We start from the raw sequence: 56,115 nt of genomic DNA on the forward strand, positions 1-56,115 counted from the left end.
GAATCCCAGCCGCCGCCATGCCGCGACGGCGAGGGCGACGGCCGCGGCGATGGCGACGATTCCGAGCGGGGCAAGGATGTATCCCCCGAGCCAGACGAGCCAGAGGCCGAAGAGGGCGACCCCGGCGAGGGCGATCAGCTCTCGGTATCGGATGAGGGCCCTCTTGATGTCGGGGCGGATCAGGCGGGGCATGGGGCACCCTTCTGCAAGACTAGGGACCGGGCGGCGCCGACCCCCGCGGCGGCCCCCCGGCTGGCCACTTCGTAAAAGAGGGTCATGTCCAGTCCCCGAGCGTGCTTTGCCAAAGGGTCAGCGCGGCGACGGCGGCGGTGTCGGCCCTCAGGATGCGGGGACCGAGGCGAACGGGGACGGCGCTGCCCAGACCGGCCAGTCGCGCGCGCTCCGCCTCCGAGAACCCGCCCTCCGGCCCGATCACGATGGCCCAGGGGGCGCCGCGCTCCGCGTCCGGCAATGTGCCCGTGCCGCCCTCCGCCAAGGCTTCGTCGCAGAACATGAGGCGCCGTTCCGTCGGCCAGTCCGCCAGAAGATTGGATAGGCGCACCGGCTCGGCCACCTCGGGGACGAACGTGCCGCCGCACTGCTCCGCCGCCTCGACGGCATGGGCCTGAAGCCGGTCCGTCCGCACGCGCTCGGAGGCGGTGAAGTCGGTCAGGACAGGGACGATTCGGGCGGCGCCCATCTCGGCCGCCTTCTCGACGATGAAATCGGTCCGCGCCTTCTTGATCGGGGCGAACAGAAGCCAGAGATCGGGCGGGCGCCGGAGAGGCCGCGTCTGCTTTTCGATCAGGAGCGACCCACCGCGCTTGTTCGCCTCCGTCACGCGCGCCAGCCACTCCCCGCTCTGCCCGTCGAAGACCAGCAGCTCGGCCCCCGCGCTCATCCGCATCACCGCGAACAGGTAGTTTGCCTGCGGCTTTTCGAGGGGAACGGTTTGTCCCGCCCCAAGCGGGCGGTCTAGATAGAGGCGAACCTTCGGCATCCCGTCCCCTTTCCCGGTGGCGGCCCTTTGAAAGACGGAACGGACCCTATGACCGACACCGCCGAGACGCCAGAGACCGCCGGACATGTGGCGGACAGCTTCAAGGGCCACTGGGTCAACACCCGCGCCCCGGCGGCCTGGCGGCCCTACCTGCGCATGGCGCGGATCGACCGGCCGATCGGCTGGTGGCTCCTTCTCCTTCCGTGCTGGTGGGGGACGCTGACGGCGGCCCTTGCGACCGGGTTCCGCCCGTTCGATCTGTGGCTCATCGGCGGCACCTTCCTCGGCGCTGTGCTGATGCGAGGCGCTGGCTGCACCTGGAACGACATCACCGACCGGCATATCGACGGCAGCGTGGCCCGCACCCGATCCCGTCCGATCCCCTCGGGGCAGGTCAGCGTGAAACAGGCCATCGTCTTCATGGCGGCGCAGGCGCTGGTCGCGCTCCTGATCCTGCTGACGCTCGGGCCGCTCGCGATTTTCCTCGGCGTTCTCTCCCTCGCTCTCGTGGCGATCTATCCATTCGCCAAGCGTTTCACATGGTGGCCGCAGGTGTTCCTCGGCCTCGCGTTCAACTGGGGTGCGCTGCTGACATGGGCGGCGCATACCGGCAGCCTGTCCCTGCCGCCGGTGCTGCTCTACCTCGCCGGCATCTCGTGGACGCTGTTCTACGACACGATCTATGCGCATCAGGATGCCGAGGACGATGCACTGATCGGCGTGAAATCGACCGCGCGGCTCTTCGGGGATCGCAGCCCGGTCTGGCTCCAGGGCTTCGCCGCGCTGGCCGTGGTCCTCATGTCCGCCGCGGTGATTCTCGCCGCCCTGCCGGACGCGTCGCCGCTGGGAATCGTGCTTGCGCTCGGGGGCGCCTGGGGCATGGGCTGGCACATGGCGTGGCAGCTCATGCGCTTCCGCCCCGAGGACGGGGACACATGCCTGATGCTCTTCCGGTCGAACCGGAATGCCGGCCTGATCCCGGTCGCAGCCTTGATCCTGGCGGTTCTGGTCCGCTAGCGATTCCGGCAGCATCTCGCTTGTGTGAGCGACCGAGAGCACATGCGACAGCGCGTTTCGTTGCTCATGGAGGCCGCGGGACCTAAACAGCGTCAGTCCGACACAACGTCCGAGAGCCCCATGCGATTCCGCTCCCTTGTGCTGATTGCCGCCGCCTTCGTCCTCGCCGGAGCATTGTCCTGGGTGTCGGCGGTCCTGGCAGCGGGAGTGATCGAGGCGCGTTCGGGCGACATGGTGGCCGAGGCATTGACCGAGTCGGGTCACGACTGGGCCGAGGTGAGCACCGATGGTCTTCAGGTGCAGCTGGTCGGAACGGCCCCCACGGAAGCCGACCGCTTCAACGCCCTGACCGTCGCAAGCCGGATGATCGATGCCTCCCGCGTGATCGATGGCATGTCCGTCGCCGCGAGCGCGCCCATCGAGGCGCCGCGCTTCTCCATCGAGATCCTGCGAAATGACGAAGGGGTCTCGATGATCGGCCTCGTGCCCGCCTCCCTGGACCGCGAAGCCCTCTCGCAGGAAGTCGCCTCCCTCGCGGGCGGTGCCGAGGTAGTGGACCTTCTGGAAACCGCCGACCATCCCGTACCCGACGGCTGGCTCCTCGCCTCGTCCTTCGGCCTCGATGCCCTTGAGCGACTGCCGCGCTCCAAGATCTCGATTTCCGCGAACCGCGTGTCGGCGACCGCGATCAGTTCCAGCGGGGCAGAGAAGCGGCGCCTCGAGAACGAGCTGAACCGCCTGGCGCCGGAGGGGGTGGAGATCGTTCTCGACATCAGCGCCCCGCGCCCCGTGATCACGCCGTTTACCCTGCGCTTCCTGATCGACCAGCGCGGCGGCGCCCGCTTCGATGCCTGCTCCGCCGATACCGAGGAGGCCCGCGCGCGCATTCTCGAAGCCGCCGCCCGCGCCGGGCTCGAGGGGGAGGCGCAGTGCACCCTCGGCCTCGGGGTGCCGACGCCGGAATGGGCCGATGCGGTTGTCCAGGGGATCGAGGCGGTGGCCAGGATCGGCGGCGGGTCCGTCACCTTCTCGGACGCCGACGTGACGTTCGTCGGCATGGAAACAACGTCCCAGTCCCTGTTCGACCGCTCCGTGGGCGAGCTCGAGAACAACCTGCCGAATGTCTTCTCCGTCGAACCCGTCCTGCCGCGACCCGAGATCAAGACCGAGGACGACGGCCCTGTCGAGTTCACGGCCACCCGCCAGCGGGACGGCGCCGTGGACCTTGCCGGACGTCTGCCGAACGAGGTCGTCCGAACCACGGTCGAGAGCTTCGCCCATGCCCGTTTCGGGATGGACGAGGTCGTCCTCGCCGCCCGGCTCGACGACACCCTCCCCGAGGAATGGCCGATCCGCGTTCTTGCCGGTCTGCAGGCGCTCGACGAACTGGCCGACGGCTCCCTCGTCGTTCGCCCGGACACGGTCCAGCTGACCGGCAATACCGGCAATCCCGATGCACGCGCCGAAATCACGCGCCTCCTTGCCGACAAGCTGGGCGAGGGGCAGAGCTTCGAGATCGACGTGACCTACCGCGAGGCACTCGATCCGCTCGCCGCGCTGCCGACGCCGCAGGAGTGCCTGGCCCGCGTGCAGGCCGCGCAGGAGGTGGAGAAGATCGCCTTCGAGCCGGGTTCGACCGACGTGTCCGGTACGTCCGTGCGGGTGCTCGACCAGATCGCCGAGACCTTGCGCGCCTGCTCCAAGGTGGAGATCCAGATCGAGATCGCCGGCCATACCGACAGCCAGGGCCGCGAGACGATGAACCTGGATCTGTCGCAGGCGCGCGCCGATTCGGTGCGGGAGGCGCTGATCTCCCGTAGGGTCATGACGTCGATGCTCACCTCCACCGGCTATGGCGAAACCCAGCCGATTGCCGATAATGACACCGCAGAGGGCCGGGAGGCCAACCGCCGCATCGAGTTCCGCATGGCGGGCGAGCCGTCCGGCGACGAAGAGGGCGGGGACGCGGAGGACGACGACAGCCCGGCGGATGACGACGCGGATGCCGAGACGGACAGCGAAAGCGGCGATGCCGCGGAAGAAACCGGAGAGACCGAGTGAACAGGACGGAATTCATCGCGACCACGGCAGTGGTCCTGTTCATCGCCTTTATCCTGGGGTGGTTCGCGTCGTGGCTCGTGCACCGGCTCACGCGCGTCACGCAGTCGGACATGGGCGAGCTCGACAAGATGGCGCAGGAACTCCACGAGGCGGAGGAAACCCGCGATCAGGCCATTACCTACATGCAGCAGCGCGAAGCCGAACTCAGCGGCCAGCTTGCACAGTCGGATGCGGAGCTCCGCGCCGCGATGGAAGGTCTGCGCGAGGCGCGGGGCGAGATCGAGGAACTGCGCGACTACATCGACCGCCAGCGCGCGAGCTGACGGGCTACCAGCGCGAGAGGGCGTCCTCGTCCGACGCCTTCGCCGCGACCCAGTCCGCCCCGTCCTGCCTCAACTCCTTCTTCCAGAAGGGGGCGCGGGACTTGAGATAATCCATGAGGAAGTCCGCCGCTTCGAACGCGGCCCTTCGATGGGCTGCGGCGGTGGCGACCATCATGATCCTCTCTCCGGGTGCCAGTCGGCCGAAGCGATGAATGACGAGGACGCCCGACAGCTGCCAGCGCGCTTCCGCGTCCTCCGCGATCGCGCTGAGCGCGCGTTCCGTCATGCCGGGATAATGCTCGATTTCCATCGCGCTCAAGCCGTGATCCGGCCGAACGATGCCGGCGAAGGTGACGATGGCGCCGGCCCCTTCCGCACCTTCGGCAAAAAGGTCCGCTTCCTGTCCGTAAGCGAACGGAGCGCTCTGCACGCGGATTTCGGCCACGGGGCCTCAGCCCCCGGTCATCGGCGGGAAGAACGCCACTTCCCGCGCGCCGGCGATAGGCGAGTCGAGCTCCGAGAGTTCCTGGTCCACGGCCACGCGGATGGCGGAGAGGTCTGCAAAGGCGGCGGCATACCGGTCCTCCTTCGCAACAAGCTGTTCGATCAGGCCGCGGACATCTCCCGCGCCGGTCTCGATGCGCTCCTTCGGAAGCCCGATCCGCTCACGGACCCAGGCGAAGTACAGAACATCGAGCGCCATTGCGTTACTCGTCCCTGAGATAGGGCCGCGCCTTGTTGAAATAGTCCCAGCCGGTGATGCCTGTCAGGACCGCGGCGACCCACATCAGCACGATTCCGACGAAGGTCGCCCAGCCCGCGGCACCATCGCCGACCCGTGCGAGGCCCACCGTCGGGCTGCCATGCTCGGAATAGGTCAGACCGGTTCCGAGAAAGATCACGCCGATGGCCACCATCTGCGCCGTCGTCTTCCACTTCGCGAGGCCCGTTACCTTCAGCGTCCCTGACTTCGATCCGAGGAACTCCCTGAGGCCGCTCACGAAGACCTCGCGGAAGAGAATCACCGTCACAGGCAGGATGAGCCACGGGTTCATTCCCGAATATCCCGTGATGACGACGATCGCGATGATGACCATCGCCTTGTCCGCGATAGGGTCCAGCATCGCACCGTAGCGGGACACCTGGCCCCATTTGCGCGCAAGATAGCCGTCCAGCCAGTCCGTCAGAGACGCGCCGATGAAGAGGGTCAGCGCCAGCCAATCCGCCCACGGGCGGTAGAAGAACAGGAACATGACCGGCACGCCGGGCGCCGCGAGCAAGCGCAGGGTAGTGAGGATATTGGGGATAGTCCATTTCATGCCCTGCAAGCTAGCGCCCGAACGCCAGTAGTAAAAGCGACCGCTTGCCGTTTCCTTGATGGATACAGGAGATGGCGTTTCCCCGATATTGTCCGCCGACTGCCGCAGTCGCGCCGGAATTCGCCGCGATCAGGGAGACAACAGACGTGCGAGGGGAGCACTTGGCATGGATCGCCTGACCGAGATGGAAGCCTTTGCCACGGTCGTGGACCAGGGAGGCTTCACCGATGCCGCCAGGAAGATGGGGATCAGCAAGTCTGCCGTCTCGAAGCACGTCTCCTCGCTGGAGACGCGGCTAGGCGCGCGTTTGCTCAATCGGACGACCCGCCGGGTAAGCCCCACCGAGATCGGGCTTCTCTACTACGACCGCGCCCGGCGGGTCCTGAACGACGCAGGGGAGGCGGACAGTATCGTGACCGCGATGCACTCGGCCCCGTCCGGGCTTCTGCGGATCTCCGTGGCGACCGATTTCGGCGTCAATCACCTGTCGCCGATCCTCGGGTCCTTCCTGCGCGCCTATCCCGACATCACAGTGAACATGGTTCTGAGCAACCGCTACGTGGAACTGGTGTCCGAAGGCTTCGACATGGCCGTGCGCATCGGCGAGGCAGAGGACAGCGCCTTGCGCGTCCAGAAGGTTGCCGGGACGACGATGCGCATGGTTGCCGCGCCGAGCTACCTGGAGAGCTTCGGCAGGCCGGACCGGATCGACGATCTGAACGAGCACAAGCTTCTGCACTACTCGAACGATTCGTCGGGCAACATGTGGACGCTGACCGCGCCGTCCGGGGAGAAGCGCCAGATCCGGACCGCCGGCTGGCTGACCGTCAACGACGGGCAATCGCTTCTGAACGCCGCGATCTCCGGCCTCGGGATCGCCTACCTGCCGAGTTTCCTCTTCGCCGACGCGATGCGGGAGGGGGCGGTCGAGGATGCAATGCCCGATCTGCCGCAGGAGACACTCGGCATCCATGCCGCCTATCCGCCCGGTCGCTGCACCCAGCCCAAGGTCCGCGCCTTCATAGACTTCCTCGTCGAGAGCTTCGCGGACAGGGATGAAGACTGGTAGGCGGACGCGGCTGCCGTGATCGCAAGATTTCAATTCGTCCGGCCGTGCGATCGGTCAGGAGCATGACGGCACAGACTGCGCGGCTCGGGAATTCCCCCGGACCCGTCACAGCCAACCTGCGCCGACACTGCGCCGCGAGCCTCTGTCTCTCCCGGGAAGACCCGAGCTTTCGGTTGGCCCCCTCAGCCGCCGGCCGACGCGACGGCTTCCACTCGCCTGTTGAGCTGGCGTCCCGCTTCGCTGTCGTTGCTCGTGAGCGGGGACAGGTAGCCAACACCCTCAGCCCTCAGCCGGTTCGCGGCGATTCCGAAGCCGTCTATCAGGCGCTGGCGCACCGCCTCGGCACGTCGAGAGGACAGCGAGACGTTTCCCGCAAGCCCGCCTTCGGCATCGGTATGGCCGACGAGAACGATCTCGCGGCCGGGATTGACCGACATCCAAGAGGCAAGCGCGCCAAGAGCCTCTTCGCCGCCGGCTCCGAGGTCCGCCGAGCCCGTTGCGAATGTCAGACCGGCCAGAACGGCACGCCCCGCGCCGGCAAGGGACGCGGCGACATCTTCCTCGGTGCCGGCGGGGGGCGCCGCGAGAACCATGCCTTCAGCGCCGGATACCGCCTCCGACGCCGGTCCGGAGGGCAGGGGAGACTTCGTGGATGCGACCGTCCGGGGTGTGCTTTCCCCCTCTGGCGCGACCGTGGTCACCTGAATGAATCCGCGCCCGGCGGATCGGCTCACCAGAAGCGTCATGTACTGCGCCTCACCCCTCCTTGCCGCGAGGAACCGGTAGTCCCCGAGGTCGACATGCATGTCCGGCTCCGGCGCTACCTCGGTCGCATAGCGGAAGTCGAAGCCGCCGCAGGCCCTCGCCTCGCAGCGGAAGAGAACGTCCCAGCCGCCCTCCTGAAGCTGGCTGACGAGCGGGGCCATGAGCGCCATCGTGGTGCGACCGGGCGCATCCACCTGCCAGACCTTGCGGGACACCTCCCCCTCGGCGCGCAGCGTATCCATTCCGTCGGAACGCCATGGGGAAACCGGGACCTCGTAGCTTCCCAGCGGCTCTCCCGTCTCGGCGACCATGCGGGACACGGGCGGAAGCTCCAGCGGATCTTGCGCGACCGACGCGGTCGCGAAGAGGGAGACGAACAGGACAAGTATGAGGCGGAGTTGGGTCATGAGCTCAGGTCGTGTGGAACGTCGATTATCCCACCAACGCGTTAAGACACCGTTAGTGCCGATCATGACACCGACATTGCCAACCTGTGACCGATCCGCCCCACGACGAAACAATGCATTTTCCTTCGGTGGGGGCTGGGAAACCCGACGTCACTCCCTGTATGACTTGGCACCGACAGGTCCAGATCCCGGAAAGACCAGCGATGATGCAGACCCTGAGGCTCGCCGCCGCTTCCCTCGCCCTCGCCGCTTCGTCGGCCATGGCACAGCAGACGGATATCAGCGTCGGCATGGTTCTCGAACCCCCCAACCTCGATCCGACATCCGGCGCAGCCGCGGCGATCGACGAGGTGGTCTACGCGAACGTGTTCGAGGGGCTGACGCGGTTCGGCTCCGATGGCGAGATCCTGCCCGCCCTCGCGAAAAGCTGGGATGTGAGCGAGGGTGGAACGGTCTACACCTTCCATCTGCAGGAAGGCGTGGTTTTCCATGACGGCACGGACATGACCGCCGAGGATGTCGTCTTCACGCTGGACCGGGCCCGCGCGGAGGATTCCAGCAATGCCCAGCCCCAGCTCTTTGCCGGTATCGAGACTGTCGAGGCAGTGGATCCTGCCACCGTCCGGGTCACGCTGAGCCAGGCAGACGGCGCGTTTCCGTTCAAGATGGCCTGGGGAGATGCTGTGATCGTCGCGCCCGAAAGCGCCGGGACCCTGGCGTCCGCCCCTGTCGGAACGGGACCTTTCGAGCTGGACGAATGGACGCAAGGCGACCGTGTGGTGCTGAAAGCCTTCGCGGATTACTGGGGCGAAGCGCCCGCACTGGACGAAGCCACCTTCCGTTTCATCCCCGACAGCAATGCAGCGCTCGCCGCGATGCTGTCCGGCGGCGTGGACGCCTTTCCGATCTTCCCCGCTCCCGAAACGCTTCTACAGTTCGAGGCGAACCCGCAGTTCGAGGCCATCATCGGCTCCACCGAGGGCGAGACGATCCTTGCGATGAACCACCGCAACCCCCCGCTGGACGATCCCCGCGTGCGCGAGGCAATCGCACACGCGATCGATCGGCAGGAGATCGTGGACGGCGCCATGTCCGGCTTCGGCATTCCGATCGGCACCCATTTCGCGCCGCACAACCCGGACTATGTCGACCTGACCGATCTCTCCGCCCATGATCCCGAGCGCGCCCGCGCACTCCTCGCCGAAGCCGGCGCTGAAGATCTGTCCCTGCGCCTGATGCTCCCCCCGCCGGGATACGCGCGTCGGGGCGGCGAGATCCTGGCCTCCCAGCTCCGCGATGTCGGAATCGAGACCCGGATCACCAATCTCGAATGGGCCCAATGGCTGGAGCAGGTCTTCAACGGTCATGACTTCGACCTGACCATCGTCTCCCACACCGAGCCGATGGACATCGATATCTATGCCCGCCCCGACTATTACTTCGGATACGACAATCCCGACTTCCAGGCCCTAATCGAAGAGCTCGAAGGCACGTCCGACGCGGAGGCCCGCTCCGGGCTTCTCGCCGAGGCGCAGCGCATGATCGCCGAGGACTACGTCGCGGGCTTCCTGTTCCAGCTGTCCAAGACCGGGGTCGCCAATGCCCGGATCGAGGGCCTCTGGGAGAATGCGCCGACACAGGCGAACGATCTGACCGGCGTCCGCTGGACGGAGTAGGGGGCGCCCTTTTTATCGGGGACCTTGGCTGCCCGGCGGACAGGCGCCGCGGGCACCACGCCCCCGGGCGGAGCGCATCCCGGTCAGAGCAGCGCGATGCGAGGCGGGCCGTCCACGATGCGCCCGATCCGAACCGCATCCGGAATAACCCGGACGAGCGCTTCGGCCTCCGCTTCGGGAACGGCGGCCAAAAGACCGCCGGCGGTCTGCGGATCGTGCAGCAGCACCGCGGCCGGAGAGTCGAGCGTCGCCTTCTTCGCGTCGATCCGTCCGCCTGACCAGTCGAGGTTCGAGGCGTGGAGCGTCGAGCGCACCCCCCTGGCTGCAAGCTCCGCCGCTCCGGGCATCAGGGGGACCGCCCCGATATCGAGCTCTGCGCCGATCCCGGAGGCATCGCAGATCCCGAGGAGGTGTCCGGCAAGACCGAACCCCGTCACATCCGTCATCGCCCGCGCGACCGTGGCGAGGCGTCGGGCGGCCTCTCCCTGCGGGCGGGCCATGATCTGCAATGTCTCTGTCACGTCGCGCCCGGAGGCCTCGAGCCGCATCTCCCCCGCCATCACCGTCCCCGATCCCACGGGCTTCGTCAGAAGGAGCACATCCCCGGCCTCGGCGCCCGCCAGCGTGACCGGCGCGCCTTGGCAGAGCCCGGTGATGGAGAAGCCGATGGTGAGCTCGGAGCCAAGCGTCGTGTGTCCGCCGGCCAGGGCCGCGCCTTCCGCGGCGAAGATCGCTCCGGCGGCCGTCGTGATCTCCGCCAGCGCATTACGTTGGAGCGCCGGGGCCATGCGGGGCAGAATGATGGTCGCAAGCGCCGCTTGCGGTGCGGCGCCCATGGCCCAGATGTCCCCAAGCGCGTGGATTGCGGCGATGCGCGCCATGAGCGCCGGGTCCTCGGTCATGGCGCGGAGGTGATCGGTCGTCACCACCTGACGCACATCGCCGATGCCGAGGATCGCCGCATCGTCCCCCGGCTCCGACAGCACGTCCGCCCGCGCCGCGGACGGGACCTTCGCCAACGCCGCCGCGAGATCGCCCCGCGCGACCTTCGCACCGCATCCCGCGCAGGGCGGCGGGCCGGACATTGCCTCCCGCACGCCTTCTGCGGCCTCTCCCTCGGGCGCCGCGGAGCGCATCGGGGAAAGCTCCGTCAGCTTCTCCATGAAGCGTCGGTCGATCCTGTCTTTCCAGTGCCAGACGAGGGGCCCGCGGATCGCCAGGGACCACTTGTCCGCCACGGCATATCGCTCGCCCGCGGAAACGATCTTGAGGTAGCCTTTCTGCGGTTTGAACGGTTTGGCCCGCCCGGCGCCCAGCGCGGCGCGCAGGTTGCGGTAAAGCACCGGCGCCGCACGCACGGCATAGATCCCGGCCTTCGGACGCGGGGCGAAGGCGTAATGCGCGCAGTCCCCCGCGGCAAAGAGGCGGGGATCGCCTTCGCTCGCCAGGGTTTCGGTCACGCTCAGGTAACCATTCTGGTGCGGAAGGCCGAGCTTGGACACCCAGTCCTGCGGCCGCGCGCCCGCGGCACCGACGACGAAGGCAGCCGGGATGGCCCGCCCATCTTCGAGGACCACGCCGTCCTCCGTCACCTTCCGGACCACGGCTCCGGACATCCGTTCGATGCGCAAGCCGTCCAACCGCGCCGTCAGCGCCGCTCCCGCCCGAGGGGAGAGACCCGTCGGCGGCTCGCTTTTGTCGAGGAGCGACACCTGAGCGGCATGCCCCTCCGCCCTCAGCCGGTGTGCCATTGCGAGCGCCAGTTCCGTTCCGGCGACCCCGCCGCCGATCACGGCGACCGAAGGGGCGCTCTCTCCCGCTTCGATCCGCGCCAGGAACGCGGCCCAGTCCGCGGCGAAGCGGTCGAGCGGCTTGGCGGGGTGGCCGTGCTCCGCGAAGCCGGGCAGGTCCGGCATGTCGGACGTTATGCCGATATCGAGGGAGGCCACGTCGTATCGCAGCTGTCGGCCGCCTTCGAGAAACACGGTGCGTGCCTCCCGGTCGATGCCCGTCGCGCGCGCCTGGATCAGCCGCGCTCCGGCGAACCGTGCGAGGCGGACGAGGTCGATCTCGAGGTCGTCCCGCGCGTAGTGTCCCGCGACATGCCCGGGGAGCATACCGGTATAGGCAGTGACGGGCAGGGGATCGATCAACGTCAGCCGTGCGCCCGGCAGGGGATCCATGCCCCACCGGCGCAGCACCAGCGCATGGGCATGGCCGCCTCCGACAAGGACGAGATCGCGGGTCAGCGGCGCGGCACTCTGCAACTCGGGCTCTCCCTGCGGCGGTCCCGGGCGGGAGTAGCCCGGCCCTCCGGCGGCGTAAAGCGCAGGCGGGGCCGACAAAGCCCTTGACGCCTCCGGCCCGCGCCGCTACCCCACGCCACGCCTTGGGGCGGAGTAGCTCAGTTGGTTAGAGCAGCGGAATCATAATCCGCGTGTCGGGGGTTCAAGTCCCTCCTCCGCTACCAAATTTTCCCGGACAGTTCTGCACGGCGGCGCATTGCGGCGTCAGCGTCCCGGCATCGGGATCACCCGGGGCTGACTGCGGCCCGGGCGAAGGCGGTTGCCGGGCCCGTATTCCACAACCCGGAACGCACCGTCGTTGATCCTGCGGCAGTTTTTCTGCTAACCGCCGTGGGCTGTTCTCGAGGTGTCCCATGCTCCGCACGATCTGGACTGACTACATCGCGCCGATCCTGAAGCGTCCTGCGCAGTTTCAGGTGGCGGCGCTGTGCCACCGTCCGGGGGCGGCGGGACGGGAGATCCTGCTGATTACGTCGCGCGAGACGCGGCGCTGGATCCTGCCGAAGGGGTGGCCCAAGTCGGGGCTCGGCGGCGGTGAGACGGCCGCGGAGGAAGCATGGGAAGAGGCCGGGGTACGCGCGCTGCCCGGATCGCGCCGCCGTATCGGCCGCTACAGCTATTCCAAGACCCTCCCCGGCGGACTGCCGATGCGCACGGAGGTGGACGTCTATGCCATCGAGGTAGATCACCTGATGGACGAGTTCCCCGAAGAAGGACAACGCGAACGGCGCTGGGTTCTGCCCGAGCAGGCGTCCCGCATGGTGACGGAGCCGGAGCTGAAGGCGATCCTCGCAGCGTTCCCCTCCCAGATCGAACCGGGCCAGACCGAACCGGGCGGACCCTCCTCTTGAGCGAGCGCGGCACGAGCTACGAGTGGCAGACGCTCGACCGGGACCTCGGCCGGCTTTCCCGGATTGAGGCGGCGTCGATGTATGCCGCGCGACCGCTGGTCGGCGTGGGGCTGTCGCTGCTGTTCATGGCACTGGCGGCGCTGGCAGCCGGGCTCATCGTCGGGGCGACGCCGGGAGGGCTTTTCGTTGTCGTCGCGGCGGCGTTCGGGGCCTACATGGCGCTCAACATCGGTGCCAACGACGTCGCGAACAACATGGGGCCCGCGGTGGGGGCGCACGCGCTCTCCATGGCCGGGGCGATCGCGATCGCGGCGATATGCGAAAGTGCAGGCGCCCTGCTCGCGGGCGGGGACGTGGTGGACACGATCTCCAAGGGCATCGTCGCGCCGGCCTCGCTCGGGGACGGACGCATCTTCGTCGCAGCGATGCTTGCCGCGCTTCTCGCCGCCGCGCTCTGGGTGAACCTCGCCACGGTGATCGGCGCGCCCGTCTCCACCACCCATGCCGTCGTCGGCGGTGTGATGGGTGCAGGCATCGCCGCTGCGGGGCTGACGGCCGTGAGCTGGTCCACCATGGGCGCCATTGCCGCGAGCTGGGTGATCTCCCCGGTCCTCGGCGGTATCATCGCGGCCGCGATGCTCGCCTTCGTGAAGTGGAAGGTGATCTACGTGCCCGACAAGATCGAGGCCGCGCGCCGCTGGGTGCCGGTCCTCATCGGGCTGATGGCGGGGGCCTTCTCCGCCTACCTGGCGCTCAAGGGGCTGAAGCGCGTCTTCGACATCGACATGCAGGCCGCGCTCCTGATCGGCGGAGCCGCCGGTGTGGTCTTCGGCGCCATTTCCGTTCCCCTGGTGCGGCGGCAGGCGCGCGGGCTCGAGAACCGGAACCGCTCCCTGAAGGTGCTCTTCCGTGTTCCGCTCATCCTGTCCGCCGCTCTTCTGTCCTTCGCGCACGGAGCGAACGATGTGGCCAATGCCGTCGGCCCCCTCGCGGCCATCGTCTACGCGCAACAGACCGGCGGCGCGGCGGCCGAGGTGGCGATCCCGATCTGGGTCATGGTGATCGGGGCGGTCGGCATCTCGGTCGGGCTGATCCTGTTCGGGCCGCGACTGATCGACATGGTCGGCAACCAGATCACCAAGCTCAATCCGATGCGGGCCTATTGCGTCGCCCTCTCGGCGGCGGTGACGGTCATCGCGGCGTCCTGGCTGGGCCTGCCGGTCAGCTCCACGCATATCGCCGTGGGCGGCGTCTTCGGGGTCGGGTTCTTCCGTGAATGGCACGCTGCACGGCGGGCGCGGCAGATCAACGAGGCGCGCCCGCCGGCCCGGCGCATCGCGACGGAGGAGCGGCGGCGGCGCAAGCTGGTGCGACGCTCCCACTTCCTCACGATCATTGCCGCCTGGCTGATCACGGTCCCGGCGGCGGCGCTTCTCTCAGCGCTCTGTTTCCTCGGGCTGTCCTTCGTTCTCATCTGAGGCGCCTCTTCCGTTTCGCGGGCGCCGCGATTTTCAGCATCTTCGCCGCATCACGTGCGGCCCCTGACGTGATATCCCGGACGGGACCGCTCGCCTCGGCGCGTCGCTCGCGCAAGGCGTTTACAGATGCTGCAGTTTGATATTTGATATGATATCAGGATGGCCGAGCGTGTTATCCGAACAGTCCAGCCGGAGCCCGACACCCGATGAGCGACGAAACCACTGCCGACGATGCCTTCGACCTCTTCGATCTTCGCGTGGAAATCGTGCGAAGCGGTCCGGGACAGATCTATTGCGGCAAGGAGGGCGACTATTTCGAACTCCGGGGCGAGATGCTTCATTTGCCGGAGGGTCAGGGGTTCTCGATCTACTCCCTCTCGGCGGTGATGCCTCTTCTGGCGGCCAAGCAGCGCCGGACCCATCCGAACGACTGGATGAGCACCGATGCGGAATGCGCCTGCCCTGACCCCAACTGTCCGACACGGCTGCGGATCACCCGGATCGGCAGCCGCCGCTTCAGCCATGCGGACACGACCGCCGTTCCGCTGTCCGGAGAGGAGGAGTAACGCCATGACGATCGCCATCAGCTCCATGATCCCCTCGGGGCGGATTGACGTTCTCGATGCAACCGACCCCGCCGCGATCCGCCTGCGCGTGCCCGGCGATCCGGGATCGGACTTTGTCGGCTGGTACAATTTCCGCGTTTCAGGCGCGAAGGACGTGCCCTGCCGCTTCGTGATCGAGGGATGCCGCGAGGCGGAGGCGGGCCGCCTGACCGGGCGGGAGGGCTACGAGGACCAGTGGACGAATACCGGTCCGCTGGTCAGCGCGGACGGCCACACGTGGAGGCGGGTCCCTGCGGAGTATGACGGCGATACGTTCTCCTTCACGGTCACCCCGGAGCGCGATGTCATCCAGATCGCCAAGTTCGCCCCCTTCGGGCCCGAGCGGGATGCGGCGCTGATTTCGCGGGCGCTCACGGATCCGGGCGTGCGGCTGGACGAGATCGGCCGCTCCGTCCAGGGGCGCCCCGTCGACCGGCTGACCTTCGATGCCGATGCGGGAAAGCCCGTCCTCTGGCTCGTGGCGCGCCAGCATCCGTCAGAGACGCAAGGGGGGTTCCTCCTCGAAGGATTGCTGGAGCGGCTCCTCGATCCCGCCGACGCCGGAGCGCGTGTCCTCCGCCAGAGCGCCGAGATCAATATCGTGCCGAACGCCAACCCCGACGGGAGCGCACTCGGCCACACCCGCACGAATGCAGCCGGCGCCAATCTCAACCGCGAATGGGAGACGCCGGACCCCGAGCGCGCGCCAGAGGTGGTCGCGATCCGCAGCGCGATGGAGGCGCGGGGGCTCGATTTCTTCCTCGACTGTCACGCCGATCAGGAACTGCACTGCAACTTCATCTGGCCCTCGGAAAACGTGCCCGGATGGCGCCCCGAGCGGCGCGCCCCCTTCGAGGCGTTCGAGGCGGCCTGGGCGGCGGCTTCCCCCGATTACGAACCGGGCCATCCCTATCCCGGCGGCTGTCCCGAAAGCCCCGATCTCGGCATGGCGTGGAACTGGGTCGGCTCGGCCTTTCCCAACGCCCTCTCCGTGCTGCTGGAGCAACCCTTCAAGGACGTGAGCGCGCATCCGGTGCCCGAGACCGGCTGGTGCCCCGCGCGCGCACACGCCTTCGGGCGCAGCCTCGTCCAGCCGCTTCTCGCCGTGCTGCCCCATCTGGAGAAGACGAGATGAGCGCTCCTCCATCAGACGACGGCAAGCCGCTCCTCGAGGTGATCGACCTCAAGACGAGCTTCGGCGGAACGCGTGCCGTCGATGGTGTCGATTTCGCGATGAGGCCGGGTGAAGTGCTCTGCCTCGTCGGCGAGTCGGGGTCCGGCAAGAGTGTCACGGCTCTCTCCGTCATGGGCCTGATCGGGCAGGGCGGGGACATCAGCGCCGGCGCGATCCGTCTCGAGGGACGCGAGCTGACAGGCCTCACGCGCATGCAGCGCCGCGCCCTCTGCGGGGACCGGATGGGCATGATCTTCCAGGAGCCGATGACCTCGCTGAACCCTTCGCTGACCGTGGGAGACCAGATCGCCGAGACGCTCCTGCGCCACCGCGACATGACGCGCTCCGCGGCGCGGGCGCGCGTGATCGATCTTCTGAAGGAGGTCCGCATACCCTCGCCCGAAACGCGGATCGACCAGTACCCGCACCAGCTCTCCGGTGGGATGCGCCAGCGCGTGATGATCGCCATGGCGATGGCCTGCGAGCCGGCACTCCTGATCGCGGACGAGCCGACGACGGCGCTCGACGTCACCATTCAGGCGCAGATCCTCGATCTGATGCGCGCCCTCCGCCGGGAGACGGGGACGGCCATCCTGATGATCACCCACGATCTCGGCGTGGTGGCCGAGGTCGGCGACCGGGTCGCGGTGATGTATGCGGGGCGGATCGTCGAGACGGGCACCGTCCGCCAGATCTTCGAGGATCCGCAGCACCCCTACACGCTCGGCCTGCTCGCCTCTATTCCGCGCCTCGGGGACATCCGCGACCGACTGGCGACGATCGAGGGAACCGTTCCGCCGCTCTCCGAGATGCCTGAGGGCTGCCGGTTCAACCCGCGCTGCGTCTTCGCCACAGAGACCTGCCGAGCCAAACGTCCTCCGCTGGAGACCGTCTCTGAGGGTCACGGCGTCGCCTGCTGGCACCCGATGCCGGAGCACGAGGGCCGCGGTGCGGATATCCGGGAGGACGCAGGGGCATGAAGGGGGACGTACTTCTCCGCGCAAAGGCGCTGCGCAAGCACTTCACCATCGGCGGTGGCTTCCTCGGCGGCGGCAAGGTGGTGCAGGCGGTGGACCGGATCGACCTGGAGATCAGGGAAGGGGAGACCCTGTCGATCGTCGGCGAATCGGGGTGCGGCAAGTCCACCCTCGCCCGGCTTCTGCTGCGACTGATCGAGCCGACGGACGGCGAGGTCCTGCTGGAGGGGCGGGATCTGACGAAGTTCGGCCGCTCCGAGATGCGCCGCGCGCGGCGGGATCTGCAGATGGTGTTCCAGGACCCCTTCGCCTCCCTCAATCCCCGCGCCACGATCCGGGACATCCTGACCGAGCCGCTGCGGCTCCACGGGATCGGCACGGCCGCCGAGCGGCGGTCCCGCGTCGACGATCTCCTCCGCATGGTGGGCCTCTCCCCCGATCACGCCCGGCGCTACCCGCACGAGTTCTCCGGCGGGCAGCGGCAGCGCATCGGGATCGCCCGGGCCCTCTCGCTCAATCCGCGACTGATCGTGGCGGACGAGCCGGTCTCCGCGCTCGACGTCTCGGTGCAGGCCCAGGTCATCAATCTTCTGAAGGACCTTCAGGAGGAGCTCGGCCTTGCCTACCTCGTCATCGCGCATGACCTGACCGTTGTGCGGCATATCTCGGATACGGTCGCGGTGATGTACCTGGGACGTATCGTGGAGATCGCCCCGGCCGAGGAACTCTATCGCGCGCCCCGTCATCCCTACACGCAGGCGCTCCTGTCCGCGATCCCGGTGGCGGATCCGGCCCATGTCGCCAGCGAGGTGCGCCTCGAGGGAGACCTGCCCTCGCCGGTCACACCGCCATCCGGATGTCACTTCCACACGCGGTGCCCCTTCGCGACGCCCGAATGCGCGGCCGACGTTCCGGAGGCGCGGGACCTTGGGGGTGGGCACCGCGTCCTCTGCCGCCGCCTCGATGAAATCCCTGCCTTCGAGATGCCGCAGGACACCGCCGTGGCAGGGCCGGAGACGGCCTATGCCCGGCGTCTCGCCGCGCTCGAAGCCGCCACTGCGCGGCGCCAGGCGCAGCGGCGGGAGGGCGACGCGACCGCTCCGGCCTCTTGAGCGCCACCGGTGCCGGCGCCCGCGCGGATCTGCGCGGGCCGCTCTGGATGCTCGGCAACGCCGCCGTCTTCTCCATGCAGGTCACCCTGATCAAGTCGGCGCAGGAGATGGTGCCGATGAGCACGATCCTCCTGTTCATGGTCGGGGTTCAGGGCGTGGTGGTCTGGCTGCTGAACGCCCGGGAGGTGAACGACATCTTCCGGCCCGGCCGCCGCCATGCGCCGCATCTGTGGCGCTCCGCGATGATGGTGATCGGCGTATCCACCGGCGTCTCCTCTGTCGCGTTCCTGCCGGTGGCCGAGGCGACGGCGCTCTCCTTCTGCAAACCGCTCTTCGTCACGATCCTCGCGGCGCTCGTCCTGCGGGAGATGGTCGGCCCGCGGAGGGCCTTCGCGGTGGCGCTGGGCTTCGGCGGCGTCCTGATCCTCGCGCAGCCGACGGGGGAGTCGATGAGCGCCTTCGGCCTCGGCCTCGGGATCTCTTCGGCCTTCGCCTCCGCGATCGCTGTGGTGACGACGCGCGTTCTCGCCCGGTCCGAGCCGGCCAGCGTCCTTCTGATGTACCAGACAGGTCTCGGCGTCCTCGTCTTCCTGCCCTGGGCCATCCTCGAGTGGGACACGCCGGATGCGGCGGGCTTCGGGCTCCTTCTTCTCATCGGGGGGTTCAGCCTCATCGGAAACCTCGCGACGATCCTCGCGCTGCGCTACGGGGAGGCGTCCGTGATCGCGCCGGTGGACTTCACCCGCGCCGTCTTCGCCGCGCTCTTCGCTTTCGTGCTTCTTGGCGAGGTGCCCACCACGGCGACATTGATCGGCACCGCGGTGATCGTGGTGGGGGCGCTCATCGCGCTGAGGCGGCAGGCGGACGCCTAGGCGGTCAGTCCTTGGGATCGAGCGCGTCGTGCAGGCCGTCTCCGAGGAGATTGAAGCCGAGCACGGTGAGGAAGATCGCGACGCCGGGATAGATCGCCATGGTCGGCGCGATCAGGAGCGAGGCGCGCGCATTGTCCAGCATGGAGCCCCAGGACGGCGCCGGAGGCTGTTGCCCGAGGCCGAGAAAGCCGAGCGCCGCCTCCGCGATGATGGCCGTGGCGATGGCCAGCGTCGTCTGCACCAGCAGCGGCGGCAGGATGTTCACGAAGACATGGCGGGACAGGATCACCGAATGCGGCGCGCCGATGGAGCGGGCCGCCTCGATATACTCCTCCACTTTCACCACCATCGTCTGCGCCCGCGCGAGGCGCGCGAAGACCGGGGCGAAGGAGATCCCGATGGCGATCATCGCGTTGGACAGGCTGGGCCCGAGAAACGCGGCGAGCGCGATGGCGAGGATCAGGAAGGGGATGGCGAGGAAGGCGTCCACGATCCGCATGATGACGGTGTCGAGAAAGCCGCCGAAATAGCCTGCGACCATGCCGAGCGGCACGCCGACGCCGAAGGAGATCAGCACCGACACGAAGCCTGCCAGAAGCGAGGCCCGCGCCCCGTAGAGGATGCGCGAGAAGACGTCCCGCCCCAGTTCGTCCGTGCCGAAGAGATGGGCGAGGGACGGGGATTGGCGGATCGCGCCCCAGTCCGTCGCGGTCGGATCCTGCGGTGCGATGAGCGGGGCGAAGATCGCGAGTATGGCGAACAGACCGACGATGATCAGCCCGGCCAGCGCCGCGCGATTTCTTACAAAGCGCCGGAAGGTAAGGGCGAACTGGCTCTGGGCGGGGCGCGGAATGCGGGTCTTGCCCGGCCCGGCGCTGGAGACGGAGACGCTCATCGGTTGGCCCTCAGTTTGGGATTGGCCCAGAAGTACAGGATATCGGCGAGCAGGTTCATCGCGACGAAGGCGACGCCCGACAGCAGCGTGACCGCCTGCACGGCCTGGTACTCCCGGTTGAAGACGCTATCGACCACCATCTTGCCGAGACCGGGGATGGAGAAGACCTGCTCGGTCAGCACGGCGCCGGCGAGAAGCGTGCCGAATTGCAGCGTCGCCAGCGTGATGATCGGGACCAGCGCATTGAGGAAGGCGTGGCGGACGATTACGACTCTCTCGGCGAGCCCCTTGGAGCGGGCGGTGCGGACGTAGTCCTGTTGCAGGATGTTCAGCATGGCGGATCGGGTGTGCCGCATCATCGCCGCGGCGAGGGCGGTGCCGAGAACAACGGAGGGCATCGCGATGCTCCTCAGGCAGCCGATGGGGTCCTCGGTGAAGGGCACGAAGCCCCCCGCCGGCAGCCAGCGCAGCTTCACCGCGAAGAGCAGGATCAGCATGATGCCGAGCCAGAAGTTCGGGATCGAGATGCCGGACATGGCGAAGACCGTCACCGCATGGTCCCAGCCTTTCCCCTTGCCGAGCGCGGCAAGGATGCCGAGCGGGATGCCGATGACGAGGGAGAACAGCATGGCAGCGGCCCCGAGCGTCACGGTCACCGGAATCTTGTCGAGGATCATCGGCCCGATGGGCTGTCGCGTGCGGTAGGACACGCCGAAATCGCCGCGGAAGATGTCGCCGATCCAGTGGAAGTACTGGATCACGAGGGGGTCGTTGAAGCCGTATTCCTCCCGGATGGCCGCGATCACCTCGGGGGACGCCTCGCCGCCGCCGATGATGAGGGCGGGATCGCCCGGCAGGAGCTGCTGCAGCGAGAAGACGATGATCGAGATCAGGACCAGCGTCGGGATCGCGACGAGGACGCGGTTCGCGAGGAAACGGAGCATGGTGCCCTTTCGGGAAAATGAGGCTCGAGGCCGGTGGGACGGGCCGCGCGGGGACGTGTCCGCGCGGCCCGTCTTCCGGGTCTCACTCGGCGCGGGTCACGCCTTCAAGGCGCAGGAAGCCGTCGCCGGTGTAGGTCAGCCCCTCGATGGCGCTGTCGTAGGCGTAGATCTGCGGCATGTGGTAGAGATAGGTCACCGGTTCATCTGCTGCGGCGAGCGCCGCGACCTGATGAAAGACTTCGACACGTTCCGCCGGATCGGTCTGCGTGCGCGTTTCCTCCAGCAGGGCATCCATCTCGTCGGAGTAATAGCGCGAGAGGTTCCTGGAGCCGGTGGAATGCAGCACCTGGAAGGCGACAGCATCGGGATCGTTCGCGAATTGCGGACCGATCGGGCCCCAGGCGGTGAAGTTGCCGTCCTCCGTCATCTGGAGGGTCGTCGCGAAGTCCACCACGTTGAGTTCGGTGGCGAAGCCCGCCTCCTGGCTCATCGCCTGCATCATCTGCGCCACGCGGACGGAGAGGGGCCGGTTCGGCACGAGGATCTCGAACTCGACGGGCATCTCGACACCGGCCTGCTCAAGCAGCGCCTTGGCGCCTTCGACGTCCCGCTCCGGCATCGGAGTGGCCGGATCGTAGTACTGCGAGTTCGGCGGCGTGACCTGGTTCCCGGCGAGGTAGCGCCCGCCGAAGGCGACCTGGTTGATCGCGTTGCGGTCAAGGGACAACTCGAAGGCGTTGCGCACGTCGGCGCTCGCGAAGGGGCCGTCCTGCTCCAGATTGTACATCAGCGCCTGATTGTTCATCACGGCGACCGGCTCGACGGTGATGTTCGGATCCTGCTCCACCACGTCGACATTCGACGGGTCGAGCTTCTCCATGATGTCCACGTCGCCCGATTGCAGGTTCGCAAGGCGCACCGAGTCGTCCGGCATGACGCGGAAGGTCACGGTGTCGAACGCGTAGGCGTCGGCGTTCCAGTAATCCTCGACCTTCGTCACGACGATCCGGTCCTGCGCGACGCGCTCGTCGAACGCGTAGGGACCGGCGCAGACCGGGGCGGCGCCGATATCCGCGGCGCCCGTTTCCTCGATGGCCGTGGGGGAGAAGATGATGCCGACGCGTTCGGCGAACTTGGACAGAAGTTGCGCCGAGGGCTCGGAGACGTTCACGACGACCTCGTACTCGCCCGGCGCCTCGACGCTCGAGATGGAGGAAATGTCCGCGGCACGCTGCGAGTCGGGCTGGTTCAGCGCCCGCTCGAGGCCGGCCTTCACCGCATCGGCGTTGAACGGACTACCGTCCTGGAAGCTCACGCCCTGCCGCAGGTTCATCGTCAGGGCGAGACCGTCATCGGACCACGACCAGCTTTCGGCGAGCACCGGGACGAAGTTCAGATCCTCGTCGGTGGTCAGAAGGCCGTCGCACATGACGCCCATCACGGTGATCCCGACATGGGTGCGGTTCGTCACCGGATCGAGCGCATCGGGATCGTCGGCGAGTGCGATGGACAGATCCTGTGCCGATCCGGCGGCTGAGAAGCCGGCCAGGAAAATCGCGGCCAGGGCCGTTCGAGAGAGAAGAGCGTTGGTCATGAGCGTTCGGTTTCCCTGTGGTGTTTTTTGTTTGTGATATTTGATCAGATCGTGTCAGTCTTCGAGCGCCATACCTCGAAGTCAACAAAAACTTCGTATTTGAACCAAACCTGCGTGGAGCCTCCCATCCAATGAACAATTTCAAGAAACTACCTGCACAATCTTCAATCAACGAAAAAGCGGACGCTTACGGTGAGGTCGCTCTCGAAACGTCCGAGGCCGCGGCCGACACGGTCCGCCTGGCCTACGATATCCCCTTCGGAGACGATCCGGCGCAGGCCATCGACGTCTACGCGCCGAAGGAGGGCGGAACGGGGCTGCCTGTCCTCGTCTTCTTTCATGGCGGGAACTTCACCCACGGGTTCAAGGAATGGTGCGGGTTCATGGCTCCGGCGATCACCGCCTTCCCGGCGATCCTCGTCTCCGCCTCCTACCGCCTGTCGCCGGAAGTCTCGTTCCGCGACCTTCTGCGGGACTGCTTCGCGGCGGTGAAGAAGGCCCAGGAGGTCGCCCCCGACTTCGGCGGTGATCCGGAGCGCCTGTTCGTCGGCGGTCATTCGGCCGGCGGCCAGATCGCGGCGCTGCTGGTGCAGAGGGATGACTGGCGGGACGAGGCCGGTCTCCCGGCGGACGCGATCAAGGGCAGCTTTCCGATGTCCGCCAACTTCGCCCGCCGCCTGACCGATCTGGAGACCGACACGTCGCTCCATATCGGCCCCGAGGTTCCCGATTCGCCGCTCGAGCTCGCCCGCTCTCCCCTGCCGCGGGACATTCCCGTCCTCGTCGCCTGGGGCGGTGACGAAAAGCCCTACGTGCTCGAAGAGGGTCCGCAATTCGTGGAGGCGCTGAAGGCGAGCGGCGTTCGGGCCGAAGGGATGGTGATGGAGGGGGCCGATCACTTCGAGGCGCACCTGCGGACGGGCGACCCCGACGATCCCTGGACCCGCCGCGTGCGGCAGATCATGGCGAGGTAGTCCCGCCGTTCCCTGCGGCGCGCCCTGCGGCGAGGAGATGCGCCGCAGGACCGGAGCGCGCCCCGCCCGGCGGCTAGTCCTCAGTGGGGGCCATGTCCCGGATCAGGTCGAAGAAACGGTTGATGTCGGTCTCGATGGCGGCGCGGGTTCCGGGACCGTCGCCCTTGCGCATCGCCTCGATGGAGCGAACGTGAAGCTCCGCGCCACGGCCCTCCCGCGCATCGAAGATCTCCGCGGCGGTGCGCACATGGGGGCCGACACGCAGCCAGAGCCCCTCGATGATCGGCGGAATGATTTCCGAGCCGGACATCCGGTACATGGTGAAGTGGAAGTTCAGGTTATGCGCGACCGAGGTGCCGATGTCCCGCTTGTCGTCGGCGCGGAGCTCCTCGTCCACGATCCGGCTGAGCGCCGCGATCCCGTCCTCGGTCGCCCGCTCGGTGGCGAGTTCGGCGGCCAGTCCCTCGAGGGCGAGGCGGGTGCGCCGCAGATCGTCGAGCTGTTCGGGACCGAGACGGGGGATGCGGGCGGAGCGATTGGCCGTGGCATCAAGGGCCCGTTCGGCGACGAGTTGCCGGATCGATTCGCGGATCGGCTGGGCAGAGGTGCCGAAGGCGGCTGCCAGATCGTTGATCTTCAGGGCCTGACCGGGCTGGAAATGCCCGGCCATGAGCATGGTCCTAAGTTCCTGATGGATGCGGGACTGGACGGTCTCGCGGCGCACCGGAGCGATCTCCGGAAAGGATGTCCTCGTCATCGGCGCCCGTCCTTCTCGTAGTGGCCTTGTTTCAGGAAGCCTGTTCTGCGGGCCGGCGCAAGCGGGGCGCAGCGTCGCCCGCCTCCTGTGTGACCATCAGATTGCCGTCCGGCAGGACCTCGCCCGTCCAGCCGGGCACGATCCAGATCGTGGTGTCGGGCTGTTCGAGAAGGGCGGGGCCGGTGATGCGGGCGCCGGGCGGAAGCGAGGCGCGATCGAGAACCTGAGCGTCCAGCCAGGCCCCGTCCCAGACGCGGCGCTCTTCCGCCGGGACGGTCTTCGCGGGGGTGGGCGGCGGTGAGGCGGGCCGTTCCGCGGGGATCGTGACCGTCACGCGCAGCAATCCGGCAAGAACCGGCGTGGCGCGATCCTCGAAACCGTAGAGCGTGTGGTGCCGGTCGTGGAAGGCGTCCAGGATCAGCGCCTCCAGCCCCGCCGCGTCCTGAAGGGCCAGCGCATCGGCGCCGAACTCGAGTTCGAGATCGTAGGCCTGATCGGGAAAGCGGGCACGGACCATCGCGCTGATCCGGGGCGCCGCGGCGTCGCCCGCGGCCTCGCCGCGCGCCCATGCGGCGGCCTCCGAGCTCAGCCGGTCGAGCGCCGCCTTCACGGGCTGTCCGGCATTCGACTTGCCGGTGCCGAGGAGGTATCCGAGGCTGGCGACGAAGTCCCTCTGGATCCGGGCGATCGACGCGCCGAGAGCGCAGAACGTGCCGGGGGCACGGGGGATGAGAACGCGGGAAAGGCCCGCCTCCCGCGCCAGCATCGTTGCATGGGTCGCGCCGGCGCCGCCATAGGCGACCATGGTGAAATCCCGCAGATCGAGCCCCCGGCGCGCCAAAAGCTTGGAGAGGTCGACGCCCATCATCGCGGTGGCGACGCGCAGGCCCGCATGGGCGGCGCGGGCGGCGACATCCTCGTCGCCTTCCAGTCCGAGATCACGGCCGAGCGTGGCAAGGCCCGCGGCCGCAGCCGCCCCGTCGAGCGCCATGCGCCCGCCGAGGAACCGGGCGGGATCGACGATCCCGGTGGCGAGGTAGCAATCGGTGATCGTCGGGCGGGTCCCGCCGCGCCCGTAGGCGATGGGGCCGGGATCGGAGCCGGCGCTTTCCGGGCCGATCTTCAGCACGCCCTGCGCATCGCGCCAGAGTATGGAGCCGCCGCCCGCACCGATGGCGGTGACGGAAACGACCGGAAGCATGATCGGAAAGTCCCCGACCCGCGCCGCGCTCGTGAGTTCCGGCGCGCGGCCGGCGATGATGGACATGTCCGCCGAAGTGCCGCCCATGTCGAAGGTGACGAGGTTGTCGCCTGCTTCGGGAGGCGCGACGTCGATCGCGGCGGTGACGCCGGCGGCGGGCCCCGACAGGACCGTATCGATGGGGCGATCGAGGGCGGTCTGAAGGCTCACGGTGCCGCCGTTATTGGTCGTGATGAACAGGGGTGCATCGATGCCCAGCTCTCCGAGGCGGGAGGTCAGGCGCTCGAAATAGACCCCCATGAGAGGGCGGATCGAGGCGTTGAGCGCGGCGAGGAGGCCCCGTTCGTATTCCCGCGCCTCGGGCCAGATCGCGGCGGAAGCGACAACGGGCAGATCTGGCAGGCGCCGGGTCAGGGCTTCGGCGATCTCGGCTTCGAGGGCGGGGTGGCGGTAGGAATTGAGAAGCATCACGGCGACCGCTTCTGCCCCTGCGCGCCGCAGGTCTTCGGCGAGCCGGTCCATCTCGGCGTCGTCGACGGGAGCGACGATGGTCCCGTCCGCCCCGATCCGGGCCTCCGTCTCGAAGACCCGGTCGGCGGGGACCAGGGGCTCTTCGCGGCCGTGGGTGAAGTCGATGGCAGCGGGAAGCTGGGCGCGGGCGATCTCGAAGACGTGGCGGTTGCCGCGTGAGACGACGGCCGCGACGCGGGCGCCCTGTCGCTGCAGGATCGTGTTCAGCGCCAGCGTCGTGCCGTGCATCACTGCGCCGATGTCGCCGGGGGCGAGGCCGGCGACATCGAGGAGCCCCGTCATCCCGCGCTGTACGGCGAGGGAGGGGTCGGAGGGAACGGACGGCTCCTTGTGAAAGACCCGGCGACCGGTCGCGAGATCCTCCGCAACGAGGTCGTTGAACGTTCCGCCGACATCGATGCCGATGCGCCATTGTCCCGTGCTCGTCATGCTGCGGCTCCGTGTTCGGCTTCGAGGCTTTCGATATGCGCAAGGAGGAGCGACCGGACGGCTCCGGGATCGCGAAGACTGTCCGCCAGGGAGAGCGTGTCTTCCGCAAGAGCGGGGATCGCGGCTTCCAGGATCATGCGGCGGCGCGTGGTGCGGGCACTGGCGGGGAGGTGGCCGAGGGCGGCGTTGAGGCGCGTCGCGGTCGCGTCGTCCATCACGCTTTCCCACAGATCCCTCTCGGGGCCGAAATCGAAGCCGGTATGCGCCCGGTCGGGCGCGGCGATGCGGGCAGCCTCGGTGGCGTTCGCGTCCACATCGCCCGCCGCCGTCAGGATCACGCCGTAATCCTGCGCGGCCGAGGCGGCGGAGACGAAGCCGCGGGCGACGTCCCGGCGCACGGCCTCGGGATCGCGCGCGAAGGGATCGCCGTAGCCGCCGCCGCCCGGCGTCATGAAGGTCAACGTATCGCCCTCGGCGACGGGGAGAATGTCGATGCGGGTGATGTCCCGCTCCCGCTTGGTGCCTTCATTCAGGATCACGCGGCAGGGCGGGGCGGACCGTCCCCCGGCGACGCCCCATGGTGCGAAGCGGAAGCGCTCGAGGCCGCGGGCGAGGATGGCAAGGTCCGGCTTCAGCATCCGGATGCGATAGACGAGGCCGAGCCCCCCGCGGAACCGCCCCGGCCCGCCGCTGTCGGGGCGCAGACCGTAGAGCTCGACGCGGACGGGGGCGGCGTCTTCGGTCGCTTCGATGGGAGAGTTGCGGGTATTGGACATGCCGCTCTCGCGCCCGTCCACCCCGTCGCCTCCCTCCCGCGCGCCTCCGCCGGCGATGATCGACTGGATGACCGCGGATTTCCGGCGGCCGGTGGTCGCATCCGTCTCCGCCAGAACGACGGGGAGGACCGTGCCGCCGCCGGCGGCCGGCACGATGCCGGGGCAGGCGGTCAGCAGAGCGCCCGAAACGAGATCCATCAGCCGCAGCATGACCGCATGACGCACGCCGCATGCGGCGGGGTAATCGGGGTTCACGACGCTGCCGGGCGGCGTTTGCGTGGTGACGCCGGACAACGCTCCGTGGTTCATCGGCACCGTCTTGTCCGCCGTTCCGATCAACTGGAGAAGGCGCAAGGTCAGGTAGGGATGCCGCTCTCCCGCCGTCGGCAGGTTGAAGGCGGAGGCGACCTGCGGATCGGTGCCCGCAAAATCGAGGTCGACCGCACCGTCCCGCGCGGTGAGGCGCAGTTTGAGGCGCAGGGGGACGTTCGAGACGAAATCATGGTCCAGGTAGTCCTGGAAATCGTAGCTGCCGTCCGGGATCTGCCGCAGCACCGCTCTCGCCTTTTCGGCGGCATAATCGCGAAGCGCGGTCTGAAAGGAGAGGATCGTCTCCGTCCCGTGCGAGGCGGCGATCTCGGTCAGGCGGCGGGCGCCGGCCTCCAGGGCACCGATCATGGCGCGCACGTCGCCGAGGTTGGTCTCCGGCGAGCGGCAGTTGGCGAGGTAGACGGCGAGGAGGTCCTCGTCCATCCGGCCCTCCTTCATCAGCCGCACGGGGGGCAGCTGCAGGCCTTCCTGGTAGACGTCCGAGAACCGCGGGGAAATGGAGGAGGGCACGCCGCCGCCGATGTCCGACGTGTGCGCCATCGCCCATCCGTAGGCGATGAGTTCGCCGCCCACGAAGATCGGGCGGACGAGCTGGAGGTCCGGCAGGTGGGTGGAGAGGCCGCCGTTGGCGTAGGGAAGGTTCGACAGGATCACGTCCCCCTCCCTCAGCGGGCCGGTGCGCTCCAGCGTCGGTTTCAGGTCCAGATCGACGAAGGCGGACAGGCCGAGATCGGAAGGGTAGGCGAAGGGTTTGCCGTCCAGCCCGACAAGCGCGGTGGCGAAGTCCGCCACCTCTCGGACGTAGATCGTGCGGGCGGAGCGGAGCAGGGTGAGCCCCATCTCCTCGGCGGCGGCGACCGTCTTGTGGCGGAGGATCTCGAGGTCGAAGCTGTTCAAAGTCATGCGCGCATTCTCGTGGGTATCCCGACCGGACGGCTTTCCGTTGACATTTGATACGATATCAAAAATATAAAACCCGACAAGAGCAGATACCGCCGGAGACAGCAGATGAGCGACGTGCACAGGACGAACCTCGCGGAGGGCTACGAGATCAGCCGTATCCTCAAGGGAGGGTGGCACCTCGCCGGCGGACACGGACAGATCGACCAGGATCGCGCCGTGCAGGAGATGCGGGATTACATGGAGGCGGGCATCACCACCTTCGACTGCGCGGACATCTATACCGGCGTCGAGGAGCTGATCGGCACGTTCCGCAAGGACTGCAAGGCCAACGGCCGGACGGACCTTCTGGATCGCCTGAAGGTCCATACCAAGTGCGTGCCGGATCTCGACAAGCTCGACACGATCACCAAGGCCGACGTTCAGGAAACGGTGGATCGCTCGCTTCGCCGGCTTGACGCCGAGCGGCTGGACCTCGTGCAGTTTCACTGGTGGAACCTCGAAGTTCCCCGCTACGTCGAGGTGGCCGGCTGGCTGAGCGAGTTCCAGCGCGAGGGCAAGATTGACCTGCTTGGCACCACCAATTTCAGCACCGACGCGATGAGCGAACTGCTGGAGAGCGGGTACCGCCCCGCCTCCATCCAGATGCAGTATTCACTGATCGACCGTCGCCCCACCAAGCGGATGACGGAGTTCTGCGCGCAGAACGGCATCGCCATCCTCGCCTACGGCACGGTGGCCGGCGGCTTCCTGTCCGACAAATGGCTCGGGGCGCCCGAGCCGACAGGAGAGCTCGAGAACCGCTCCCTCACCAAGTACAAGCTGATCATCGACGATATCGGCGGCTGGGATGTGTTCCAGTCCCTGCTGCGGCTCCTGCGCGGCATCGCGGACAGGCACGGGGTGGACATCGCCTCGGTCGCGATCCGCGCGATCCTGGCCGAGCGCCAAGTCGCTGGCGCCATCGTCGGCGTCCGTCACGGCGGGCATCTGGGCAAGCATGCCGCGCTCTTCGACTTCGACCTGGACGATGATGAGCTGACGCGGATCCACGCAGCCATCGACGCCCATCCCCTGGTCGACGGCGATGTCTACGACGTCGAGCGGGATCGGCATGGCCGCCACGGCAGGATCATGAAATACAATCTTAACGACGCCTGATCCAAAGCCCCTGGAGACCCGACGTGTCCGGTTACTTTCTCTATCATTCAATCGGCACCTTTCCCGGAAAGGACGCCGCGCTGAGTGCGCAGCTGTCGGAGTTCTCCTCCCGCTGGTCCGCGACCGATGACGGGCAGTGGGGCTACGCCTTGGAGAAGCAGGGCGAGTTCCTGTCCGCGTGGGCGAAGATCATCGGCGCGGCGCCCGGAACGCTGGCGCAGGCGGAGAGCGTGACGGCCGCGCTCTACACCTTGATCCGCGGCATGCCCGAGACACGGTTGAAGGGCGGCAAGGTCCTGATAGCGAAGGATTGCTTTCCGTCCCTGCATTTCCTCCTCGCCGAGGTCGTGTCCCGCGCTGGCGGTGAGCTCGTGACGGTGGAGCCTGCTGCGGGCGAGCTGTGGGTCTCGGACGCAGAGATGCTGGCGGCATGGGACAAGGACGTGCGGCTTGCGCTGCTGACCTGGGTCACGTCGACGTCCTCGCACAAAAGCGACGTGAAGGCGCTCGTGGCGCATGGCCACGAGATGGGAAGCCTCGTCGGGGTCGACGTGACGCAGGGCGTCGGCATCGCGCCCTACGACGTCTCCGAGGTCGGCGCGGATTTCACCGTCGGCTCCTCCCTTAAGTGGCTCTGCGGCGTCAGCGGAGCGGGCGTGCTGCACGCGACGCCGGAGCTCATCGCCGAGACCTCGCCCGAGTTCCGCGGCTGGTTCAGTCAGGACAACCCGTTCTCCTGGGACCTCGATGCCTTTTCCTTCGCCGCGGATGCACGGCGTTTCGGCAATGGCACCCCGAACGTCCTGCCTGCCATCGGCTGCCTGCCGGGGCTTTCCTACGTGCTGGACCGGGGCATCGCGGACATCGCCCGTGACAACGCCGCCAAGGTGTCGCGGTTGGCGGAGGGCGTCCGCGCGGCGGGTCTCCCCCTTGCGTCCCCCGAGGACGCGGCCGAGCGGGGCGGCAGCCTGATGGTGCAGATGCCAGCGGGGCTGGAGCCGGGCACGGCCGTCGAGGGACTCCGCGCCAAAGGGCTGCACACGGACATGCGCGGCAGGATCCTGCGGCTGTCGCCCGGGACGGTCACGGGGATCGAGGAATGCGACCGCATGGTCGCCGCGATCTCCGAAATGGTGGGGGCGACGGCGTCCGTTTGACGCCCGCCCGGACGCCAAGAGCGTCAGCCCGAGGGCCGACGCTCCGTCTCCCGGCAACGCGTCCGGGTCATTCGGGACCGGTGCGACCCTAGCCGTTGCAGATCATCCCACCGTTCACGTGGATCGTCTGCCCGGTGATGAACGAGCTGTCCTGCGAGGCGAGGAAGACATAGGCCGGCCCGAGTTCGCGCGGCTGACCAATCCGGCCGATGGGGGCGGCGAGGTTCTTCAGAATGTCGTCGTCGTAGCCCTTGAAGGTCTTCTGGATCTCGGTGACGACCGGGCCGGGGGCGACCTCGTTCACGCGGATCCCCTTGTCCATCAGCTGTTTGGCGAGCGCGCGGGTGAAGGCGACGTTCGCCCCCTTCGTCGTGGTGTAGGCGACGAGGTGCTTGTTGCCGACGAAGGCGTTGATGGAGGTCGTGTTGACGATGGCCGCGCCCTCCTTGAGGTGCGGCAGGGCGGCTCGGGAGAGGTAGAACATCCCGTTCATGTTCACCGCCATGTGGTCCTGCCACTCTTCGTCCGAGATCTCGGTGAGGGAGGCGCGGGGCTGCTGGAAGCCGGCATTATTCACCAGCACGTCCAGTCCGCCCCAGGCATCCGCCACCGCCTGCACGGCGGCGTCGCAATCGGGCCGGCTCGCCACGTCGCCCTGGATCACCAGAGCTTCGGTCCCTTCGGCCTCGATGCCGGCCCGCGTCTTTTCGGCGGCCTCGGCGTCCTGGTGATAGATGATGGCGACCTTCGCGCCCTCGCGGGCCATGTGCAGGGCGGCCGCGCGGCCGATGCCCTTGTCGCCGCCGGAAATGAGGACGCGCTTGCCCTCCAGCTTGCCGGCTCCCTTGTAGGCGTCGGTGATGTATTCGGCGGGCGGCAGCATGTCGTCGATATGCTCGGCCATGGGTGATCCTCCGGGTTCTGGCTTTCCGTTCACCGCACAATGCGGGAAGGGGCGGTATCGGTCCGGGCGGAACGCATTAAAAAGATCTTCAGTCTCCACGAGACAAAGCGGCTGGCGCGCCAAACTTGCATGCGGCCGCTTCACGAACGAAGCTTCCGTCGGCGGTGTGGCCACGATGGTCCCCTTCTGGCGATGTTACCACGGGGAGGGCACGATAATGGACTTCATCAACGGTCATGCAGGCCGCAGAGATGGCATCATCGCCCTGTTCAAGGATGCTTTCACGGCCTCCGAAGGAGAAGCCGAAGGCGATCTCGTCGCCAGCCTGGTGACCGGCATGCTGAGCAGCGTTGCCCAGGATGATATCTTCGTATCCTCGGCAATCGACGATGGCACACTAGTCGGAACAGTCATCTTCACGCGGATGGACTACACCGAGGATGAGCGCACGGTCTTCATCCTGTCGCCCGCCGCGATTTCCACCAGGAGGCAGGGCGAGGGCATAGGCCAAGCTCTGCTTTCACATGGCCTGAACACTCTGCGGAAGAGCGGCGTGGATGTGGTCCTCACCTACGGAGATCCGAATTTCTATTCGAAGGTGGGCTTCGAGACGATCACCGAAGAGATAGCCCGGGCTCCGCTGCCTCTGTCGCATCCGGAGGGCTGGTTGGGCCAATCGCTAAAAACCGAGGCGCTCAAGCCACTTCAGGGGGCGCCGACCTGCGTCGCACCACTGAACGACCCTTCTCTATGGTGATCGCTTATCCGATCGGGAAGAGACGCCGGCTGTGCATCTCCAGTGAGCCGATCGTCATTCTACCTTCAGGGAGCTTCAACTCCTCTACGATGGCGAGGGCTTCCCGGGGCAGCTCGTCAGCCTTCATCAGCTCGGTGGTGTCGGAAGTGTGAAGCTGTTTCATGGCTTATGAACCGGGCTCCGGAAGCGGCTGGCGCAACTTCAGCACGGGTTCCATGATTATCGAATGATGTCCGCAGGCCGCGCGCTCCAGCGCGACGCGCCTCCAACACGGTTTGAGGGCACCCCGAAAAATCAGCGGCAGGGAGAGCAGGAAAGGTGGGGCCCGCCGATCCCGGCTGGGCCCCTTCGTCCTCGGTCTTTTTGGATCAGGCCTTTTCCTTGTCGTGGATCGCGTCGCGCACCACGCCGTAGGACGTGCCCCAGGAATCGGTCATGTCGCAGCGCACGTCCCAGAGCTCGGGGAAGAAGCGGTGGCGGGCGCCGTTTTCCAAGAGCTCGACCGGGCGGCCCTTCAGCGACCTAGAGCCGAGGCCGATGGAGCGGTGAATGAGCTGGATGTGGTCCGAGCGGAACTTCTGGAACAGCTCGTCATACTCGATCAGCGCCTCACCGACGACGTAGGAATCGCCGTGGTCGTACTTGCTGTCATAGACCTCCGCCACGGTCAGACCCTTGCCGTCGAGATAGGTGGCCTTGTAGGCCTCCCAGAGATCGCTCGGCATCCGCAGGAGGGTCTGGAAGCCGGGGCTTTCCTGGCCAGAGCCGTTGCCGAGCTGGAGACGGATCTCCTGGTACTCGCGGGGGGACATCGTCTCCAGAACCTCGAGCTGGTTCGTCATCAGCCGTATGAGGCGGTGGACGCGGCCCATCAGCGTCACGACGCGGTTGGTGTTGCCCTCGCGCAGGTAGTCCATGACATCGACCAGCGTGTAGGCCATGAGCTTCATCCAGAGCTCCTCGACCTGGTGGACGATCTGGAACTGCAGCTCGTCGGGATTGCACATCTCGGCCAGCGGCTTCTGCGCCGTCAGGAGCTGATCGACGTTCAGGTAAACGCCGTAATCCAGCATCTGGGGCTCTTCGATCATGCGGTGGTAGCGTTCGCGGTCCATGGGTCGGTCTCTCCTGCCTGTTCGCTTCGGTTATTACGCCCACCGTGTTCCAGAACGCCGAGGCCATTGTTCTCAATCGGTGTCGGAGGGGCTATGCTGTAGAACGATCGCGGCGCTATGCCGTGGCAAAGGAGAACGAATGGATCGCCTCGACCTCGCCCTTCTCGCCGCCCTCGAAGACAATGCCCGGCTCTCCTACGCGGAGCTTGCCGAGCGCGAGGGGCTGTCCAAGACGCCGGTCTGGAAACGGATCAAGGCGATGGAGGAGGCGGGCGTGATCGAGGGATACGCCGCGCGACTGTCCTCGCGCGCGCTCGGCTTCGAGATCCTCGCGCTGGTGGAGCTGTCGCTTGCGCCGGAGGATGCGGAGGCGTTCGAGGTGGCGGTGCGCCGCTTGCCCGCGATCTATCACTGCGTCGCGACGACGGGGGAGGCCGATTACATCCTCCAGGTCCTCGCCCGGGACATGGATGATCTCGACCGTCTGATCCGCAAGCAGATCGTCCGCCTGCCCGGCGTGCGCCGTACGAAGACGTCCGTGGTCACGCGGGTCGTGAAGGCGCGACAGTCGATTGCCGGGGCCGCGTCGATGCCGTGAGGCGCCCCTGCGAGACCGGGGGGGGATCCCCCGGGAGAACCTGCGTCCGGCACCGGTGGCGCCGGACGCAGGCTTGTCATCACGCCGGGACGCGGTCGCTCACCATGGCCTGGATACGGTCCATCGCGAGGTCGATGTCCTCGATCGAGGCGGATCCGAAACAGACGCGGACGCGGCCTTCGCCGGCGGCGCCGTAGAAGCTGCCCGCCTCGACGACGACACCCGCCTCCTCGAGAAGCTTGTCGGCAAAGCCCTGCGAGGTGAAGCCGGTGCCGCTGATGTCGGCGAAGGCGTAGATCGTGCCTTCGGGCCAGGGGCAGGTTATCCCCGGCATCTGGTTCAGGCGGGAGACCACGCGCTGACGCTTCTCGGCATCCTCGTCGATCAGACCCTGAAGGACGTCAGGATCGCCCGTCACCGCCGCGAGCGCACCGTCCTGGATGAAGGTGTTCACGTGGGTACAGTCGTTCGTGGTGATCTTCAGAAGCGCGCTCATCGCGGCCTCGGGCGCCACGAGATAGCCGAGGCGCCAGCCATCCATGGCGTAGCTCTTGGTGAAGGCGAAGAGCGTGATCGTCCGCTCGTCCATGCCGGGCAGGGAGGCGATGGAGATGTGCTCGGCCTTGTCGAAGAGGATGTCCTCGTAGACCTCGTCGGACATGACGATGAGGTCGTGCTTGATCGCGATATCGGCAAGCGCCTGAAGCTCCTCGCGGGAATAGACGCGGCCCGTGGGATTGCAGGGGTTGATCAGCACGATCATCTTCGTCCGCTCGGTGATCTTCGCCTCGATCGCCTCGGGGTCGATGGCGTAGTTCTTCGACGCGTCGAGCTGGGCGAGCACCGGGGTCGCGCCCGCCAGCTCCACCTTGCCGATGTGTTGCGGATAGTAGGGCTCGAGCAGGATCGCCTCGTCGCCCGGATCGAGGAACGCCATGATCCCGGCATAGGAGCCGTGGGTCAGGCCGTTCGTTACGAGAATGCGGTCGGGGGTCACGTCGAGATCGTTCTTGCGGGCCAGCTTCTCGGCCAGCGCACGACGCAGGTGCGGCACGCCCTGAAGGTCGGAATAGTGCACGTCGCCGCGGCGGAGCGCGTCGATCGTGGCCTCCTTGATGTGCTCCGGCGTGTCCGCGGAGGGGCGGCCGAGTTCGAGGTGGATCAGACCCTCACGGCCGGTCTGCATGGCCTTGGCGAACATGCCGAAGGACTTGGGCGACGTCTCCGTGATGCGTTTTGCGAGTTGTTTCATGTGGAACGGGACCTCTGGTTCAGAATCGGTGAATGTGGTTGACGCGGCCATAGGCACGCGCAAGCTCGGTGAAGAGTGTGGTGGCCTCCGGCTCGAGGAAGCCCTCCGCGACCAGCCGTTCGGCAGAAGCGGTGATGGCGGCGCTGTAATCCTCCGGCGAAGGGTAGAGCGCCGTGATGGCAGGGCGCGGATCGCCGGTCAGTTCCGCCTCCTGCGGAATCTCGGGCAGGGGAATGTAGCTCCCCATGAAGGAGAAGAGCATCCCGTGGCCATGGCCGCGCCCGCGCAGGTTCCATCCCGTGTAGGTGCCGAGCGGAGCCTCCACCATCGGTGCCTTGAGACCGGCGGCGTCGTTGCCCATGCCGTCGGGAGCCGGCACGAGGACGGCATAGGCCCGGCTTTCGTCGACCTGCGGCGGCCAGGTGATGGCACCGCCACCCTCGAAACTCTCGCCATACTCCACGAGGGGCAGGGCGTTCGCATGAGTGGGCAGGATGACGCCCGGAAGGTCCGGAAAGCTCTCGCGGTAGCTCGTCACGTCGATCAGGGTCTCGTCCGAGCGGAGCGGAATGCGGGAGGGCGGCGGCGCGATGTCGTCCGCGATCCAGTCCCGCATGAGGCGGAGCGTCGCCGGGAAGAACGGCGCGGTATAGACGTTGTTGAGCAGCTCCCGGCACGGACCTTTCATCGGCTTCGCGGCGCGGGTGTCCGCCCAGTGCTGCGAACTCGCCCACGTGTAGATCCGGACGGTCTCGGGCTGGTCCAGGTCGTTCCCTTGGGTGTCCGTGTGGACGAGGGAGCCGCGCCTGTACCAGTATTCGGAGGCGGTATGGGTGTGGATCACCAGCGGATCGGTGTCCGGGCGCTTCAGAATGGCATCGTCCCGCCCGGTCAGGTGGTCCGTCGAGCGGGCATAGGAGAAGGGGAAGCGGTCGGACGGGTTCAGCCGGTCCTCATGGTCCCGCGAGGCGGCGACGACGAGGTTGGTGAAGCGGTTCATGTTCGTCTTCCCGCCGCCCGAGATGTGCGGGATCATCCCGTCGAACACGCGTGCGCCGCTGCTGGCGACGTTGAAACCGCGCCAGATGAAGTCCCGGATCGCGCGGCCGGCCTGTGACCGGCCCCAGCCGATGGTGTGGGTGAGGGCGCCGGAGAGCGGGTTCGAATCGCCCGTCTCGTCGCGCAGGAAGGCGACGATCTCGGCCACCGCGACGAAGCCCATGTCGAGCGCGATGGCGCCCGTCGCGTCATATTCCAGCTCGTAGATCCAGCCGGGAACGAAGCCGTCCTCCAGCCGGATATGGCGCGCACAGGGCACGATGGCCTGCTCGGCGGCCATGATGTCCCCCCCGCCGAGGCCGGCGGCATCCCCGTCGATCCGCTCGAAGGCGAAGGCATCGGAGGCGATCTCCTCGCGGGGCGCATCCGGGTAGCGCCGCCGGGTGAGGCGGGCGGCCGGGGTGGCCAGCGTTGCGGCGGGATAGGACCGGGTCCCCGTCTTGGTGGAGAGCGGCAGGAAGGATGTCTTCTCGTCCTCGACGATGAACTCGGCGGCGATCCGCGTTGGTGCGTCGTCCGAGTAGCCCGGAACGCGGATCGTCATGCGGCCGTCGCCGCGCAGCACGTCGCCCTGCCAGGCCGCGACGATCAGGGTGTAGCCCGCCTCCATCAGCCAGCCGTTGCCGGCATCGGTCAGCGATTCGGGGGAGTTGCCCGGCGTACCCTGATTGAAGAATTGCAGGGCGCGCTTGTTGCCGCGGTTGATGAACTCGAAAACCAGCGTGCGATTGCCCTTCGCCGCCTCAGCGGGCGTCAGGATGAAGACGTCGGTCTCCGTGCGGATCAGCCCGTCGGCATCGGTCTCGATGAGGCCTGCCTCGTAGATCCCGTCCGCGCCGATCGCATCGGGACGTATCGCGATCTCGGCACGCCCGGCGATCAGCCGGTAGGAACCGGTTTCTCCGAAGGGCGCACCGCCGGCGAAGGGGGTGTCGCGGTCGATGCTCAGCGAGACGATTCGGGCGTTGGCCATGGTCAGGTCCGAGTGAGGGAAGAAAGACGGTCGGTGAGGCGGGCCTTGATCAGCCCGGCCGAGGCCGCGAGGGGCGTCGCGGCATGGAACGGGATGCGGCGGGCGGACCGCAGCGGAATCGGCAGGCCTTCAGCATCAGCGCCGAGCGCCGCACGGGCCAGCGTCTCACCCAGCTGCGCGGTCATCGCGATGCCCCGGCCATTGCAGCCGATCCCGCCGAAGTAGTTCGGGCCGAAGCGCACGATCCGCGGCAGGAAATCGGTGGTCAGAGCGGCGACGCCAGTCCAGGCGACTTCGGCGTTCGGGACCTCGGGAAGGGAAAGCTCCTCGGCCAGGCGCTCCGTAATCACGCGTGACAGACGCGCCTTCGCGCCCATTGGAATGGCGGCCATACCGCCCGAGATCAGGCGATTGTCCCGGTCGAGGCGATAGGTGAAGAGGTTCTTGCGGGTGTCGCCCACGGGCCGGCGATCCGGCGCGATGCGGGCCACGGTCTCGGCGTCCAAGGGTTCCGTCGCAACCTGGTAGACGCGCAGGGGAACGGTGGTCTTGCCGAGTTTCGCCGCGGCCCCGCCGGTGAAGGCGTTGGTGCACAGAAGGACGGATGCAGCGGCCAGGCGTTCGCCGCCTGCGAGGGTGATCGTGTAGCCCCCGCCCTCGGATGCGATCTTCTGTACGGGGCTGTTCTCGAGGACGGCACCGCCGGCCTTCTCAACGGCGCGGGCGAGGCCGGTGAGATAGTCGAGCGGGTGTATCGTGCCGCCCGACTCGTCGAGCAGCGCGCCGCGGTAAACGTCCATTCCGGTCTGCGCGCGGATCTCCTCGCGGTCGAGGAAGCGCACGGGACGGCCGCGGGAGCGCCAGTATCCGGCGCGCTTGCGCAGCATGTCGGCTTCGGCGTCGGTGGTGCAGGGATTGAGCCAGCCCGTCTGGGCCGCGTCGCACAGGATCTGCTCCTCCGCGGCGATGGTGAAGACGCGATCGGCCCCGCCCGCCACGAGATCGAGGAGCTGGCCTCCCTTCTCCTCGCCCAGTTTCTCGAGAACGACATCCGGCGCACCGAGCGCAAAGTTCGGAACGACGAAGCCGGCATTCTGGCCGCTCGCACCCTCGCCGAGGCGACCGGCTTCGAGCACGACCGTCTCGACGCCCTGTCGGGCGAGGGCGCGCGCGGCGGTCATCCCGGTGAAGCCGCCGCCGATGACGGCGACGCGTGCGCTGTCCGGGAGGGACCCGCTCCCGTCGAAGCGGTCTCTCTGGGTGCGGCGCCAGAGCGTATCCTGCATGTCGGGGCTCGCGGTCATGTCCCGCTCCATTCCGTTGCGTCTCGTCGAAGCCCTTGATACGCTCTTCATATCAATTGATCAAACACTGAACTGGAGATCGTCCTTGCGTTACGCCATTTCGTCCGGCTCCCCCTTCGAGAAGATCGGGGGCTATTCCCGCGCCGTCGTCGACGGAGAGTGGGTCTTCATCTCCGGCACGGCCGGCTACGTCGAAGGAGAGACCGACGCGGACGACGCCGTCGCCCAGACCGTGAAGGCCCTCCAGATCATCTCCGACACGATGGAGAAGGCCGGCGGGACGCTGAAGGACATCGTCTCCCTCCGCGTCTATGCCGCACGGCGCGAGGACATCGTTCCCATCGCCAAGCATCTCGGGACCGTCTTCGAGGATCCGCGCCCGACCAACACCACGATCACCTGCGGCTTCGTCAACGACGAGATCAAGGTCGAGATCGAGGTCGTGGCCCGCGTGGCCAAATAAGACCGGGGCGGAGGGGGCGCTTCGGCGATCTCCTCCTCCCCCTGGATGCGGGGCCACGCGTCACGCAGGCCTTCGCAGCACGCGCCCGTCTTGGCACCTTGATCAAGGTCGGGTACGGATATTTCTTTTCCGGCGGCGGTACTCGTAATTCTGCTTGTGAGCATCGACGTGCTCGGCGATTTGCTTCGAGACCGCCTCGATCCGGACCTGAGATAGGCATTTACGCATGGCACTACCCACCTTCCAGCCAGTCGGCGCACGCAGGACGGTGCAGGATCAGGTCTATTCGCAACTTCGCGAGGCCTTGATCAGCGGCGTGTTCGAGGCCGGTGAATCCTTCACGATTTCCGCGCTGGCCGAGAAGTTCAACACCTCCCACATGCCGATCCGGGAGGCGTTGAGACGTCTGGCCGCAGAGAATGCGCTGCGCATCTCCACGTCGGGCACCGCGTACGTGCCGGCCATCGACGTCGCCGAATTCATGGACATCACCCGGGCCCGCGGCATCGTCGAGCCGGCCGCGGCGGAAATCGCCTTCGACGCGTTGCGCACGCGCCAAGACGAGTTGCGGGCCCTCCAGCTCCGCCACGAGCAGGAGGGACTGGCCGGACGCATCTCCGCGATGCTGGGCGCCAACCGGGACTTTCATTTCTTCATCTACGAAGCCGCGGACAGCCCGGTTCTCGTCAGTCAGATCGAGAATCTCTGGCTCCGAAGCGGCGCCTATGTCCGTTTCCTGTCCGACCGGATGGGCGAGCTTCTGAAGACGAGCTACGCCCAGGACTTCGCGAAGTACCACAATATAATGCTCGATGCCCTCGCCGAGGGGGATCGGAAGAAGTTCCGGGACACCGTCTACGGCGATATCCTCGCGACGCAGTCGCTCCTCGCGGACGTCCTGCAAGGCGGAAAGTAGCGCCGGCTCGGCGATCTTCGCACGACAATGGGGATCGAGGCCGACACCTTCCGGGATCCTGGCGACGGCGATGCGCCTGAGCCCCGGACGTGACCTGCCCGCGAAGGATGCCCGGTGCCGCAACTTTGTGCGGCCATGCGGGGCGCGCGCGACGCCGAGGCATTAAATCTTGCAAATGCATACGCCTCGGTTACGCTTCGGCCGAACGAGACAGACCAGGGAGTTCTCCATGTCCGCAGATCTTATACAGCAACTGGGCGCCAAGCTCTTGAGCGGCGAAATCCGCGTGGTGGACCTGTCGGGGACGCTCGGCCCCAAGACGCCGCTCCTCAAGCTTCCGCCCGATTTCGCGAAGAACACGCCGCCGGTCGAGATCCACAAGATCAGCGAATATGACGAGGACGGGCCGTTCTTCGCCTGGAACTGGCTGAAGCTCGGCGAGCATTCGGGGACCCACTTCGACGCGCCGCACCACTGGATCACCGGCAAGGATTACGAAGAGGGCTACACGGACAGCCTCGACATCCAGCGCGTCGTCGCGCCGGTCAACGTGATCGACTGCTCCAAGGAATCCGAGGCGGATCACGATTTCCTCCTGACGCCTGAGTTCGTCAAGAAATGGGAGGCCGAGAACGGCGAGATCGGTGAAGGCGAATGGGTCGTCATGCGCTCCGACTGGGACCGCCGCGCCGGGGACGAGGATGCCTATCTCAATGCCGACGAGAACGGCCCCCACTCCCCCGGACCGACACCGGAATGCGTGGAGTACCTGCTGTCCAAAAAAATCGTCGGGTGGGGCACCCAGTGCATCGGCACCGATGCGGGCAAGGCAGGCGAGATGGACCCGCCGTACCCGGCGCACAACTTCCTGCACCGGGACAATTGCTTCGGTCTCGCGAGCCTCGCCAATCTCGACAAGCTGCCGCCGAAGGGCGCGATCCTGATCGCGGCTCCGCTGAAGATCGAGAACGGCACCGGCAGCCCGATCCGCGCCCTCGCCATCGTCGGCGCGTAAGCCGGGGCGCCCGGCCGGGCGCTTCGTCTTCTTCCTTCGGGCCGCCTCCGCGCAAGCCGCGGTGGCGGCCCGTTTCACGTGCGACGCGAGGTCACGCCGGACCGCTCGCGGTTTCGCCTCCGGCCGTCCGGCCCTAAACCTCCGCGTGCGCCGCTTTCGAGACAGGACGAGACGCCATGCCACATGATCGGCCCGATGCACCGGAGATAGCTCCCCCGGACCGCACGCTCGGCGAGCTTGGCCTGTGGCAGTTCGCGCCGTACCTGATGAACCGCATCATGGGGCGCTACAATGCTGAGATGCATGAGGCGCTGAAGGAGCGGAACCTCAGCACCGCGAAGATGCGGACGCTGGCGATTCTCTCCGTCGTGCCCGGCCTGACCATCAACGAGCTGGCGGTCTATGCCGTGACCGAGCAGTCGACCATGTCGCGCACGCTCGACGCGATGGAGAAGGCCGGCCTCGTCCGGCGGCAGGGCCGTGCAGAGGATGCCCGGGTCCGGGAGATCTTCCTGACCGAGATGGGGCAGGACGAATTCGGCCTCGTCTGGCCTCTCATGCATGCGCAATATCAGGAAATGTTCGCCGGAATCGCCCTGGACGAGCGCATTGCCTTCGTGGGGACTTTGCAGAAGGTCCTGAAGAACGTCAGGCAGCACAAAATCTGAGCATATCGTGCGAGCGCTCGCTGTCCGCGCATTTCCTCCCTTCTCAATATACATGCAAATGGATATAGTTTCCCCAGCGACCCAGGGGAGACGACCATGGCCGAACGGTCTTTCAAGAAAGAAGTCGAGCAGCTCAGGATCGGCGCGGGCGAGACGTTCCGCGGCGAGGGCATTCTCGCGATCACCAAGGCGCTGCTCGAAAACGGCGTGGGCTATGTCGGCGGCTATCAGGGTGCTCCGATCTCGCACCTGATGGACGTGCTCGCCGATGCCGAGGAGCTGATGGGCGAGCTTGGCATCCGGTTCGAGGCGAACGCCTCCGAAGCCGCCGCCGCCGCCATGCTCGCGGCGTCCGTCCACTACCCGATCCGCGGCGCGGTGACATTCAAGTCCACCGTCGGCACGAACGTCGCCTCCGACGCCCTGGCGAACCTCGCCTCGGGCGGTGTGACCGGCGGCGCGCTCATCATCGTCGGCGAGGATTACGGCGAAGGTTCCTCCATCATGCAGGAGCGGTCCCACGCCTTCGCGATGAAGTCGCAGATCTGGCTGCTCGATCCACGCCCGAACCTCCCCTCGATCACGGATGCGGTGAAGCACGGCTTCGACCTCTCGGAGGCGTCCAATACCCCCGTCATGCTGCAGGTGCGGATCCGCTGCTGCCACGTGCACGGCGCGTTCGAGGCGCAGGACAACGTCTCGCCGTCCCTCACGGTGAAGGATGCGCTGAGCAATCCGCGGCGCGAGACGGACCGCATCGTCCTGCCGCCCGCCTCCTTCAAGCACGAGCACGAGAAGATCGAGAAGCGGTGGCCCGCCGCGCTCGATTACATCCGCGAGAACAAGCTCAACGAGCGGTTCGGCCCGGAGAAGGAGAAGGTCGGGATCGTGCTGCAGGGCGGCATGTACAACGGCGTCATCCGCGCGCTTCAGCGGCTTGGCCTCGCCGACGTGCACGGCGATACAGATATTCCGCTCTACGTCCTCAATGTCGTCTATCCGCTGGTCGAGGACGAGTTCATCGATTTCTGCGCGGACAAGGATGCCGTCCTGATCGTGGAGGAGGGGCAGCCCGATTACATCGAGCAGACGCTGCGCTCCATTCTCCACAAGCACGGCGACCCGGTGAAGGTGTCCGGCAAGGACGTCCTGCCGATGGCCGGTGAATATACCGGTCAGGTCATGCTGGAAGGGATCGAGAGCTTCCTCGTGAAGCATGGCGGCGATCTGCTGCCCGATCGCGGCCGGGCGCCGAATCGTCCGCCAGAGGTTCCGGATCTGTCGGAGGTCGTCCCCGGCCGCCCGCCCGGCTTCTGCACCGGCTGTCCCGAGCGCCCGATCTTCGCGGCGATGAAGATGGTCGAGGAGGAGATGGGTCCGCACCAGATCACGGCCGATATCGGCTGCCACCTCTTCTCCATCATGCCGCCGTTCGAGATCGGCGGCACGACGATGGGCTACGGCCTCGGCCCCGCGTCCAACGCCGCGTTCGACGGTGGCGGCGAGCGGCGGCCGATCTCCATCATGGGTGACGGCGGCTTCTGGCATAACGGCCTGTCGACCTCGGTCGGCAATGCCGTGTTCAACAAGTCCGACGGCGTCATCATGGTCGTCGACAACTACTACTCCGCCGCGACCGGCGGGCAGGACATCCTGTCGAGCCGCGCGAAGAACGACACCAAGGCGACCAACAACCCGATCTCGAAGGCGCTCAAGGGTGTCGGCGTCGGCTGGGTCCGTCAGATCGACCGCACCTACGATGTCGGCAAGATGCGGGACACCCTGCGCGAGGCGCTGACGACGGATCACGAAGGTCCGAAGGTGATCGTGGCCTCCTCCGAATGCATGCTGAACCGGCAGCGGCGCGAAAAGCCGCTGATGGCCAAGGCGATCAAGGAGGGCCGGCGCGTCGAGCGTCCCAAATTCGGCGTGGACGAGGAGGTCTGCACCGGCGATCACGCCTGCATGCGGCTCTCGGGCTGCCCCTCGCTCACGCTGAAGATGCCGGACGATCCGCTCAGGGACGATCCCATCGCCCATATCGACCAGACCTGCGTCGGCTGCGGCAATTGCGGCGAGGTCGCCGACACGGCGGTGCTCTGCCCGTCCTTCTACCAGGCGGACCTCGTCCATAATCCGGGCAAGACCGAGCAGCGCATGGCCCGGTGGCAAAAGGGGATCATCACATGGCTTCAGGAGCGGCGCGCGGGCAAGCGTCTGGCGCGGGAGGCGGTGCGATGAACGATCTCGCCCTCACCCCGAAGGCGCCGGACGTCCGTCTCGGCGACATCATCAAGCTTGCCGTACTCGCCGTGGGCGGTCAGGGCGGCGGTGTGCTCTCCAACTGGATCGTCGATCTCGCGGAGCGCAACGGTTACGCGGTGCAGGCCACCTCCGTCGCCGGCGTCGCCCAGCGGACCGGCGCGACGATCTACTACATGGAGATGATGCCGGAAACCGGCCGGACCCCGGTCTTCGCCCTCGCGCCGGCGGAAGGCGATGTCGACATCCTCATTGCCGCGGAAATGATGGAAGCGGGCCGGGCGATGATGCGCGGCTTCGTCACCCCCGACCGCACGACGCTCATCGCCTCCTCCCACAGGGCGCTGGCGACGTCGGAGAAGATCCATCCCGGCAGCGGCATCGCGGACAGTGCCGCCGTGCGCCGGGCTGCCGCCGAAAGTGCGCGCAACTTCATCTGTTTCGACATGGAGGCGGTTGCGCGCGAAGCGGGCTCGGTCATCTCCTCCAGCCTGTTCGGGGCGCTGGCGGGATCGGGCATGCTGCCCTTCGAGCCGGAAAGCTACCGCGAGACCATCCGAGCCTCGGGCCGCGGCGTCGATGCGTCCATCGCGGCCTTCGACGAGGCCCGCGTCGCTGCCGAGGAGCACCGCGCTCCAAAGGCGCGCGAGGTGGACGACGCGCCGGAGCCGGGCGGCGTCCTGCCTCCCGCGGCGACGCCGGTCGAGGAGCATATCGAGCCCGAGCCGATGGCGGGGCCCGAGAAGATGCTCGGCGAATGGCGGGACCTGTCGGCTCGCGCCGACGCCTTGCCGGAGCCGGTCCTGCCCTTCGCCCGTGCCGGCCTGAAGAAGGTGGTGGATTACCAGGATCTCGCCTACGGCACCGAGTACCTCGATCGCCTGGACGAGCTTCTGCAGAAGGATCGCGCCGCGGGCGGTGAGGAGCACGAGTTCGACTTCACCGCCAACGCGGCGAAATATCTCGCCAACGCCATGAGCTACGACGACATCCCCCGCGTCGCCGACCTCAAGACGCGAAAAGGGCGGGACGCTCGGATCTCCGAGGAGATGCGTGCCAGCGACGGAACGCTCATTCAGGTGACCGAGTACTTCCATCCCCGCGCCGAGGAGATGGTGAGCTTGCTGCCCGCCGGTCTCGGCGGTTGGATCGAGTCCAGACCGAAGGTGTTCGCCGGCATCGACAAGCTGGTGAACAAGGGGCGCCGCCTCAGGACGGACCGGCTGCCCGCATTCCTCATGCTCTACACGGTCGCCGGGTTCCGCCGTATCCGCCGCCGCTCTCTTCGCCACAAGCGGGAGATGGCGCATGTGGACGAATGGCTGGGCGCGGCGACCTCGCGTCTGACGGGTGACTACGCACATGCCACGGAGACGCTGAAGGTCCGGCGGCTCATCAAGGGCTACAGCGACACCCATGCTCGCGGCGTCGCGAAGTTCGACCGGGTGATGTCCGGCGCGGCTCTGGTCGAGGGGCGGGACGATGCGGCGGCCTGGACCGCGCGACTGCTGACCGCGGCCCTGAAGGATCCCAAGGGCGAGGCGCTCGACGGCGCGCTCCAGACCGTCCGCTCCATGACGACGGCAGGGCAGGCCTGAGCCCGCCCTGCCGACCCCTTCTCAGGCGGGCGCCGTCACCTTCGGCGCCGGCCTGAGGCCCCTCTCGGCGAGCAGCGGCATGACCCGGTCGCGGAAGAAGGGGAACTCCTCGGCATAATCGAGGAAGGACATCGTCGAGCCTGCGAATCCCGCGTCGGCCAGCGATGCGATCCCCTCGGCGACCTGCTCCGGCGTGCCGACGAGGGGGAAACCGCCATGGCCGGCGGCCATGCGGTCCCGGATGAGGGCGAGCAGATCGTGCGGGAAGCTCTGGGCATTCGCGAATTGCAGGTCGACGAGGTTGTCCACCGCCTCCCAGTCCGCGTTCTCGCTGGCATACCACTCATGCTCGCGTCTGGCCTCCGCCTCGGTCTCCCGGCAGCAGATATGGGAGAAGGTCAGGACGCCGATCTTGCGGCCCTTCTCCAGAGCCTGGTTCTTCAGCTCCTGCACCTCGCCGCGGCTGCGCTCGAGGTCGATCGCCGGTGTGAAGAGGTAGTCGGCGTTGCGGGTGGCGAAGTCGCGCCCGAGGCCGGAGCCGGCGGCGTTCAGGATCGGCGGGCGACCGTCCACCGGACGGGGTGCGCCGAGGATGCCCTTCAGCTTGAAGAAGTCGCCCTCCCAGTCGAACCGGTCCTCGGAGGTCCAGAGCTTGTCCACGATGGAGAGCCATTCCTGCGCGTAGGCGTACCGCGTCTCGTGATCGTGCGGCAGGTCGAGGCCGAGCGCCTCGTATTCGGGCCGGTTCCAGCCCGCCACGACGTTGAGCCCGATGCGGCCGCCGCTGATATGGTCCGCAGTGACGATCTGCTTGGCGACGGCGACGGGATGGTTCGCCGCGGTGTGCATGGTGGCGAAGACGGTGATGTTCTCCGTCTTGGCCAGAAGCCCGACGGCCCAGGTCAGCGTCTCGAGGACGTTGTGGTGGAAGTCGGTCTCGCCGCCATAGCCGATCCAGCGGGCGATCGGCAGCATGAAGTCGACCCCGGCCTCGTCCAGCATCCGGCCGAGGCGGAGATTGTTATCCCACGAATTGTCCCAGCGGCGGTCGACCTTCGTCACCGTCATGCCGCTGGAGCAGTTCGAGGAGAATGTACCAAGCTTGAAATGATCGGACGAAAGAAAACTGCGCATGTGACCCTCCAATTCTTATGAATAGAGGGTCAGCGTAAGCGCAGGTCCTTCAAGCTCAAAGCTTTATTCAGGAGCTCGGCAGAATGGCGGTCGCTTCGATCTCGATCTTCGCCTCGTCTTCAACCAGGGCGGATACGACCACCATGGTCATCGCCGGGAAGTGATAGCCCATGATCTCACGGTAAGCCGCGCCGACCTCCTTCTGGTGGGCGACGTATTCGGACTTGTCGGTGACGAACCACGTCAGCCGGCCGATATTCTCGACCGTGCCGCCGGCGGCCTCAACCACGTCGCGGATGTTCGCGAGAGCCTGCTTCATCTGGCCGATGAAGTCCTGCGCCTCGAAGACCTGATCCTTGGTCCAGCCGATCTGGCCGCCGACGAGCAGGATGCGCCCCTCGGAGACGATGCCGTTGGCGTAGCCTTTCGCGGGTTTCCAGCCTTCGGGTTGAATAGTGATGGTGCTCACGCGTCCCCCTCCATGTAAGTGGTCAATGTCGCGCGCACCTTGTCCTGCCAGGGCTCGGCGCGCATCGAAGCGAGGCGGACGCAGACGATGGTCCCCTCGGCGGTCATACGGGGCTCCCCGGAGCCGGACGCGGCGATTCGCAGATCGCAGGAGCTGGTGCCGATGCGTTTCACCTGAAGCGTCCAGTCCAGTTCGTCGCCGAGCCGGGAGGCCTTTTCGAATTCGGTCGTGATGCGGCCCATGGGCACGCCCATACCGTCCTCGGAATGCATTCTGGCGAAGGACCAGCCCACCGCCTCGTCGAAGAAGGTCTCCACCACGGCGTTAACCATCTCGTAGTACCGCGGGTAGAACACGATCCCGGCGGGGTCGCAGTGCTGGAACAACACCTTGGTTTTCATCTCGAAGATTGCCATGGCCGCGGCCTCGTCCCGTTCTCTTTTCTGAAGGGCCGGTGACCCGCTCCCTTGCCGGACCGACAATTCCCGAGGCGGGCCCGGACTTCAAGTGTAAAACTTTAGACTTGAAGTTTCTCGCGCTTCCCCCGAACATCGCAGGCGACACGAGCCCAAGGAGTGCGCGCGATGAAGACCGTTTGTCTGGGAGGCGGCCCCGCCGGCCTCTATTTCGCCATCAGCCTCAAACTTCGTCAGCCTGACGCAGAGATCACCGTGATCGAGCGCAACAAGGCGGACGACACGTTCGGCTGGGGTGTCGTCCTGTCGGACGAAACGCTCGACAATCTCGAGGCGAACGACCCCAAGAGCGCGAAGCTCATCCGGGATCACTTCGCGTACTGGGACGACATCAAGGTGGTGAAGGAGGATGTCGCCATCACCTCCACCGGCCACGGCTTCTGCGGCCTCGGCCGCAAGCGGATGCTGCTGCTGCTCCAGGAGAGGGCGCGCGAGCTCGGTATCGAGATGCGCTTCGAGACCGAGGTCGAGGACATCGAGGCGCTCCGCAAGGAGTACGACCTCGTCGTCGCCGCGGACGGGATCAACTCCAAGACCCGCACCGCCTACAAGGAGGCCTTCAAGCCGGAGATCGACCGGCGGGTCTGCAAATTCGTCTGGCTCGGCACAAAGGCCAAGTTCGACGACGCCTTCACCTTCATCTTCAAGAAGACCGAGCATGGCTGGATCTGGGCGCATGCCTACCAGTTCGATGCGGACACTGCGACATTCATCGTCGAATGCGCCGAGGACACTTGGCGCGGCCTCGGCTTCGACACCAAGTCCCAGGACGAGGCCATCGCGCTCTGCGAGGAGATCTTCGGCGATCATCTGGACGGTAACCCGCTCGTCTCGAACGCCAAGCACCTGCGCGGCTCCGCCTGGCTGAACTTCGACCGTGTTCTCTGCGAGAAGTGGCACCACGAGAACATCGTCCTTCTGGGGGACGCGTCGGCCACGGCGCACTTCTCCATTGGCTCCGGCACGAAGCTGGCCCTCGAATCCGCCATCGCGCTCGCGGAGCTGGTGGACAAGGAAGAGACCCTCGAGAAGGCGTTCGAGAAGTATCAGGAGGAGCGCCGCCTCGACGTGCTGCGCCTGCAATCCGCCGCGCGGAACTCCACCGAGTGGTTCGAGGAGGTCGACCGGTACCTCCATCTCGATCCGGTCCAGTTCAACTACTCCCTGCTCACCCGCTCGCAGCGGATCAGCCACGAGAACCTGCGCCTGCGGGACCAGAAGTGGCTGCGCGAGGCGGAAGAGTGGTTCCAGAGCCAGGCCGGCGCCAACGGCGTGCACCGCGCGCCGATGTTCGCGCCGTTCCAGCTGAAGGACATGCGCCTGAAGAACCGCGTCGTCGTCTCTCCGATGGCGCAATACAAGGCCGTGGACGGCTGCCCGACGGATTGGCACTTCACCCATTACGCCGAGCGCGCGAAGGGCGGCGCGGGTCTCGTCTACATCGAGATGTCCTGCGTCTCCCCCGAGGGGCGGATCACGCCGGGCTGCCCCGGCCTCTACGCGCCAGAGCATGAGGCCCAGTGGACGCGCCTGTGCGATTTCGTCCATGCCGAAACCGATGCGAAGCTCTGCATGCAGATCGGTCATGCCGGCCGGAAGGGCTCCACGCAGCTCGGCTGGCAGGAGATGGACGCACCGCTCGAGGAGGGCAACTGGCCGCTCCTCTCCGCCTCGGCGATCCCGTGGTCCGACCGGAACCAGGTGCCGAAGGCGATGGATCGCGACGACATGGACCGCGTGCGCGACGAGTTCGTTGCCTCGACCGAGATGGCCGCGCGGGCGGGCTTCGACATGGTCGAATTCCACGCCGCCCACGGCTATCTCATCTCCTCCTTCATCTCGCCCCTCTCGAACGAGCGGACGGACGAGTACGGCGGCAGCCTCGAGAACCGGATGCGCTATCCGCTCGAGGTCTTCCGGGCGATGCGGGCGGTCTGGCCCGAGACCAAGCCGATGTCCGTCCGCATCTCCGCGACGGACTGGACGGGCGAGCGCGGCGTGTCCGGCGAGGAGGCGGTGGAGATCGCCCAGATGTTCCACGATGCCGGCGTCGATATCGTCGATGTCTCCGCCGGTCAGACGAGCATCGAGGCGAAACCGGTCTACGGCCGGATGTTCCAGACGCCGTTCTCCGATCGGATCCGGAACGATCGCGGCATCCCGACTATCGCCGTTGGCAACATCTACGAGCCCGACCACGTCAACTCGATCCTGATGGCCGGGCGTGCGGACCTCGTCTGCCTCGCGCGGCCGCACCTCGCCGATCCCTACTGGACGCTCCACGCCGCCGCGGCCCTCGGGGACGAGGAGACGGCTTGGCCCGATCCCTACCTGCCCGGGCGTGACCAGATCCGGCGCCTTGCCGAGCGGGGCGAGGGCCTGGGGATCCGCGTATGACGGATCTGTCCGGCAAGACGGCCCTCGTCACGGGCGGGGGCACCGGCCTCGGCGCCGATCTCGCGCGCGGCTTCGCCGAAGCCGGCGCGACGGTCTGGATCGCCGGGCGCAGGCGCGGTCCGCTCGACGAGGTCGCCGGGACTCATCCGAACATTCGCCCCGTCGAGGCGGATGTGACGGACGAGGCCTCCGTGCGGGCCATGTTCGATGAGGCGGGTCCGTGCGAGATCGTGATCGCGAATGCGGGCACCTCCGCCAGCGCGCCCTTTGCGAAGACGGACCTGACGACGTTCCGCCAGATGGTTGACGTGAACCTGACCGGGGCCTTCCTCACCTTGCGCGAAGGGGCGGCCCGGCTGGAGGGCGCGCCCTGGGGCCGGCTGCTCGCCGTTGCCTCGACCTCGGGTCTCAAGGGGTACGCCTATGCCTCCGCCTACGCGGCGGCCAAGCATGGCGTCGTCGGGCTGGTGCGCTCCGCTGCGCTGGAACTGGCCCGCACCGGCATCACCGCCAATGCGCTCTGCCCCGGCTTTCTCGACACCGAGATGACGGAGCGGTCGGTGGAGAACATCGCCGGGAAGACCGGGCGCAGCCCCGAGGAGGCGCGCGCCCAACTCGAGAAGATGAGCCCCCAGCGGCGCCTCACCCGTCCGGACGAAGTGACCGCCGCCGCCCTCTGGCTTTGCGGACCGGGCAGCGAGGGTGTCACCGGCCAGTCCATCGCCATCGCGGGCGGCGAGGTCTGAGGCTCACTCCTCGGCGGGATCGAGATACCGCTGGAGGCCCTGGCGCATGTCGTCGGGCCAGGGAAGCGACTTGTGGGTGTCCGTGGAGGTCAGCACGACCCGTTCGGACACCTTCCAGATCGCCTCGCCCTTGACCCGCGCGATGGTTTCCAGATCCATCGAGGAATTGCCGATCCGGCGGATGTGCATCGAGAAGTCGAGCATGTCGCCATAGAAGGCCGGCTTGTAGAATTCGATGTTCATCTTCAGGACCGGCATCCCGAGGTTGCGTTCCAGCATGATCTCCTTCCAGGTGATCCCGATCGACGCGAACATGGCTTCGTTCACGTCCACCAGCATGGAGAGGTAAGCGGGGTGGTAGGCGATCCCGGTCAGGTCGCAATCGCCGAAGCGCATCGGTTTGGAAATCTCGAACGGCATGGGCTCAGTCCCTCTTTGTCATGGCAAATTCCTTCAAACATAAACTACAGAGCCGCCCGCAGTGCCAGCGTTTCCTCCGGCAATCGGGCGCCCTAAGGCGCCATTGTGCTGAAGGTAACGGGATCCCTTGAAATGAGGGACGAAAAAGAGTTCAAGTTTAAAGCATAATTTCAGCGGCCTCGCGCCCGCCGGCGCCGGCCTCAGACCACTTCCGAGGAGGAGCCCTACCATGGCCGAACACGACGTTCCCGTTATCACCCGCGCCAACACCTATGGCGAACAGACCGGACAATCCGGCGATTGCGTGCGCAAATCCGGCGTCAGCCCGCAACACACGCCCGCCACGAAGATCTGGTTCGGCCAGGTCTCGAACGCGCCGGGCCACCGCTCCCCGCCGCACCACCACGAGGAGGCCGAGACCGGCGGCTATGTCCTGCGCGGCCACGGCCGGATCTACTACGGCAAGGACTACAAGGAATACATGGACCTCCACGAAGGGGACTTCGTCTTCGTTCCGCCCTTCATGCCCCATGTCGAGGTGAACATGAGCACGACGGAAGAGCTGGTCTGGCTCACCTGCCGCACCCCCGACAACCTCGTGAAGAACCTCGAGGATGTTCCGGACGAGCAGCTCGAAGGCTATCGTCGCTCCTGATCCCTGCTCGAAAGACACAACATGAAACTCGTTAGATTTGGTGAGGCCGGGGACGAACGCCCCGGCCTGGTGGACCGCGAGGGCAAGATCCGGGACATCTCGGACGCCGTGGCGGATATCGCGGGGGATGTCCTTTCTCCCGAGGGTCTCGCCCGCCTCGCCGCCCTCGATCCGTCCGATCTGCCGCTCGCGCCCGAAGGGGCCCGCCTCGGCGCGCCCGTGGCCGGCGTCGGCAAGATGCTCTGCATCGGCCTCAACTACGCCGACCACGCCCGGGAGACCGGCAAGGAGCCGCCCGCCGAGCCCGTGGTCTTCGGCAAGGCGACGACGGCGATCTGCGGCCCCTACGACAATGTCGAGATTCCCCGCGGCTCCGACCGCACCGACTGGGAGGTCGAGCTCGGAGTGGTGATCGGCACCCGTGCGAAATACGTGGACGAGGCGGACGCCCTTTCCCACGTCGCGGGCTACGTGCTGGTCAACGACGTCTCCGAGCGGCGTTTCCAGTCCGAGCGCGGCGGCCAGTGGATCAAGGGCAAGAGCCACGACACCTTCGCGCCCATCGGCCCCTGGCTCGCCACGGCCGACGAGATCCCGGACCCGCAGGAGATGGACCTCTGGCTCGATGTCGACGGCGAGCGTCGCCAGACCGGCAATACCCGCACCATGATCTTCGGCGTGGCCCACGTGGTCAGCTATCTGTCGCAGTTCATGACGCTGGAGCCGGGGGACATCATCGCGACAGGCACGCCTCCGGGCGTCGGCCTCGGGATGAAGCCGCCGACCTTCCTGCGCGAGGGGCAGGTGGTTCGCCTCGGCGCCGAGGGCCTCGGCGAGCAGCAGCAGACCATGGTGCAGGCATGACGGCTGCGATGGACAAGGCGAAGGCGGCGATGACGGACCTGTCCGGCCGCACTGCCATCGTGACCGGAGCCGGCCGGGGGCAGGGCGCCGTGGAGGCGGAAATGCTCGCGTCCTGCGGCGCCTCCGTCATGCTCTGCGACGTGCTCGAGGAAGAGGGCGAGGCGCAGGCCGCCGCCCTTCGTGACGCTGGCCACGAGGCCCGCTTTGCCAGGCTCGACGTGACGCAGGAAGCCGGTTGGCAGTCCGTCCTCGACGAGATCCGGGACTGGACCGGCCGGCTCGACATCCTCGTCAACAACGCCGGCATCATCAACCGCAACCCGATCGAGAAGATCTCGGTCGCCGAGTGGGAGAAGGTGCTTCAGGTCAACGCGACGGGCGCCTTCATCGGCCTCAAGCTCGCGGTGCCGATGATGGAGGAAACGGGCGGCGGCAGCATCGTCAACATCTCCTCGAACAGCGGTTTCTCGGGCCATTACGATCCGGCCTACACCGCGAGCAAATGGGCGCTGCGTGGCCTGACCCGCTCCGCCGCACTCGAGTTCTCCGAGCGCGGCATCCGGGTCAACGCGATCTGCCCCGGTCTCATCGTCACCGACCTCAACCGCGGCTCCCCGCATCTGAAGCCGATGATCGAGATGACGCCGATGCAGCGCAGCGGCGAGGCGGACGAGGTGGCGCAGCTGGTGCTGTTCCTGGCCTCCGACGCGTCAGCCTTCATCACGGGAGAGGACTTCGTGATCGACGGCGGCTTCACCGCAGGCGCAGGATATCGCCGCGTGGCGCGGGAAACCGGCGTCTTCTGATCCCGGAGGCGTGCGCCGGGATCGGCGCGCGCCTCACCCTTTCGGCTTGTGCCGAATGTCGAGCATGATGGAGATCGCGCGGGCGACGTCCGGCTCCGAGACGTCGGAGAAGAGTTCGTCCACCCAGGTGCGGTGCGCGGCGCTCATCTCGTCCATCAGCGTGCTTCCCCGCGGCGTGATCTTCACGAGGAACGCGCGCCGGTCGGAGGCGAGGTTCGCTCGCTCGACGAGGTCGTCCGCGACCAGTTTCTCGACCACCCCCGTGACATTGCCGTTTGAGACGACGAGTTGCTTCGACAACTCGCTCATCCTGAGGCCGTCGGGCGTCTGATGGAGCGCGGCCAGCACGTCGAAGCGGGGGAGCGTCATCCCGTATTCCGTGCGCAGCCGTTCGCGGAGCTTGCCTTCGACGGACCGCGTCGCCTTCAGCATCTGGAGCCAGAGGCGCACCCGCTGCGTCGCGAGCGTTGTCTTCTCGATGGTCGGAGCGATGCTCACGCGGTGTGTCTCCCGGTCATTTCGACGCGCTTTCGTTTTATACCTGAAACAGCGCGGGCGGGAAGCTTTGCCGCAAACGCCGGCCGGCATGGTGCGGATTTGCCGGTGAGCCTTTGCCGTCTGGAAAGGAATTGTCGCTAGAGCTGCTCTCCGGGTCCACGTCACTGGAGACATGAAAGATGCAGCTTCGCCTTCTTCTGATCGCTTTTGCCCTGTTCGCCCTCCCGCTCGGTGCCTTTCCGCTCGAGGCGCCGGAAGGCCAGCCCCTTCTGACGGTCACCGGCCAGATCGAGCAGACCAACGAGGGAGACGCGGCAGTCTTCGATCGCGCCATGCTCGAGGCGATGGACCCGGTGACCTACGAAACCGGCACGGTCTGGACGGAGGGCGTTCAGCGCTTCACGGGCGTTCCCCTCGCGCGTCTCATGCAGGAGGTCGGCGCCGCGGATGTTTCGATCTACGCGACCGCGATCAACGATTACGCCGTCGAGATCCCGGCGGGGGACTGGTCGCGCGGCGCCCCGATCGTCGCGTTCCTCACCAATGACGCGCCGATGTCCCGGCGGGAAAAGGGGCCGCTCTGGATTATCTATCCGTTCGATTCGAAGCCCGAGTTCCAGACCGAGACGATCCTGTCCCGATCCATCTGGCAGCTCGACCGTATCGTGGTCGGACGCTGAGGCAGGCGCCCTCGAAGATGGCGGAGTTCGCAGGATCCTCGGCCGGCAAGGCCGCGCGCAAGGGGGGCTTCGGTATCCCCGTCGCGATGGGAGCCGTCGTGCTGTGTCTCGCGCTCGTGGTGACCTCCGCCGTCCTTCTGCTGCGGGAGATCGACGCAGTCTCCCAGTCCACCTCGGACAACATCCAGTGGGGCCTCGCACAGGCCGAAACGGAAGCGCTCGCATTGGCGCTGACTCTCGCCCGCGCGGAGCAGGGGCGGGGTGATCTCGAGGATGTGCGCCTCAAGTTCGACCTGCTCTACAGCCGCATCAACGACTATACCGTCGGCCGGTCCTATGCCGAGCTCAGAAGCGAGCCGGCCTACGCCGCCCTTCAGGGGGAGGTCGTGACGTTCCTGCAGGATGCGGTCCCCCTCGTGGACGGCCCCGATACCGAGCTGACCGCTGCGTTGCCCGAGCTCCATGCAGCGACGATGGAGGTGCGGGGCGCGATCCGGGCCTTTGCCGTCGATGCGCTGCACTTCTTCGCGGATGCATCCGATGACCGGCGAAGCGGACTGCGTTCTATGCTGTGGGGCCATGCGGGCGTCCTCGGTGTCATCCTCGTCGGCCTCGTTCTGGTCAGCTGGATGCTCTGGCGCATGGGGCAGGCGGCTAGGAGCCATGCGCTCGATGTGCAGCGCGCCGGCGCGCGGACGCGCATGGTGGTCGATGCCTCGCTCGACGCGATCATCGTCACCGACGAGACCGGGCGCATCGAGGAGTTCAACCCCGCGGCGCAGCGGATCTTCGGCCATGCGAGGGACATCGCACTCGGCCAGCTTGCACAGGATCTCCTCTATCCCCCGGACGTCGCAGAATCGTTCCGGACGCAGAAGTTTGCCTTCGAGGACGAGCAGGACCCACAGAAGAAGCTCCGCATCGAGACGCGTGCGCTGGACAGCACCGGCCGCGTCTTTCCCGCCGAGCTTTCCGTCGTGCGCGCCGAAGGGGGGCGGCAGTTCGTCTCCCACATTCGCGATATCTCCCGGCGCAAGGCGGACATGGCGTACCTGACCGAGGCCCGCGAACGCGCGCTTGCCGGGGAGCGGACCAAGGCCGAGTTCCTCGCCGTCATGTCCCACGAGATGCGAACGCCACTGAACGGTCTCCTGGGATGCATGCAGCTCATGCGCGACCAGGCCCTGTCGCCCGGCCTGACGGCTCTTCTCGACCGGATGAAGTTTTCGGGCGATCACCTCCTGAGCATCGTCAACGACGTGCTCGACCTGTCGAAATACGAAGCCGGCAAGATGGAGCTCGAGAGCGAACGCTTCGGCCTGACGGAGCTGCTGGACGGTGTCATCGAAACTGCGGCGCCGATGGCGGAAGCGGCCGGCACCCGGATCGGATGGCACTGGATCGGGGAGCGGGCGGAGAGCGCCG

General features: G+C 67.0%; 54 protein-coding genes and 1 tRNA gene (2 of these 55 running past the window's edge). 31 read left to right on the plus strand and 24 right to left on the minus strand.

Features of this window, described 5'->3' with window-relative positions; genetic code table 11:
- Together RM543_RS02735 and RM543_RS02740 are read right to left on the minus strand one after the other, a co-directional pair.
- Positions 1-192, minus strand: the beginning of a protein-coding gene (locus RM543_RS02735) for a hypothetical protein (RefSeq protein WP_311689362.1). The gene continues 345 nt to the left of window position 1, outside the view; only the first 192 of its 537 coding nucleotides appear in the window; it begins with the start codon at positions 190-192; its stop codon lies off the left edge, out of view.
- 82 nt (positions 193-274) lie between these two features.
- A complete protein-coding gene (locus tag RM543_RS02740) occupies positions 275-1,000 on the minus strand; it encodes a 16S rRNA (uracil(1498)-N(3))-methyltransferase (protein WP_311689363.1) in 726 nt (241 codons plus the stop codon).
- A 48-nt stretch (positions 1,001-1,048) separates the two neighbouring features.
- Between RM543_RS02740 and ubiA the strand changes: the two genes are divergently transcribed.
- The 3 genes from ubiA (at position 1,049) to RM543_RS02755 (ending at position 4,401) form a co-directional block, all read left to right on the plus strand.
- Positions 1,049-2,017, plus strand: coding sequence for a 4-hydroxybenzoate octaprenyltransferase (gene ubiA / locus RM543_RS02745; RefSeq protein ID WP_311689364.1), 969 nt, complete (start codon positions 1,049-1,051; stop codon positions 2,015-2,017).
- 120 nt (positions 2,018-2,137) lie between these two features.
- Positions 2,138-4,078, plus strand: a complete 1,941-nt coding sequence (locus RM543_RS02750; protein ID WP_311689365.1) for an OmpA family protein — start codon at positions 2,138-2,140, stop codon at positions 4,076-4,078.
- The gene (locus RM543_RS02755; RefSeq protein ID WP_116086172.1) at positions 4,075-4,401 is read left to right on the plus strand and encodes a hypothetical protein; all 327 of its coding nucleotides are present in this window, start codon (positions 4,075-4,077) and stop codon (positions 4,399-4,401) included. Before RM543_RS02750 ends, RM543_RS02755 begins: the two co-directional genes overlap by 4 nt.
- A gap of 4 nt (positions 4,402-4,405) precedes the next feature.
- On the opposite strand, the gene RM543_RS02760 is transcribed toward RM543_RS02755, so the two are convergent.
- Genes RM543_RS02760 through pgsA form a run of 3 tightly spaced genes read right to left on the minus strand, consistent with a single transcriptional unit; the run spans position 4,406 to position 5,720 of the window.
- A complete protein-coding gene (locus tag RM543_RS02760) occupies positions 4,406-4,846 on the minus strand; it encodes a molybdenum cofactor biosynthesis protein MoaE (RefSeq protein WP_311689366.1) in 441 nt (146 codons plus the stop codon).
- 6 nt (positions 4,847-4,852) lie between these two features.
- Positions 4,853-5,104, minus strand: coding sequence for a molybdopterin converting factor subunit 1 (gene moaD, locus RM543_RS02765; RefSeq protein WP_311689367.1), 252 nt, complete (start codon positions 5,102-5,104; stop codon positions 4,853-4,855).
- Positions 5,105-5,108: 4 nt separating this feature from the next.
- A complete protein-coding gene (gene pgsA, locus RM543_RS02770; protein ID WP_311689368.1) occupies positions 5,109-5,720 on the minus strand; it encodes a CDP-diacylglycerol--glycerol-3-phosphate 3-phosphatidyltransferase in 612 nt (203 codons plus the stop codon).
- Between the two features lie 166 nt (positions 5,721-5,886).
- On the opposite strand from pgsA, the gene RM543_RS02775 reads away from it, so the two are divergent.
- Positions 5,887-6,789 carry a LysR family transcriptional regulator gene (locus RM543_RS02775; RefSeq protein WP_311689369.1) on the plus strand — a complete coding sequence of 301 codons (903 nt, stop codon included), beginning with the start codon at positions 5,887-5,889 and terminating at the stop codon, positions 6,787-6,789.
- A gap of 182 nt (positions 6,790-6,971) precedes the next feature.
- Here the strand turns inward: RM543_RS02775 and RM543_RS02780 are convergent, their stop codons facing one another.
- Positions 6,972-7,961 carry an OmpA family protein gene (locus RM543_RS02780; protein WP_311689370.1) on the minus strand — a complete coding sequence of 330 codons (990 nt, stop codon included), beginning with the start codon at positions 7,959-7,961 and terminating at the stop codon, positions 6,972-6,974.
- Between the two features lie 206 nt (positions 7,962-8,167).
- On the opposite strand from RM543_RS02780, the gene RM543_RS02785 reads away from it, so the two are divergent.
- Positions 8,168-9,637 (plus strand): ABC transporter substrate-binding protein, encoded by a 1,470-nt coding sequence (locus RM543_RS02785; RefSeq protein WP_311689371.1) that lies wholly within the window; start codon positions 8,168-8,170, stop codon positions 9,635-9,637.
- 83 nt (positions 9,638-9,720) lie between these two features.
- On the opposite strand, the gene selD is transcribed toward RM543_RS02785, so the two are convergent.
- A complete protein-coding gene (selD, locus tag RM543_RS02790; RefSeq protein ID WP_311689372.1) occupies positions 9,721-11,904 on the minus strand; it encodes a selenide, water dikinase SelD in 2,184 nt (727 codons plus the stop codon).
- A 126-nt stretch (positions 11,905-12,030) separates the two neighbouring features.
- Between selD and RM543_RS02795 the strand changes: the two genes are divergently transcribed.
- From RM543_RS02795 to RM543_RS02830, 8 genes are all read left to right on the plus strand, one after another.
- Positions 12,031-12,107, plus strand: a tRNA-Met gene (locus tag RM543_RS02795).
- Between the two features lie 189 nt (positions 12,108-12,296).
- Complete coding sequence (locus RM543_RS02800; protein ID WP_311689373.1) at positions 12,297-12,794, plus strand: NUDIX hydrolase; 498 nt, start codon at positions 12,297-12,299, stop codon at positions 12,792-12,794.
- Entirely contained in the window at positions 12,791-14,272 is a 1,482-nt protein-coding gene (locus RM543_RS02805; protein WP_311689374.1) for an inorganic phosphate transporter, read from the plus strand. Before RM543_RS02800 ends, RM543_RS02805 begins: the two co-directional genes overlap by 4 nt.
- Before the next feature lie 206 nt (positions 14,273-14,478).
- The gene (locus RM543_RS02810; RefSeq protein ID WP_311689375.1) at positions 14,479-14,838 is read left to right on the plus strand and encodes a TIGR04076 family protein; all 360 of its coding nucleotides are present in this window, start codon (positions 14,479-14,481) and stop codon (positions 14,836-14,838) included.
- Between the two features lie 4 nt (positions 14,839-14,842).
- Positions 14,843-16,012, plus strand: coding sequence for a M14 family metallopeptidase (locus tag RM543_RS02815; RefSeq protein ID WP_311689376.1), 1,170 nt, complete (start codon positions 14,843-14,845; stop codon positions 16,010-16,012).
- Positions 16,009-17,031, plus strand: a complete 1,023-nt coding sequence (locus tag RM543_RS02820; RefSeq protein WP_311689377.1) for an ABC transporter ATP-binding protein — start codon at positions 16,009-16,011, stop codon at positions 17,029-17,031. The genes RM543_RS02815 and RM543_RS02820 overlap by 4 nt, the downstream gene beginning before the upstream one ends.
- The gene (locus RM543_RS02825) at positions 17,028-18,140 is read left to right on the plus strand and encodes an ABC transporter ATP-binding protein (RefSeq protein ID WP_311689378.1); all 1,113 of its coding nucleotides are present in this window, start codon (positions 17,028-17,030) and stop codon (positions 18,138-18,140) included. The genes RM543_RS02820 and RM543_RS02825 overlap by 4 nt, the downstream gene beginning before the upstream one ends.
- A complete protein-coding gene (locus tag RM543_RS02830; RefSeq protein ID WP_311689379.1) occupies positions 18,137-19,012 on the plus strand; it encodes a DMT family transporter in 876 nt (291 codons plus the stop codon). The genes RM543_RS02825 and RM543_RS02830 overlap by 4 nt, the downstream gene beginning before the upstream one ends.
- A 4-nt stretch (positions 19,013-19,016) precedes the next feature.
- Here RM543_RS02830 and RM543_RS02835 read toward each other — a convergent pair whose 3' ends face one another.
- The 3 genes from RM543_RS02835 to RM543_RS02845 all read right to left on the minus strand — a co-directional run bounded on the left by RM543_RS02835 (position 19,017) and on the right by RM543_RS02845 (position 22,445).
- A complete protein-coding gene (locus RM543_RS02835) occupies positions 19,017-19,907 on the minus strand; it encodes an ABC transporter permease (RefSeq protein ID WP_311689380.1) in 891 nt (296 codons plus the stop codon).
- Complete coding sequence (locus RM543_RS02840) at positions 19,904-20,851, minus strand: ABC transporter permease (protein WP_311689381.1); 948 nt, start codon at positions 20,849-20,851, stop codon at positions 19,904-19,906. Before RM543_RS02840 ends, RM543_RS02835 begins: the two co-directional genes overlap by 4 nt.
- A gap of 82 nt (positions 20,852-20,933) precedes the next feature.
- Positions 20,934-22,445, minus strand: coding sequence for an ABC transporter substrate-binding protein (locus tag RM543_RS02845; RefSeq protein WP_311689382.1), 1,512 nt, complete (start codon positions 22,443-22,445; stop codon positions 20,934-20,936).
- Between the two features lie 131 nt (positions 22,446-22,576).
- On the opposite strand from RM543_RS02845, the gene RM543_RS02850 reads away from it, so the two are divergent.
- Complete coding sequence (locus tag RM543_RS02850; protein ID WP_311689383.1) at positions 22,577-23,419, plus strand: alpha/beta hydrolase; 843 nt, start codon at positions 22,577-22,579, stop codon at positions 23,417-23,419.
- A gap of 73 nt (positions 23,420-23,492) precedes the next feature.
- Here RM543_RS02850 and RM543_RS02855 read toward each other — a convergent pair whose 3' ends face one another.
- From RM543_RS02855 to RM543_RS02865, 3 genes are read right to left on the minus strand one after another with little or no spacing between them, the layout of a single operon-like run.
- Complete coding sequence (locus tag RM543_RS02855) at positions 23,493-24,176, minus strand: GntR family transcriptional regulator (RefSeq protein WP_311689384.1); 684 nt, start codon at positions 24,174-24,176, stop codon at positions 23,493-23,495.
- Positions 24,177-24,207: 31 nt separating this feature from the next.
- Entirely contained in the window at positions 24,208-26,337 is a 2,130-nt protein-coding gene (locus RM543_RS02860; RefSeq protein WP_311689385.1) for a hydantoinase/oxoprolinase family protein, read from the minus strand.
- On the minus strand, positions 26,334-28,346 hold the full coding sequence (locus RM543_RS02865; RefSeq protein ID WP_311689386.1) for a hydantoinase B/oxoprolinase family protein: 2,013 nt from the start codon (positions 28,344-28,346) through the stop codon (positions 26,334-26,336). The genes RM543_RS02860 and RM543_RS02865 overlap by 4 nt, the downstream gene beginning before the upstream one ends.
- A 105-nt stretch (positions 28,347-28,451) precedes the next feature.
- On the opposite strand from RM543_RS02865, the gene RM543_RS02870 reads away from it, so the two are divergent.
- Positions 28,452-29,504, plus strand: coding sequence for an aldo/keto reductase (locus RM543_RS02870; RefSeq protein ID WP_311689387.1), 1,053 nt, complete (start codon positions 28,452-28,454; stop codon positions 29,502-29,504).
- Between the two features lie 23 nt (positions 29,505-29,527).
- Positions 29,528-30,661 carry an aminotransferase class V-fold PLP-dependent enzyme gene (locus tag RM543_RS02875; protein WP_311689388.1) on the plus strand — a complete coding sequence of 378 codons (1,134 nt, stop codon included), beginning with the start codon at positions 29,528-29,530 and terminating at the stop codon, positions 30,659-30,661.
- Positions 30,662-30,749: 88 nt separating this feature from the next.
- On the opposite strand, the gene RM543_RS02880 is transcribed toward RM543_RS02875, so the two are convergent.
- Positions 30,750-31,565: an SDR family oxidoreductase gene (locus RM543_RS02880; protein ID WP_311689389.1), complete on the minus strand. Its 816-nt coding sequence runs from the start codon at positions 31,563-31,565 to the stop codon at positions 30,750-30,752.
- A gap of 217 nt (positions 31,566-31,782) precedes the next feature.
- Between RM543_RS02880 and RM543_RS02885 the strand changes: the two genes are divergently transcribed.
- Positions 31,783-32,322: a GNAT family N-acetyltransferase gene (locus RM543_RS02885; protein WP_311689390.1), complete on the plus strand. Its 540-nt coding sequence runs from the start codon at positions 31,783-31,785 to the stop codon at positions 32,320-32,322.
- A gap of 4 nt (positions 32,323-32,326) precedes the next feature.
- Here RM543_RS02885 and RM543_RS02890 read toward each other — a convergent pair whose 3' ends face one another.
- Both RM543_RS02890 and RM543_RS02895 read right to left on the minus strand, forming a co-directional pair.
- Complete coding sequence (locus RM543_RS02890; protein ID WP_311689391.1) at positions 32,327-32,485, minus strand: hypothetical protein; 159 nt, start codon at positions 32,483-32,485, stop codon at positions 32,327-32,329.
- A 205-nt stretch (positions 32,486-32,690) separates the two neighbouring features.
- Positions 32,691-33,437 carry a tryptophan 2,3-dioxygenase family protein gene (locus tag RM543_RS02895; protein WP_311689392.1) on the minus strand — a complete coding sequence of 249 codons (747 nt, stop codon included), beginning with the start codon at positions 33,435-33,437 and terminating at the stop codon, positions 32,691-32,693.
- A 139-nt stretch (positions 33,438-33,576) separates the two neighbouring features.
- Between RM543_RS02895 and RM543_RS02900 the strand changes: the two genes are divergently transcribed.
- The gene (locus RM543_RS02900; RefSeq protein WP_116086147.1) at positions 33,577-34,035 is read left to right on the plus strand and encodes an Lrp/AsnC family transcriptional regulator; all 459 of its coding nucleotides are present in this window, start codon (positions 33,577-33,579) and stop codon (positions 34,033-34,035) included.
- Positions 34,036-34,114: 79 nt separating this feature from the next.
- On the opposite strand, the gene RM543_RS02905 is transcribed toward RM543_RS02900, so the two are convergent.
- From RM543_RS02905 to RM543_RS02915, 3 genes are read right to left on the minus strand one after another with little or no spacing between them, the layout of a single operon-like run.
- Positions 34,115-35,287, minus strand: coding sequence for a pyridoxal phosphate-dependent aminotransferase (locus tag RM543_RS02905; RefSeq protein WP_311689393.1), 1,173 nt, complete (start codon positions 35,285-35,287; stop codon positions 34,115-34,117).
- A 19-nt stretch (positions 35,288-35,306) separates the two neighbouring features.
- On the minus strand, positions 35,307-37,319 hold the full coding sequence (locus tag RM543_RS02910) for an alpha/beta hydrolase domain-containing protein (RefSeq protein ID WP_311689394.1): 2,013 nt from the start codon (positions 37,317-37,319) through the stop codon (positions 35,307-35,309).
- 2 nt (positions 37,320-37,321) lie between these two features.
- On the minus strand, positions 37,322-38,623 hold the full coding sequence (locus RM543_RS02915; protein ID WP_311689395.1) for an NAD(P)/FAD-dependent oxidoreductase: 1,302 nt from the start codon (positions 38,621-38,623) through the stop codon (positions 37,322-37,324).
- A gap of 85 nt (positions 38,624-38,708) precedes the next feature.
- Here RM543_RS02915 and RM543_RS02920 point away from each other — a divergent pair, with 85 nt between their 5' ends.
- The 6 genes from RM543_RS02920 (at position 38,709) to RM543_RS02945 (ending at position 45,545) form a co-directional block, all read left to right on the plus strand.
- The gene (locus RM543_RS02920; protein ID WP_311689396.1) at positions 38,709-39,086 is read left to right on the plus strand and encodes a Rid family hydrolase; all 378 of its coding nucleotides are present in this window, start codon (positions 38,709-38,711) and stop codon (positions 39,084-39,086) included.
- Between the two features lie 226 nt (positions 39,087-39,312).
- Positions 39,313-40,002, plus strand: a complete 690-nt coding sequence (locus RM543_RS02925; protein ID WP_311689397.1) for a GntR family transcriptional regulator — start codon at positions 39,313-39,315, stop codon at positions 40,000-40,002.
- Positions 40,003-40,231: 229 nt separating this feature from the next.
- Positions 40,232-41,017: a cyclase family protein gene (locus RM543_RS02930; RefSeq protein WP_311689398.1), complete on the plus strand. Its 786-nt coding sequence runs from the start codon at positions 40,232-40,234 to the stop codon at positions 41,015-41,017.
- A gap of 176 nt (positions 41,018-41,193) precedes the next feature.
- Positions 41,194-41,685: a MarR family winged helix-turn-helix transcriptional regulator gene (locus RM543_RS02935; RefSeq protein WP_311689399.1), complete on the plus strand. Its 492-nt coding sequence runs from the start codon at positions 41,194-41,196 to the stop codon at positions 41,683-41,685.
- Positions 41,686-41,781: 96 nt separating this feature from the next.
- Entirely contained in the window at positions 41,782-43,926 is a 2,145-nt protein-coding gene (locus tag RM543_RS02940) for an indolepyruvate ferredoxin oxidoreductase subunit alpha (RefSeq protein ID WP_311689400.1), read from the plus strand.
- Complete coding sequence (locus RM543_RS02945; RefSeq protein ID WP_311689401.1) at positions 43,923-45,545, plus strand: indolepyruvate oxidoreductase subunit beta family protein; 1,623 nt, start codon at positions 43,923-43,925, stop codon at positions 45,543-45,545. The genes RM543_RS02940 and RM543_RS02945 overlap by 4 nt, the downstream gene beginning before the upstream one ends.
- Positions 45,546-45,566: 21 nt before the next feature.
- On the opposite strand, the gene RM543_RS02950 is transcribed toward RM543_RS02945, so the two are convergent.
- The 3 genes from RM543_RS02950 to RM543_RS02960 form a co-directional block, all read right to left on the minus strand.
- Complete coding sequence (locus RM543_RS02950) at positions 45,567-46,679, minus strand: LLM class flavin-dependent oxidoreductase (protein ID WP_311689402.1); 1,113 nt, start codon at positions 46,677-46,679, stop codon at positions 45,567-45,569.
- Positions 46,680-46,746: 67 nt separating this feature from the next.
- Positions 46,747-47,148, minus strand: a complete 402-nt coding sequence (locus RM543_RS02955; protein WP_311689403.1) for a RidA family protein — start codon at positions 47,146-47,148, stop codon at positions 46,747-46,749.
- Positions 47,145-47,564, minus strand: coding sequence for an acyl-CoA thioesterase (locus RM543_RS02960; RefSeq protein ID WP_311689404.1), 420 nt, complete (start codon positions 47,562-47,564; stop codon positions 47,145-47,147). The genes RM543_RS02955 and RM543_RS02960 overlap by 4 nt, the downstream gene beginning before the upstream one ends.
- Positions 47,565-47,732: 168 nt before the next feature.
- Between RM543_RS02960 and RM543_RS02965 the strand changes: the two genes are divergently transcribed.
- Positions 47,733-50,021: a bifunctional salicylyl-CoA 5-hydroxylase/oxidoreductase gene (locus RM543_RS02965; RefSeq protein ID WP_311689405.1), complete on the plus strand. Its 2,289-nt coding sequence runs from the start codon at positions 47,733-47,735 to the stop codon at positions 50,019-50,021.
- Positions 50,018-50,767, plus strand: coding sequence for an SDR family NAD(P)-dependent oxidoreductase (locus tag RM543_RS02970; protein ID WP_311689406.1), 750 nt, complete (start codon positions 50,018-50,020; stop codon positions 50,765-50,767). The genes RM543_RS02965 and RM543_RS02970 overlap by 4 nt, the downstream gene beginning before the upstream one ends.
- Positions 50,768-50,770: 3 nt before the next feature.
- On the opposite strand, the gene RM543_RS02975 is transcribed toward RM543_RS02970, so the two are convergent.
- Positions 50,771-51,187 (minus strand): acyl-CoA thioesterase, encoded by a 417-nt coding sequence (locus RM543_RS02975; RefSeq protein WP_311689407.1) that lies wholly within the window; start codon positions 51,185-51,187, stop codon positions 50,771-50,773.
- 229 nt (positions 51,188-51,416) lie between these two features.
- Here RM543_RS02975 and RM543_RS02980 point away from each other — a divergent pair, with 229 nt between their 5' ends.
- Genes RM543_RS02980 through RM543_RS02990 form a run of 3 tightly spaced genes read left to right on the plus strand, consistent with a single transcriptional unit; the run spans position 51,417 to position 53,512 of the window.
- Positions 51,417-51,842 (plus strand): cupin domain-containing protein, encoded by a 426-nt coding sequence (locus tag RM543_RS02980; RefSeq protein WP_311689408.1) that lies wholly within the window; start codon positions 51,417-51,419, stop codon positions 51,840-51,842.
- 21 nt (positions 51,843-51,863) lie between these two features.
- Complete coding sequence (locus RM543_RS02985) at positions 51,864-52,706, plus strand: fumarylacetoacetate hydrolase family protein (RefSeq protein WP_311689409.1); 843 nt, start codon at positions 51,864-51,866, stop codon at positions 52,704-52,706.
- Positions 52,703-53,512, plus strand: coding sequence for an SDR family NAD(P)-dependent oxidoreductase (locus RM543_RS02990; RefSeq protein WP_311689410.1), 810 nt, complete (start codon positions 52,703-52,705; stop codon positions 53,510-53,512). Before RM543_RS02985 ends, RM543_RS02990 begins: the two co-directional genes overlap by 4 nt.
- Positions 53,513-53,545: 33 nt before the next feature.
- Here the strand turns inward: RM543_RS02990 and RM543_RS02995 are convergent, their stop codons facing one another.
- Positions 53,546-54,010, minus strand: coding sequence for a MarR family winged helix-turn-helix transcriptional regulator (locus RM543_RS02995; protein WP_311689411.1), 465 nt, complete (start codon positions 54,008-54,010; stop codon positions 53,546-53,548).
- 179 nt (positions 54,011-54,189) lie between these two features.
- On the opposite strand from RM543_RS02995, the gene RM543_RS03000 reads away from it, so the two are divergent.
- Both RM543_RS03000 and RM543_RS03005 read left to right on the plus strand, forming a co-directional pair.
- Positions 54,190-54,690, plus strand: coding sequence for a putative pterin-binding protein (locus RM543_RS03000; RefSeq protein ID WP_311689412.1), 501 nt, complete (start codon positions 54,190-54,192; stop codon positions 54,688-54,690).
- Positions 54,691-54,707: 17 nt separating this feature from the next.
- Positions 54,708-56,115 carry the 5' portion of an ATP-binding protein gene (locus RM543_RS03005; RefSeq protein ID WP_311689413.1) on the plus strand. It continues 833 nt past the right edge of the window, so only the first 1,408 of its 2,241 coding nucleotides appear in the window; the start codon lies at positions 54,708-54,710; the stop codon falls past the right edge of the window.

This window comes from Tropicimonas omnivorans (genome assembly GCF_031846565.1).
Taxonomy (GTDB): domain Bacteria; phylum Pseudomonadota; class Alphaproteobacteria; order Rhodobacterales; family Rhodobacteraceae; genus Tropicimonas_B; species Tropicimonas_B omnivorans.

Coding starts and splice junctions, on each gene's coding strand:
- RM543_RS02740 (WP_311689363.1), bottom strand. CDS start 1,000: ATGCCGAAGGTTCGCCTCTATCTAGACCGCCCGCTTGGGGCGGGACAA.
- ubiA (WP_311689364.1), top strand. CDS start 1,049: ATGACCGACACCGCCGAGACGCCAGAGACCGCCGGACATGTGGCGGAC.
- RM543_RS02750 (WP_311689365.1), top strand. CDS start 2,138: ATGCGATTCCGCTCCCTTGTGCTGATTGCCGCCGCCTTCGTCCTCGCC.
- moaD (WP_311689367.1), bottom strand. CDS start 5,104: ATGGCGCTCGATGTTCTGTACTTCGCCTGGGTCCGTGAGCGGATCGGG.
- pgsA (WP_311689368.1), bottom strand. CDS start 5,720: ATGAAATGGACTATCCCCAATATCCTCACTACCCTGCGCTTGCTCGCG.
- RM543_RS02775 (WP_311689369.1), top strand. CDS start 5,887: ATGGATCGCCTGACCGAGATGGAAGCCTTTGCCACGGTCGTGGACCAG.
- RM543_RS02780 (WP_311689370.1), bottom strand. CDS start 7,961: ATGACCCAACTCCGCCTCATACTTGTCCTGTTCGTCTCCCTCTTCGCG.
- RM543_RS02785 (WP_311689371.1), top strand. CDS start 8,168: ATGCAGACCCTGAGGCTCGCCGCCGCTTCCCTCGCCCTCGCCGCTTCG.
- RM543_RS02800 (WP_311689373.1), top strand. CDS start 12,297: ATGCTCCGCACGATCTGGACTGACTACATCGCGCCGATCCTGAAGCGT.
- RM543_RS02810 (WP_311689375.1), top strand. CDS start 14,479: ATGAGCGACGAAACCACTGCCGACGATGCCTTCGACCTCTTCGATCTT.
- RM543_RS02815 (WP_311689376.1), top strand. CDS start 14,843: ATGACGATCGCCATCAGCTCCATGATCCCCTCGGGGCGGATTGACGTT.
- RM543_RS02820 (WP_311689377.1), top strand. CDS start 16,009: ATGAGCGCTCCTCCATCAGACGACGGCAAGCCGCTCCTCGAGGTGATC.
- RM543_RS02825 (WP_311689378.1), top strand. CDS start 17,028: ATGAAGGGGGACGTACTTCTCCGCGCAAAGGCGCTGCGCAAGCACTTC.
- RM543_RS02835 (WP_311689380.1), bottom strand. CDS start 19,907: ATGAGCGTCTCCGTCTCCAGCGCCGGGCCGGGCAAGACCCGCATTCCG.
- RM543_RS02840 (WP_311689381.1), bottom strand. CDS start 20,851: ATGCTCCGTTTCCTCGCGAACCGCGTCCTCGTCGCGATCCCGACGCTG.
- RM543_RS02845 (WP_311689382.1), bottom strand. CDS start 22,445: ATGACCAACGCTCTTCTCTCTCGAACGGCCCTGGCCGCGATTTTCCTG.
- RM543_RS02850 (WP_311689383.1), top strand. CDS start 22,577: ATGAACAATTTCAAGAAACTACCTGCACAATCTTCAATCAACGAAAAA.
- RM543_RS02855 (WP_311689384.1), bottom strand. CDS start 24,176: ATGACGAGGACATCCTTTCCGGAGATCGCTCCGGTGCGCCGCGAGACC.
- RM543_RS02860 (WP_311689385.1), bottom strand. CDS start 26,337: ATGACGAGCACGGGACAATGGCGCATCGGCATCGATGTCGGCGGAACG.
- RM543_RS02865 (WP_311689386.1), bottom strand. CDS start 28,346: ATGACTTTGAACAGCTTCGACCTCGAGATCCTCCGCCACAAGACGGTC.
- RM543_RS02870 (WP_311689387.1), top strand. CDS start 28,452: ATGAGCGACGTGCACAGGACGAACCTCGCGGAGGGCTACGAGATCAGC.
- RM543_RS02880 (WP_311689389.1), bottom strand. CDS start 31,565: ATGGCCGAGCATATCGACGACATGCTGCCGCCCGCCGAATACATCACC.
- RM543_RS02885 (WP_311689390.1), top strand. CDS start 31,783: ATGGACTTCATCAACGGTCATGCAGGCCGCAGAGATGGCATCATCGCC.
- RM543_RS02890 (WP_311689391.1), bottom strand. CDS start 32,485: ATGAAACAGCTTCACACTTCCGACACCACCGAGCTGATGAAGGCTGAC.
- RM543_RS02895 (WP_311689392.1), bottom strand. CDS start 33,437: ATGGACCGCGAACGCTACCACCGCATGATCGAAGAGCCCCAGATGCTG.
- RM543_RS02900 (WP_116086147.1), top strand. CDS start 33,577: ATGGATCGCCTCGACCTCGCCCTTCTCGCCGCCCTCGAAGACAATGCC.
- RM543_RS02905 (WP_311689393.1), bottom strand. CDS start 35,287: ATGAAACAACTCGCAAAACGCATCACGGAGACGTCGCCCAAGTCCTTC.
- RM543_RS02910 (WP_311689394.1), bottom strand. CDS start 37,319: ATGGCCAACGCCCGAATCGTCTCGCTGAGCATCGACCGCGACACCCCC.
- RM543_RS02915 (WP_311689395.1), bottom strand. CDS start 38,623: ATGACCGCGAGCCCCGACATGCAGGATACGCTCTGGCGCCGCACCCAG.
- RM543_RS02925 (WP_311689397.1), top strand. CDS start 39,313: ATGGCACTACCCACCTTCCAGCCAGTCGGCGCACGCAGGACGGTGCAG.
- RM543_RS02930 (WP_311689398.1), top strand. CDS start 40,232: ATGTCCGCAGATCTTATACAGCAACTGGGCGCCAAGCTCTTGAGCGGC.
- RM543_RS02935 (WP_311689399.1), top strand. CDS start 41,194: ATGCCACATGATCGGCCCGATGCACCGGAGATAGCTCCCCCGGACCGC.
- RM543_RS02940 (WP_311689400.1), top strand. CDS start 41,782: ATGGCCGAACGGTCTTTCAAGAAAGAAGTCGAGCAGCTCAGGATCGGC.
- RM543_RS02945 (WP_311689401.1), top strand. CDS start 43,923: ATGAACGATCTCGCCCTCACCCCGAAGGCGCCGGACGTCCGTCTCGGC.
- RM543_RS02950 (WP_311689402.1), bottom strand. CDS start 46,679: ATGCGCAGTTTTCTTTCGTCCGATCATTTCAAGCTTGGTACATTCTCC.
- RM543_RS02960 (WP_311689404.1), bottom strand. CDS start 47,564: ATGGCAATCTTCGAGATGAAAACCAAGGTGTTGTTCCAGCACTGCGAC.
- RM543_RS02965 (WP_311689405.1), top strand. CDS start 47,733: ATGAAGACCGTTTGTCTGGGAGGCGGCCCCGCCGGCCTCTATTTCGCC.
- RM543_RS02970 (WP_311689406.1), top strand. CDS start 50,018: ATGACGGATCTGTCCGGCAAGACGGCCCTCGTCACGGGCGGGGGCACC.
- RM543_RS02975 (WP_311689407.1), bottom strand. CDS start 51,187: ATGCCGTTCGAGATTTCCAAACCGATGCGCTTCGGCGATTGCGACCTG.
- RM543_RS02980 (WP_311689408.1), top strand. CDS start 51,417: ATGGCCGAACACGACGTTCCCGTTATCACCCGCGCCAACACCTATGGC.
- RM543_RS02985 (WP_311689409.1), top strand. CDS start 51,864: ATGAAACTCGTTAGATTTGGTGAGGCCGGGGACGAACGCCCCGGCCTG.
- RM543_RS02990 (WP_311689410.1), top strand. CDS start 52,703: ATGACGGCTGCGATGGACAAGGCGAAGGCGGCGATGACGGACCTGTCC.
- RM543_RS03000 (WP_311689412.1), top strand. CDS start 54,190: ATGCAGCTTCGCCTTCTTCTGATCGCTTTTGCCCTGTTCGCCCTCCCG.